A 57671-nucleotide genomic window follows, 5' to 3' on the forward strand; every position below is an offset into this window, starting at 1 on the left:
AAATACTAAGCATCCAATAGATCAAAGCAGAGACAAGATACGTTTCTAAAAACTTGTAGCCATCATTTGCAATGATGCGAGAGATTCCCATGATTTCCAGTACACCAATTGTAAACGAAAGGGATGTGGCTTTTAACAGCTGAATGAGCTGATTTCCTAGGTTTGGCAGGGCAACCACAAACGCTTGCGGTAAAATAATGCGAATCATCGCCTGTCTGGTGGTCATGCCAACGATTTTTGCCGCTTCAAGCTGCCCTCTGTCTACTGCAAGAAGTGCGCTTCGGACCACTTCTGTTAAATGTGCGGCTGAATGCAGGCTGAAGGTGATAAGGGCAACGGTAAGCGGGGAGACCATATCCGGGTGAAAGGTCAACCCAAAAGTGCTATTTATTTTGGTCAGAACAAATGGAATGCCATAAAAGAAAGCAAACAACTGAACAATGAGAGGTGTTCCTCTAAAAAATGAGACATAGAGTGTGACCAGCTGGCGGAGCACAGGGATACGAAAGAGGCGAATGAAAGCAAAAACAGATCCAATCAAAAGGCTCACAGCCATAGAAACAAGTGCAATCAATAAGGTAAAGGGAACGCCTTTTAGAATATGTGGTATTTGGTCAATCGCAAATGATATATCAATGGTTTGCATCAAATCGCCTCCTTAGCGTGACAGGCTGGTGCGGCCTTTCACAAACTTTCTTTCCAGTAGCATCGTGATCAGTTCAATACTGATGCAAATCAGCCAATACACAATTGCAATGATGACGTACACTTCAAACATCCCTATCCCGTAGTTATTGCCTAGGATGATTTTGACCTGTCCCATCATATCAATGAGTCCGATTGTAAATGCAATGGCGGTATCTTTTACGAGATCAATGGTGTAATTTCCGAGGTTCGGAAGTGCAATGAGAAAGGCTTGCGGAATAATGATCCTCATTAATGCCTGCGTATCTGTCATCCCAACAATGTAAGCTGCTTCAAGCTGATCTCTCCCCACAGAGGAATAGGCACTGCGAAAGACTTCAGATAAATAAGCGCCCGTATGTAAAGAGAATGTGATCATGACAAATAACACACGATCCCAATGATTGATTTGAATACCGGCCATGAGTAAAAGCTGAGGTAGGCCAAAATAAATCAGAAATAACTGAACAATGAGCGGCGTACTTCGTGTAAATGACAAATAAATGACCGCCAATTGTTTCAGCACTGGCATTTGTTTGATTCGAATACAGGCAAATAGCAATCCGATGATGATGGCAAAAAACAAAGACACCACAATCATAAGAAATGTGAGTGGCAGACGATCAACCACCTGTAAAAAGATGCTCAGCCAATCTCCAGCTGTAAACGTCATGGCGCTTCCTTCCTTTCTTCATATTGATAGCCTTGCTCTGATATATAGTCAATATCTTGAAAGAAATCAACGCCAAACCATTTCTTCGCAAGGTCAGGTAATGTTCCATCTTCGATCATCTCTTGTGTCACTCGGTCCAATTCTGATGCTAGTTTCTTTTGACTAGGCTGTAAGACAAGATAAATAGGTTCCTTTGAGACAATACCGCCCACTTTGACTTTCAGGTGAAGATGTTTTTGAATCGTATCAAAGGTCGAAATATTCATAAAAGCCGCATCGGATCGTCCGCTTTCGACTCGTTTTAAATTGAGTTCGTTTGAAGGACTTTCAATGGTGGTGAGCGGAATTTTTGGATCATTTTCTTCATTATATTGATTTAATATGGAACGAAGGCCGCCGCTAGGACTGACGGGGGCGAGCTTTTTTGATGTCATATCGTCAAGAGATTGAATATCTTGCTCTGATTCATTCACAATTAAGCCTGTCATCGAATAGCCGTATGGAACCTTAGGATAGAGAAAACGTTTTTCGCGTTCAGGATTACTGAAAAACCAATTAGCCGCCATTTCAAATTTCCCAGCGCCAATCCCAATTAAATTGGATTCTTCCTCGCCAAAGATATAATCAAAATGAACGTGTGGCAAACGTTTCTCGACTTCATTTAAATAATCGATGTTATAGCCAATCGGCTCGTTTTGGTCATTTGTGGCTAAAAAAGGCGGATTGACTTCTGCGCTTAGTGCGACTTTGACAATTTGTCTGCCATCATCTGTTGTTGTTTTCACACTACTGCAGCCAATGAGTGAGAGGAGAAACAGAAGAATACTAGCGGAAGTGAATAAAGTCTTGCGCTTCATCTGTCTTCCTCCGTTCCTTGCCACATCCCGCGATGAATTCTTGATAAAAATTGTTTCGTCCGTTCATGCTGAGGCTTCATCAAGACGTCTTCTGGTGAGCCTTTTTCAACGATTTCCCCATCTGCCATAAAGATCACTGTATCCGCTACATCCTTTGCAAACGAAATTTCATGCGTCACAATGACCATCGTCATTCCTTGGCTCGCAATATCTTTCATCATTTCAAGGATTTCTCCGACCATCTCTGGGTCCAGCGCGGACGTCGGCTCATCAAATAAAAGCACCGCAGGATTCATGGCAAGAGCACGCGCAATTCCGATTCGCTGCTGTTGACCGCCGGATAATTCGCTTGGAAATGCTTCTTTTTTATGAAGTAGCCCAATTCGCGTTAACAATTGCTCTCCGATTTTTTCTGCCTCTTTTTTAGACATGTTTTGAGACACAATCAATCCTTCTGTGATGTTTTCAAGTGCTCGTTTATTTTGAAACAAGTGATAATGCTGGAATACCATAGACGATTGCTGTCTGAGTTTTAGAAGATCTTTTTTTCGATATTGTTCAAATTGAATCGTGGCTTCTCCAACTGTCAGCGTTCCTTTGTCTGGGATATCAAGGCTGTTTAAACTGCGAAGAAGTGTTGTTTTTCCTGATCCGCTCGGTCCAATAATGGCGACCACTTCACCTTCTTGTACGGTGAAATTAATTCCTTTTAACACATGAGTTGACCCATAGGATTTATGTAGATTAGTAGCAGAAATCATAAAAGCATCACGTTCCTTTGACATATGTACTTAATATTGATAAAATTTAACACATTAAATCCTATAAGTAAAGTGTGTTTTAATAATACCTATTGGATAAATCGGATAAGATAGATTGCGAGAAACAGAGGAGCTGGATATGTTTTGTCTAAAGCATTATTTGTCGATACAGATTTTCAAAAAAATTGGCTAAATCAACTAGAATCCCTTCGTGAGACGATCGAACAATCTGCAAAAGAACATGATGAGGGTGCCTATTTTCCTAAACAAAATATCGAATCATTAGTAGAACTGGGCTATACAACGTTGTCTCTGCCTGTTGAGTACGGGGGCGGGGGTCAATCTGTAAAGGATATGGTCCTTTTTCAAGAAACGCTAGGAAGTATGGATGGAGCAACTGCCTTATCGATCGGCTGGCATCAAGGAGTTGTTGGTGAAATTTATGAAAAGAAACTATGGAATGAGAAGCAGCTGCAATTTTTTGCTGAAGAAATCAAGAATGGGGCTCTTGTGAACCGGGCCGTCAGTGAGGCGCAGACAGGGAGTCCAACAAGAGGAGGCAAACCTGGAACAACTGCAACGAAATCAGGAGATCATTGGGTGATCAATGGCCGGAAAATATTCACAACGATGTCACCAGCACTCACATACTTTCTCGTCGGAGTATGGATCGAAGAAAAAGAAGCGATGGGCTTCTTCTTAATTCACCGTGATACAAAAGGTGTTTCTATAGAAGAAACGTGGGATGTTGTTGGCATGAGAGGAACAGAGAGCCATGATTTAATTCTAGATCAAGTGGAAGTTCCAGATGACATGTTGGTTGAAGTGCAAAAAGGACCTCGGGGCGGTACGCTGAATCCTTGGATCGCACATATCCCTTCCTGTTATTTAGGGATTGCGCAAGCGGCAAGAGACTATGCTGTTCAGTATGCCATCACCCATTCACCGAACAGTATTAGCGGAACGATTAGCGAACTGCCAAATGTCCAAACACTGATTGGCGAAATTGATTTACTACTAAAGCAAGCACGCCATGTCATCTATTCAACGACAACATTGTATGAGCAGCCAGAGAAAAGAGAGCTGTTAATCAATGAATTCGGTGCTGTGAAGCATACAGTCGTCAATCATAGTTTGCAAGTGGTCGATAAAGCCATGCGTTTAGTCGGTGCAAAAAGCTTAAGCCTTAGCTGCCCGCTTCAACGTTACTATCGAGACATTCGTGCTGGCCTTCATAACCCCCCAATGGACGATATGACGATTTCGAAAATTGCAAAGCAAGCGATTGAAGAGAAAAAATGAACGTACAATAAACAGAAAGCCGGATAAAACCGGCTTTTTTGATTGAAAAAGAGGACGAGCGGCTCTTATTTCTGATCAGTCAGCATGCTAGAATCGATTGCAATCATGAGCAAAGAGAGTGATTGTTTGCAAAAAAAGAAGATGAAATGGCTGATTGCTGGCGTGATGCTTGCAGCACTATGTATGAGCAAGCCTGCATCAAGTGAAGGAACATCTCCAAAATAGTCCGTCGATGAATTCATGAAAGAGCGGGAAGGCACATTTTTGATTCAAGAAGTAAAAGAAAAATTACCTTGGGTGTATAACTATAACAAAAAAAGAGCGAAACAGCGCTTTGCACCACAATCAACGTTTAAAATAGCAAATGCCTTAATCGAACTTCAAACTGGCGCAGTTAAAGATGAATACGATTTCAAATATTGGGACGGAGTAAAAAGAGAGAGTGATAACTGGAATAAGGACCATACACTGGTCTCTGCATGAGAGATTCAGTCGTCTGGTATTATCAAGCCATGGCGCGTGACATCGGGGAAGAACGCATGAGCCATTGGATAAACGCCATTCATTATGGGAATCAAGACATATCTGGCGGAATCGATCAATTTTGGCTAAGCAGTACGTTGCGCATTTCTCCAGTAGAACAAGTCCATTTCCTTAAACATCTATATGAAGAAAGTCTCCCATTTGACCTATTGGTTATGAGAACCGTCAAACGAATGATGATACAAGAAGAAGAGAAACACGCCACGCTATACGGAAAAACAGGCTCCGGATCAGGAATCGGCTGGTACGCAGGCTTCATCAAAAAGGAAAACAAAACCTACATCTTCGCCACAAATATAGAAGGCACCGGACTAGAAGCAAAAGAAATCACCTATCGTATTTTGAAAAAATATCATTTGGTAGAAGCATCCGTTTAGGGTGCTTTTTTTATGAGTGAATTTGGGTATATATTGATAAAAAGATGATAATTGGGTTAGTTTGAAAGAATGGTATATTTCTAGAAAAATATTGAAACATGATTTTAAATATATTATGATATATGACGTATTGTTACAAATGTTACAAATATATGATAAGGAGACCGATATGAATCTAAAAAGAAAAGTAAATTGGAAAAGAAATATTGCAGCGCTTCTAGCCTTTGTGATGCTTATATCAATGTTACCTTCTGACATTTTTGCAGAAGAACATGTAGAAAATACAAAATCAAGTCCTAACAGCATGCAAGAAACAGACGATTCAAAGACCCTTGAAATGGCAGGGATTGATGAAGCTGAAATTGGAAAAGACGGAGAAGTTCTTTCGGAAAGAACAGAAAACAGCAAACTTTTCTATGAAGGAGAGGGGGTATTTACGCAAGAAGTATATCCTGACCCAATTCATATAAAAGAGTCACCAGGTGCTGAGTGGGAGGACATCTCTCCAGAGTTAAAGTCAACTTCGAAAAAAGAAATAGAAACGGAAAATGCAAGGTTGGATTCAACCTTTCAAAAACAAATGAAGCAAGGGCTCTATGCTACATTCGAACATAAGAAGCATCAAATTGAATTTTCAATTTTAAAAGCTTCAGGAACAAACAAATCAGAAATTCGTTCCAAAGATACCTCTGCACAATTTACAGAGAACACCAACGAACTTACATACGAAGAGGTATTTCCACATATTGATTTACGATCATTTACTTTTAATGAAAATATCAAAGAAGATATTGTACTCAAACGATATGATGGCTACAATTCTTTTACATTTAAAATAAAGACAGATCTAACTGGAGAAATTGAGGAAGATGGTTCTATTAGATTTTTTGATCAGAAAAAACAGACCATTTTTCAAGTTCCAAAACCGTTTATGACCGATTCAAATCTAGATGAAAAGTCAGGCGAAGTGGCTCGATCAGAAGATGTGAGCTTTGAATTGCAAAAAGAAGATGATGGCTATTTACTTCGTGTAACTGCTGATGAGAAATGGCTCAAGGACCCTGAACGAGTTTATCCTGTGTCTATCGATCCATCGACTTCTTTATCTGTTTCATCAGACACATTCATTATGAGTGCATACCCAACAACAAACTATTCAACTTCTACGCAAAAATGGGATGCTAATCTAAAAAGTTATGTACTGAAAACCGGTTATTATGACAAAACAACTGGTACAAACTACGCATTCATGAAGTTTAATTCATTTAAACCGATTCAAAATATGAATGTAACAAAAGCGACGCTCAAAGCGTATGTTGCTCATTCATATTACGGAACGAAGGCAACGGGTCTTTGGCTGGATACAGTGAATGCAAACTATGATCATACAAAACTAACATGGAACAATAAACCAAGTTCCAAAAACATCGGTAAAGCCAACGTATATAAAGGACAATGGGCCACCTATGATGTGACATCGACCATTAAAGCTTGGAATAGCGGAACAGCTAACTATGGATTTAAATTACATGCAAATGGAAATGGACAAGACCATTGGAAAAAAATAATTTCATCAACAAACTCTACCAATAAACCAGTCATTGAAGTAACGTATACAATTCCACAAGCAAATGCCCCAACTGTAAAAGGTTTTAGTAATGGAAATGGTACAGGTTACTTAAATTTAAGTTGGAAAAAGGTGTCTGGCGCAAAAGGCTACAAAGTGTGGATATATAACGGAAAAGAGTATGAAGCCATTTCAGTTGGGAATGTGGCGTCATGGAGTACAAAAGGAAAGAATATATGGCCGACAGCGAGCGAGATTGCCGCAAAAAAATATAAACTCCATTTAGATGGAAAAGGTGGGACTGAATTAGCAGTTGATCCTTCTCCAGTTTATAAAAACTCAGGCGGCAATTATGCGACAAGTAAAAATTATTGGGTAGCTGTAAGTGCGATATTTGACCAAGGTGAAGGTGCTATGTCGGCAAAAGTAAAACCTGTTGTGCCGAATGTGGCTAGAGCAAAAGCACCTAGTACAAAAGGTTTCAATAATAATAACGCAACAGGTTACTTTGATCTCTCTTGGAATCCAGTTTCTGGTGCAACCGGATATAAAATTCAAATGTTTAACGGAAAAAGCTATGAGACATTGGATCTCGGGAATCAAACATCTTGGTCAACAAAAGGGAAAAAAGTCTGGCCGACAGCTGCTGAGATTAAAGCAGGTAAATATGCATTGCACCTGCAAGATGGAAAAGGTGCAGAGCTTCCAATTCATCCTGGTGCGACTTATAAAAATGCTGGAGGAGATGCGTCTCAAAAACATTATTCCTTCAGAGTGATTGCCTACAATAAAGATGGAGAAGCCATTGCTTCGCCGCCAGCTGGACCAACTTTACCTGATCTATCTAGACCGAAAGCTTTATCTGGATATGCTTATACCAATACAAAAGAGAGCCAAACTGGTTACATCAATTTACATTGGGACAAAGTGAAAAATGCAAAAGGGTATAAAATCAATATCTATAATGGTAAGGCATATCAATCATTTGATGTGGGTGATGTCGATCATTGGACGACACAAAACAAGAACATCTGGCCAACTCCTGATGAAATTAAAAATGGAAAATATGTACTCCATACTGATGGTAAGGGAGGGGAACTAGCACTAGATCCTTCACCCGTATATGAAAATGCGAATGGAAATTACAAAGGACGCAAGAACTACTCCTTTACTCTTTCCGCCTACGATGCAAATGGAGAAACCATTCCGACACCAGCCTTTAACCCGACATTCCATGAAGGTGTAGAATTCCTTGGAACAGAGGATTATTGGTCGATTATTGATATACCAGACGGCCAGCTCAATGGTGCAACTGGTAATATGATTGTCAGTGAAGAAGAAATGTCGATTGATGGAAGAGGACCGGGACTAGGAATTGGCAGAACGTACAACAGTTTAGATGCAGCTGACCATCTGTTTGGTCAAGGGTGGTACGCAGATGTAGAAACAAGCATCACGCCAACAAAAGAAGGTGCCATCTATCTTGATGAGGACGCCACAACTCATGTTTTTACAAAAAAAGCAGATGGTACGTATCAACCACCAACAGGTATTTTCCTTGAATTAACGGAATCAAAAGATGAATACATGTTAAAAACGAAGGATCAAACCTTTGCGCACTTTAGTAAAAATGGTGGGAAGATCACTAAGATTGTAGATGGACATAAAAATACAACGACATACGAATATAACGAAAACAATCAGCTCACATCAATAGAAGATGCATCTGGACGAAAAATAACAATCGAATATGATGCAGATGGTCATATCATCTCGGTTCAAGGACCAAAAGGGAAAAAGCTTTCATATGAGTACGATGCAGGCCTACTAGTGAAAGTCATTGACTCAGATGGAACGAGCATCTCGTATGAATACGACAAAGAAGGCAAATTGATTAAACAATTTTCTCAAAACAGCACAGAAGATCAGCCTGTTTTTACAGAATACCAATATGAAAATCACCGTTTAGTCAAAGCAATCAATGCAAAAAAAGAAACCTTTGAGTATGCATATGATATGTCTAAAAAGACACTCATGCTAACGCAGCCAAACGGCCGAAAAATACAGTATACGTACAACGAAGCAGCTAATCCAATTCAAGTAGTAGATGATGCGGAAGGGCTTAAAATCACCACTAAAACGAAATATGAAGGCAACCAAATCGTAGAAGAAACTGACCCCAATGATGTAGAAAAAGGAAAAGCTACAGAAAGCTATTCGTATGACAAAAATGGCAACGTCATTCAGGCAAAGGATGCTTACGGCACAGAAACCTACGAATATAACAAAAACAATGACGTCACTAAAGTGAAAGATACAGAAGGAGATATCACAGATATCGCCTACGATGGGTTAAATGCTGTATCTGAAACGGATCAAAGTGGAAATATGTCTTCAGCAAGTATTTATGATTCTTACGGGAATTTGGTACAAACGAGTAAAGAACTTGCTGCAGCTGCGAGTATATTAAAAAATGGTAGCTTTGAAGATACGTTAACTGGCTGGAAGCTTACAGCATCTAAGGATGATGGGAAGTTAGCGCAAACAGCTGGAAAAAGTGGTGCTTTGTCTGGTAGTAAAGTATTAGAGATCAGTTCACAATCGACAACTGAAGGAACTGAACTTGGCTATTCTTCGGCTACTCAAGAAGTGACACTAGAGCCAAATACAACGTATACACTTAGTGGAAAAATAAAGACTGAGCTAACGAAAGCAAGAGCATTTTTTAACATCGATTTAAGAGATACAAACAACAAGCGAATTCAATGGATCAGTAACGGCTACAGCACATTATCAGGCAAAAATGATTGGACAAAGCGTCAAGTCACGTTTACGACGCCATCTCATGCAGGTAAAGCTGTGATCTATATGGAAGTGGATCATCGAGATAAAGCTGGAAAAGGAAAAGCCTGGTTCGATGAGATTCAACTGGAAAAAGGCGAAGTTTCTTCAAGTTATAATCCAGTCAAAAATAATTCCTTTACGGATAAAACAACAGGTTGGAGTGGAACAGGTGGTTCATTAGATAATGAAGAAGGCTTTAACGATGACGTTTCGTTAAAAATGACTAGAACTTCTTCATCTCAAGCGAATGTCATCTATAAACAATCTGTCCCAATTGAGCAAAGTACGAATGATCAACCTGTGTATGTCACACTGACTGGGATGTCTAAGGCTGAAAATGTCAAAGTATCAAATGAAAATGATTACTCACTTCAAGCGTCCGTTACGTATACAGATGGCACAACAGGAACGTTTAATGCGAAATTCCCAACTGGTACACAAGAGTGGAACCGAGCGGCGGTTGTCATACCAAAAACAAAACCGTTGAAAAAAGTCGACGTTCAGATCGTTTTCCAAAAAAGCGCGACTGGAACGGCTTGGTTTGATGATATCCGCCTAGTAGAAGGTAGCCTGTTAACGAAAACCACTTACGACGAGAAGGGAAATTATGCTGTTAAAGAAGAGGATGAGCTTGGTTACTCATCTCAATCTACCTACGATGAAACGGGCAAAAAGCTTTCTGAAACAGATGCGAAAGGCGAAAAAACAACATTTGAATACGACCAAGCCGATCAGCTGAAGAAAATCACTTTATCTAACGGGACATCCATCGTGAGAACCTACGATAAAGAGGGAAATGAACGGTCGAAAACTATTCGTGCTGATTCAGATCAGACGTATCAATTTGAATACGACCTGATGGGTAAATTGACAAAAACGATTGATCCATTAGGGAATGTGTTGAAAAGTGAATATGATGCAAATAGCAACTTAATCAAAACCATTTCTGCCAATGGACATGAAGTTTCTCTCACGTATGATGGAACAGACAGAGTGAAATCAAAGTCATATAATGGAACAGAAAAATATCACTTTAGCTATGATAAAAATGGAAACGAAACAACGGTAGTCAATAAAGAACAAAACACAACCAAAAATCGAACGTTTGACCAACAAAACCGTATGACAAAGTTAACGGAGCGAGGCAGTAGCCAAACTTGGACGTATCCAACCGATTCAGATAAACTGAAATCCTTTGAGTGGACACACGGAAATCAAAAAGGGACGAACCAATTCAGTTACAATAAGCTTGATCAAATGACGCAGATGAAGGATTCGAGTTCTACGTATTCGTTTGATTATGATGAAAATGGAAATGTCCAGTCCTTTATTACAGGTAACGGCAGTGGTGCTAGCTTTGCATATGATGAACGTAATTTAATCAACGAATTGCATATTGGAACAAACCAAGGGACTACGATTTTAAACGAAGCCTACGAATATGATCAAAATGGAAACAGAATAACTGTTGATCAAGGCATTAACGGGAAGATTCGTTATGAGTATGGAAAATTAGATCAATTGATCAAAGAAACTCATCCAGATGGCACGGTCATTGAGTACACATATGATGGATTTGGGAATAGAAAAACAGTTACGACAGAAAAAAATGGTGTAAAGAAAACAATCAACGCATCATTTAACATCATGAACCAACTAACAAAGGTAAATGATGAGACCTTGACTTATGACAAAAATGGCAATCGAACGTCTGACGGCCAATTCCTTTATGAATGGGATGCAGAAGATAACATAAAAGCCATCACAAAAAAAGGGGAAGACAAGCCATTTGTCACTTACAAATATGATGAGCGTGGATACAGAATTCAAAAAACAGTGAATGGGAAAGTCACCAATTACTTTTATGACGGCGACAGCCTGAATGTTTTATACGAAACAGATGGAGACAACGAAGTCACAAAAGCATACACATACGGTGACAGTGGACAACTCCTTGCATTCACGCAAAATGGAAACAAATATTTCTATCACTACAATGCACATGGTGATGTCATGGCCATCACAAATAGTGCAGGAAAAATCGTTGCTGAGTACGAATACGATACATGGGGCGTTCCAACTAAAGTAAAAGAAGATGAAGAAGTAAAAGGAAACCCATATCGCTATGCTGGCTACCGCTTCGACGAAGAAACAGGACTGTACTATTTAATCGCCCGCTACTATGAACCAAAAAATGGCGTATTCCTATCACTTGACCCAGACCCAGGAAGCGATGGAGATTCACTAGATCAAAACGGATATACCTATGGAAACAACAACCCAGTCATGAATGTAGACCCAGACGGCCATTGGGTATGGTTTGTTGTCAATGCAGGATTTGCGGTATATGATGGATACAAAGCACATAAATCAGGGAAAGATTGGAAAGGTGTAGCGGCTGCAACCGTATCAGGATTTTTGGGTGGTGGAAAATTAAAGGGAGCGAAAAGGGTTTATAATTTTGCGAAACCTTCTAAAAAATCTAATATTAACTGGCGACATATAAAACAAGAGCATGGTCCAAAATCTAAAGCTAAAATGCCTAATAAAAGACCTAAAAGTAAATTCAAAAGTTCAAAAACTTTAAAGAGAACTACTAGGGCGACTGCTAGAAAAAAACCAGCATACACTCAAGCAGATGGGAGAACAGTTCATTTTAAGGTGTTTAAAAAACCAGTAGGAAGAAATACAAAAGGTAAATTGACTAGAAAAGTAAAGGTAGTAAAATCAGGAGACTATGTTGTGACAAGTTATCCGTATTGATCTTTAAATCTTACTATTAAAAATAGAAATGAGGATAGTATGCAGGAAATTTATTTTAAAAAACTTAATCTGGATATTAATGAGAGAGAACTTAGTTGTTTTAGCTTAAACGAAGAGTATTTAGTATTTGTTCTACAAAAGGAAGTTGACGCGAATAAATATGTTAATAATTTATATGTTTACCATATTAGTGAACAGGAGTTACACTATGAGTATAGTGTAACTACGATTGATCAGATTACCTCTGTACTAAAGTGTAAAGATGATTATCTTTTGATTTTTGATAGAGAATATGAAGATGGTATTATTGATGAGACTCCAAATGTATATTTTTGGAATCCTATAAAGGGATTTTATAAATCATTTTATGCTGGACGTTATATCAATTCTATTAAGATAGACAACGATCAAAATATTTGGGTAGGCTATGATGAAATGGGAATTTTCTCGATGATCGATGGAGAATTAAGTGAAAAGGGATTTAATAGGTTTGATTCTACTTTTAGAATCAAACCAGTATTAGATAAAGAAAAGCCTCATCCAATTGATCACTATTATGATTCATTTGTAACTGGATCATATGTATATCTCTACTTTAGTGTATTAGGTGAAAAAATATTTAAAAAAATAGATTTAGTATCAGATAAATTTGTTGAAACTAGAAAAATAGATTTAGATTTGACTGCTATTTGTGAACATAAATCAAGTTTATATCTTTTTATAAGGGACCCCCTTAACTATGAAATCAGTAAAGCTTTTAAAACGAATGATTTTGTAAATTATTTTGATTTAAGTCTATTAGATTTGCAAACTAATGAAAAAATAGTATTCACCGATATAACATCACATAATAATATTATTGCTGGATTAGATGAATATAATAATATTTATATTGGAAAGATATCTTAGGATTATAGATTACAAATCTAACTATAATTATCAACTTTAATTTAACAAAACCTCTTTTCTTTAGAAAAGAGGTTTTGTTATAAATTTAGATTAATAAAAACAATGGTAAGAAAAATACGCAACTCAATTTTAATCTAGTGATTCTTAGTTTTGCGAGGACTCGAAATAACTAAAAATACTGAAAATATAAGTGAGAAAAGAAAGCAATGCTTCAAAAAGAAAGGAAGAAATGATTATTCATACTAGATAAGTCTTTTCTAATAAAGAGTTTCCACTATTAGATAACGAGAACTTTGATTTTGCCAAAGTAAAGCTTTCTCTATTTACTAGAGAGGAAAATTGGTTGTTCAAGATTCAATTATTCGGTTTATCGAAGTTAAAACCGGCTATTGATTCTTTTGAGATGGGTCATGAGTTGAATAATGGTCCAATCAATTTTCTGTTGGATGAGCTTTTTGATTTCGTGGATCAGCATCAGTTACCATCCTCATCCTCATGGGATAGGGAACCTTAAAAATAAACAACTTGAAGAATTTGATTCACATGCAAACTTTATATTTAACATAGATTGTATGTTATTCGCGATAGAATCGAAAAAAGTATGTTTCGACTCACAGGAATTTATTTGCAGTGTATAGGAAGATCTCATTAGTGTCTAAATCAGAATTAAAAACATTGAGAGAATGGGGAGAGGGCCATGAAAATCAGCGGGGATAAACAAGGCTTATTCGATGAATTAAAGAAACGTTATCAATACTTATTAGATTCTAGTTATCCAGATGATATCGTCTCTTTTGAAGAAGATACTGTTATATGGTCCGATAATTTTATTTATTGCACTTGTTGCGGGAGCTCGAGTCTTGTTATCGATCATAAACGAATACCGAAAAAACAGTTAAACTTTATGGTGGAAAGAAAAAGCTTCGAAATAAAATAAGACCAATTAGTAAAAAGAACAAAAAGTATAAATATTACTTGTCGGAATCAAGAAAACATAGATAAGGAGTGTATGCTTTCAATGGGTTTTTGGGAAGAAGAACATAAGAAAAAAAATATCATAATTGGTGATGATGGATTAGATATTTTTGAAGAAGCGATTGAACAATTCTATGAAATGACTGAGGAACATTTGAAGAGAAAGCCAACGATTGATGAGATGCTTTTGACAATTATGATGGCTTTAAACAATGGAGGGAGTCACTATTTTGATGATTTAAACGACAAAGAAGTAACGGATATTAAAATAACAACTAAAAAAGTAAAAACTTTAAGTAAAGTAGAACCAGGAGCTATATTTGAACTCCCATTAAAAGAAGTTGGGAAATTGAGCTATGCTTTGATCATTGCGGGTGAGGGGAAAAATCAATATGATGATATTTTAATCCAATACTATGATTTGTTTGTTGATGAAAGAATAGAAAAAAATGAATTAAAACAATTGATGAAAAAAGAGAATGAACTATTTGTTGCAAATACAGGTCTGACAGGCTTTTTAAATGGTTCATGGAATGTCATCACAAAAATAAATCAAGATTTTATAAAAGAAGAGAATCTTCAAAATCTGAAATTCGTGGAATACCGAGATGGAAATTATTACGTAAGCAAGGGGAAAGAAGGTCACAATGCACCTGTTATGGACTTAGAGGTTGCTGACCCAAAAACGGCTAAAATGATATTTAACCCGATTGGTATGCTTGGCGAATACACTATTATAAGCATTCTTTCATTATATTTTAAAGGTATGTCAATGGAGGATATTATTAAATATGAAATATAGGCAGTTTACAGCGCAAAATAAGTTTTGAAAAAGGAATGGTGTAATAAATGGCTGAACCAAAAATGCTAGACTGTTTAAATAAAATACGAAATGTCTTAAAGGGGACGATCACAAGAGAACAAGTGTCTGATTGGGCTGAAATTTACGTTTCTGCAGACGATCCAAAAATAGACGATGATCAAGTTTGGGATATGCTGATTCTTTTAAGTGGAATTGATTTGAAAGATTCACCTAATTCTTACTTACATTCTGTAGATGATTTGAATGACTGGTTAGAAGAATACAAATAGTTCCTATGTATGAGCTTGCTAAATTCTTATGGTTAAGCCCATTTATAAATAAAAGGCGTGACGCAATGTCTATGCATCCGAAAGAATTAGAAACCACCATGCAATTACCTGCGACAAAGCGTTATGCCTATTTCATCAAAAGAGCGTTGATTTTGTAGAGGTTTGGTCATTAAGAAACGAGAAGGGGTGGGTGATGTCAGAGGATGAACATCGTGTACCGCAGCTTCATTTTTGGCCGACAGAGGAACATGCCGCTTATTGTGCGATCGACCAATGGGGAAAAACAGTGCCAGAAATGATTGATTTAGACGATTTCATAGAAGAGTGGCTGCCGGGAATGATAGCAGATGGAATCAATCCGTCCATTTTCTATAATCGAAATAATTCGGTGTCAATTGAAATTCAAACATTAAAAGAAGATATAGAGGAAGAATTAAAAAACTACTAGTTCGACAAGAGTGGAGGTAGTTGTTTGAAACGGCTTGAAGACTTATTTATTCGTTCAGAAAAAGAATTCAAATTCTATCAGAATTTAGTAGACCATGTGTTTGACACAAATAAAGAGCTACCACAACAAGTCTTCCGTAAGACATTTGATTGTTTTTTGTTTCAAGAGTTTGATTGGGCATTGAGTAATGATATTTTACCAACCATTAAAGAGTTATCAACTGTTACACAAGATAGAGAATTTTTAACTGCAGTACTTCAACCAGATCCAACTCAATATTATTTAAAGGAATTTGGTTATTTTAATTGGGTCAAAGCGAGTGTGAACATTTCAAGTGAGGATTATGTAAACGCACTATGGATGCACCCAAAAGGTTCCATAGCGGATAATATAATCACGAATTCGAATATAGTTGTCTGGTTAGCTCATTCTTTGCAGTGGGCGATTTGGGCAGATAGGGATATGGGAATTTGTGTAATAGGGATGATATCAACAAAAGATTCTGTGAAAAATAGGTTATTAAAAGAAGGATGGAAACGAATGGATCACCCTGTTTTAGCAAATTGGCTTGAAGGCTTATTGAAGGACCAAAAAACATTCAATGATTATTACACTCAAATGCTTTCTCATTATGCGTCATGTTACAAGCGGTGAGATGGAGTATCAACGACTAATGATAGACTTACCCGAAGATATGAAAGGAGCATAAAGTGAAACATTTGTTTATATCCGATCCAAAAGAACTTGAACATGTTCTATCGTTTGTTCATTCGCTCATTCACAGTACGAAGACATTCCCTGATCAAGTGTTGAAAACGAAAACCCCTCATTATTTATTCGAAGAATTCCATTGGTTGTTATCAGATGATGGTTGGGAAATATTAAAAGGTTTAGCTTTGAATCATCATGATGACTATATACTCATGGCTGTATTAGATGAGCAGAAGAGCATGGATGATTATTATCATGATTTTGGTTATTATCCTTGGGTGAAAGTATCGTTAAACCTCACACCAAGTGATTACCTCGATCTTTTAACGGATTATCCGATAGAGAGTGTAAATGATAGCATAATGGATATTGCTTCACGTGTGATATGGGTTTCCCCTTCTGCGAAATGGATCATTTATGGCGACAGAGGTTATGAGATAGGAGTACTAGCGATTCTTCAATTAGAACAAATGAATAAACAATTGTTAAAAACGTGGAGAATTTTAGATGAGATTGTATTAGGCTGGATTTCAGTTGTATTTCCGAATCAAAAACTTCCTGATGATTTTAAAAAAGAACTGATTCGAAATTATACAAACGTAGAATGAAATAACTTCATAAGGAGGAAGACATGAATCAAATAGACAATGTGTTATCTATACTAGATGAGTCTTTTCTAAATAAAGAGTTTCCATTATTAGATAATGTAAACTTTGATTTTGCCAAAGGGAAGCTTTCTCTATTTACTAGAGAGGAAAATTGGCTGATTACGATTCAATTATTCGGTTTATCGAAGGTAGGACCGTCTATTGATTTTTATGCGATTGGTCATGATTTAAAGAATGGATCAATCAATTTTCTACTGGATGAGCTTTTTGATTTCGTGGATCATCATCATGAAATAATAGATGATGATGAGATAGAACATGGGTTCACAAAGCATCCTTTACGAATTAGATTAAATGGAGACTATTTTCATGTTCAAATACCAGAGTCATGCCAAGCTGATGTAACAGAGGAAAATGAATGGATTACTTTGTTAAGAGAAATGGCCAAACATCGAGATTTGCTGGATTGTTTATGGATGACAGATCAAGAACAATTTGACATCGTTCAGCATGTATATGCTAAACCGCTCTATACAACTGAATCATGGTTTCATCCAGAAACGCATAGCCAACTCCCTAGTCAATCTCCTTTTTTTCAATCGGTTGCGAAGAGTTTGATCTATCAAGATCCAACATGCATTGTAAATATAAATACGAACACTGACTGGAGATTATGGTCAGATTTTGATACTGTGGAATATTTTTAGTTTCGTCTGATGTTTTAAATCTATGAGGTGGAGCAAGTAATGAGAATCGTATTAGCAAAAGAGAAAAATCTATTCGAAGTAAATGAATTAATAAAGAAAATCAATTTAAACGTAGAAGAGTATAACTGGGTCATAAGTGATGTGACCCTCACAATGCTTCACGATCGAAAAAATCAATCTCATTCAGAAGTCATGCCGAATTATACGGATTTTTTATTTCTAAAGGGTGAACATTTCAAAAAATTCTTACACGACTATTCTTATTCTTTTATTTTCGCTGTTTTGACCGCATTGCCTCGTCATGTAGAGCATTTGAATATCAGTTCAATACCTCAAATTGAAGAGAATGAACGATATTGGAACGTGAATTATACACCCGTTATCCCTCAAGCCGTGTTTGAAATCGGATTTTTTGATTCGACAGATGTTATTTTTACAGGAGATCAGAATATCTTAAGCGAATTTCGAAAAAAAGCGGACTTTATTTCATTTGAAGAATATTTACAAACTCCGTGACACGATAAGAATAGAGTTCATTCTGAAAAAATAGGGGAATACGTTAGGGGAGTGAATGAGATGTTTAGCAGTATAGAGAAATGGATCGATTATTTAGATGGTGTCTGTGATGTACTGGCATTCTCATTTGATTTTTTTCGTAAAGAACTAGTCATAAACATTAGTATAAGTGAAATAAATGATGCTCGGTATCATGAATTGCGATTTATGAATGTGGCGAGTCTTTATTATAATGGGGGTGAAGGTAATGATAGATTTGAAGAATTGATTCAAGAAGAGATGAATTGGCAAATTTTTGAATGTAGTTACCATCCTAATGGGATAGGGAACCTTAAAAATGTACTTCTTGAAGAATTTGATTCAAATGCAAATTTTCTATTTAACATCAATGGGATGTTACTCGCAATAGAATCGAAAAACGTATGTTTCGATTCACAAGAATTTATTTGCAGTGTATAGAAAGATCTCATTAGCGTCTAAATCAGAATTAAAAACATTGAGAGAATGGGGAGAGGGCCATGAAAATCAGCGGGGATAAACAAGGCTTATTCGATGAATTAAAGAAACGTTATCAATACTTATTAGATTCTAGTTATCCAGATGATATCGTCTCTTTTGAAGAAGAAACTGGGATATGCTCAGGAGATGTTTATATGTTTTTTACACTTGTTGCAGGCAGCTTGAGTCTTGTGATCGATCATAAACGAATACCGAAAAAACAGTTAAACGTGCTACGTCAGTCATTTGAAGAGCAATATCCCCAAATCAAATCATGTCAACAGATCCTTGAATCGTATCCTTTATTGCATTCCTATGTTCAATACCATGAAGAAACAAGAAAACGAATCATTGCACTTATACAATAACCTCTTGGAGGCCAAACAATGACATGGTTTTTAAATGAAAAAATCCAGAAACAAATCCCTGATTTCAATATCAACCATCTAAAGCAAATCAATGAATTTCACTACTTTAAAGAGTATAATGAACATTACGACTTGATCAACTGTATTGTAATACACATCCCATATGATTCCCCGAATCTGCAAGCAGACATTCATCTGAAATTTACCAACGTCTCTTCTGTTCAAATCAAAGATTTGGAGTTAACAAACGATTCCTATCTTTTTTTGAACATTCAACTTTTGGATAGAGGCTGGGAATATTTGAATTACTTTGTCGAAGATTATGAAGAACAGTATTTTTCTTTTTACTGTCAAACGGTTCAAGTCATACAAGTCGTATCAAATGAATCGGGCTAGTCGCTCTACATATGTGCGAATCATACTTCCCCATCCCAACACAGAAAGGTGCAATGACATTGAATCGAATCATGAAAGGGCTCTTATTTGTAGCTGTCATCACAGGCTTATTGGTTAGTGCGTTTTTTGTGTTCCGTTTCAACCAGCCTAAACCGACGACAAACATCCATTACGCAGACACACAAAACAAACAGCAAACACTCGATATGTATATGCCAAAGGGAAAAGATGAAGACAAAAAGAAGAAGCATCCAGTGATGATCTATCTCCATGGGGGAGGATGGACAGGCGGTGATAAAAACAGAGTTGCTTCTAAAGCGGATTATTTTACGGGTCAAGGGTATGTGTTTGTTTCAATGAATTACAGGCTTCACCCTGATGCCACCTATGAGCAGATGGCAGATGATACGGCGAATGCTATTAAGTGGGTCAAGGATCATGCAGATGAATATCAAATCGATTCGTCAAAAATTAATGTCATGGGTCACTCAGCAGGTGGTCATTTAACGGCATTGGTTGCTACAGATTCGACCTACTTAAAACGTGTGGGGCTGTCGCCAAAAACGATCAAATCCATCGTTATTTTAGATGGACCGTTAAACATGAATCAATTTATACAAGCCATTCCATCGTATAAAAAAGTGTTTGGCCAACAGGAGAAGACCTGGACAAAGGCTTCGCCTGTCACTTATATGAACGGAGCCAACCTGCCGCCTGTTTATTTAGTTACAAGATGGGAAAATCCTGAAGGATATCGATTTGCCGAAAAGCTCAATCATGATAAAGGCTCTCGGTATGTTTTTCGGGTTCATACGCTGAGCCACAGTGACCTAAATAAATGGTTTGGATCAGACCGGGCGCCAAAAGAAGCGCAAGAGATGACAAAGGCTGTCATGGCTTTTGTGAAAAAACAAAATCAATAATGAAAACCGTATGCTCAGGTAATCCATTTTGCCGCGGTATATGATAATCTGTAAATGGTTTGAGATCAAAGGAGTGTATGTTATTGTCATCACGAATGGAAAATAAAGTGTTCAATTGCGAAAAAGAGCTGACGCTGAATATTATCGGTGGTAAGTGGAAAATGTTGATTTTATGGCACCTTGGCAGAGAAGGGACAAAACGGTTTGGTGAGTTAAAGTCGTTAATGCCTGGGATTACGCAAAGAATGCTTGTCAATCAGCTAAGAGAATTAGAGGAAGATCACATTGTGCACCGGGAGGTTTATCCCGTCGTTCCGCCAAAGGTTGAGTATTCTCTCACAGAACTGGGAGAAAGCTTAATGCCAATTTTAGAGGCGATGTATGATTGGGGCAAACAATATCTCGACAGCAATTTCTTAAAGCACGATAAATAGAAATACCTACATGAGATACTGGTCGAAAGACAGTATCTTTTTTGTGACCATATGCGAAAAAGTATAGTATGTAAAAAAAAAGTGCGTACTAGGATTGCGCCATTCCTGTTGTTATACTCGTTTCATGCAAGAAAGATTCAAGATGCATCATCCGCGGAGCTCTTGAAGATGAAATAAATGCACAGGAGTGAAAGTTGATGAAATTACAATTAGCATTAGATTTAGTGAATATACCAGAAGCAATTGAGCTGATCAAAGAAGTAGAAGAATTTATTGATGTGGTCGAGATTGGGACACCCGTTGTGATCAACGAAGGGCTGCGTGCTGTGAAAGAAGTCAAACAGGCGTTTCCGAATTTACGTGTGCTGGCCGATCTGAAAATTATGGATGCTGCCGGTTATGAAGTGCAGCAGGCATCCGAAGCTGGAGCGGATATTGTGACCATTCTTGCGGCGGCAGAAGATATGTCCATTCAAGGAGCGGTGAAGGAAGCAAAAGCAAGAGGGAAAGAAATTTTAGTCGATATGATTGGTATTAAAGATATCGCTGGTCGTGCGAAAGAGCTGGATGAGCTTGGAGTCGATTATATTTGTGTGCACACAGGCTATGACCTGCAAGCAGTTGGTCAAAACTCATTTGCTGACCTTATGACCATTAAACAAGTGGTCAAACAGGCGAAAACAGCGATTGCAGGCGGTATTAAGCTTGATACGTTACCTGAAGTTGTGAAATTAAACCCAGATTTAATTATTGTCGGCGGTGGTATTGCGAGCCAAGACAATAAAGCAGAAGTGGCGGCGCAAATGAAGCAGTTGATCACACAATCATGAAAACAAGCGACTATGTGAAAGTCATTTTAAGTGAGCTATCTGAGCACTCGTTAGCTACTCAAGATGAACAAACAGAAAAGCTTGTCTCAAGTATTTTAAACGCAAGGAAGGTCTTTGTGGCTGGTGCAGGCAGATCTGGTTTGATGGGAAAAGCGTTTGCCATGAGGCTCACGCATATCGGCATCAAGGCTTATGTGATCGGCGAAACGAATACGCCTGCTTTTACAAAAGAGGATCTATTCATTGTCGGAAGCGGTTCTGGTCGCACAGAGACCTTGCTTGTGCTCGTGAAAAAGGCAAAGGCGATTGGCGGAAGAGTGGCAACGTTTACTCTTTCAGCTGAATCACCTATAGCTGATCTATCGGATGAAGTCATCTTACTGTCAGGTGCGCCAAAGGATCAACATGAGGGAAAGCATCATACGATTCAGCCGATGGGCTCATTATTTGAGCAATCTTTGCTCCTTATGTATGATGCGGTCGTCTTGAGATTGATGGAGATGAAAGAGCTCGACACACATAACATGTACGGTCACCATGCGAACTTAGAATAGCCATGGTTAAAACCTTTCCTTTTTTAGGGAAAGGTTTTTTTAATAAAATGGAACTCAAAAAGGAGGATCACTTGACATAAAGGATTGGATGTAACTATAATAGTTACATCTTTAAAGGAAAAAACGTAAGCCTCGGAAGGAAGATGAAGATGAAAGTACAAATCTGGTCAGATATCGCCTGTCCTTTTTGTTATATAGGAAAAAAACAGCTAGAAACAGCGCTTGATCAATTCCCTCATAAGGAACAGGTAGAAGTAGAGTTTAAAAGCTTTGAGCTTGATCCGCATGCACCTGTTGAAGTAGATTATGATGTGCATGATATGCTCGTCAAAAAATATGGCATGAGCCGCAGCAGAGCCATCGCAATGAATGAACAAATAAAGCAGGCTGGCAAGGAGAAAGGAATCGATTTTCAATTCGATCCACTTATTTTAACAAACACCTTTGATGCCCACCAGCTCGCACAATATGCTGGAAAAATGGGAAAAGGCGATCTTGTCATGGGAGAGCTGTTTCAAGCGTATTTTACAGATGGCAAGCATGTTGGTGATCGTCAAACCCTTTTAGAAATTGCTGAAAAAGCAGGTCTTGATCAGAACGAAGTACAGAAGGTTCTAGACGGAGAAGAATTTGCAGATGAAGTGCGAAAAGATGAAAGAGAAGCTAGACAGCTCGGAATTTCTGCCGTGCCTTTTTTCTTGATCAATGACAAATATTCGGTTGCTGGTGCACAGCCAGCAGATACGTTCCTTCGTGCGCTTGAAACGGCTTGGACAGAAGAAGCAGTGCAAACGAAGAAAGCTGCTGATGCTTCATTTGAAGCAGCATGTGCAGATGGCGTATGTGCAGTGCCATCAAATAAAGAAGAAGCATAATAGATATTCTCCCTATCTTGATAAAAGATGGGGATTTTTTTATTCATGAATCATGAAGACACCTTTATGACAATATCTTAGACCCTAAAGAACAAGGCAAAGAGGTTCCCCCGTCATATGATTTGATGAGCATGCTAAAAAGATCAACAGCAAAATGAGCCACCTGTAAAGAGGGCTCATTTTTTTCGTGCATTCAGTTGTTTAATCGTTTCACCTGGAATCAGTTCGGGCTCGTAAAACGTTTGATCAGGCAGGTTCTTTTTTCCTTGAATGTTCTTAATCATCCAGTCTGTTGCATCTCGTCCCATTTGCTCCTGAGGATGTGTCAGTGTTGTCAGCTTCACAGGGGCATTTTTTTGGACAATATACGAGTTATCCTGTCCAATAATCGACAGATCATCTTGAATGGATAGCCCCATTTCACTGCATACATTTGCCACTTCTAACCCCACCTCATCGTTATAGCAAACGAGGGCGGTCAGCTCATGCTGGTGTGCACGTGAAAATGTTTGAATATGATCCCCTAAATGCTGTTTTGATTCCTGTCTCAAAAACGGGGGTCAGTCCCGTCCCGTGGATAGATGGTTTTTTTTACTCAAGCGTCTGTTTCAGCTCATGTGGCAGTAAATCAATCAATTGATCATATGAAGACAAATCCAGTACTTCAAGAAGTGCATAATATTTTGCATAAATTTCACTGAGCTGATCAGGATGTTTCGTTTCATAACGATTCAAATGCAATTGAGTGAGTTCAAGTGCAATGTCCAATTTGTTTCGTTCCATGGTTTGTGATGTTGTGTTAAACATATCGTTCACCTCTTTTTTTAAGGTCATTGGAAAGATTATGGTGCAGTTCCGCAGCTGACCTTATATTCTTTTTCTTGTATCTTTTTTGAATAGCAGACGTAAGGTGTCATCCCCGTTTCGCTTTTCCAAGCCTGCCAATACACATCATAAAGCTGGCCATATTGAGGGTCTACATCATCTTTTTTTTGCAAAATAGCAAAATAGCTTTGGTAAGGGTAGCCTTCTTGATAAATGGCATGCCGAATGGCTCCTCTTTCAGTCGCATTTGTAAAAACCATAGGCGACAGCAGTGGGAGGGTGATGATCACAACGAGCAGGATGAACAATGAAAAGAGCTTATGTTTTGTTTTCATCAATGAATGTCCTTTCTTTCACAAAAGATCATTTGTATAATATGTTAAAATTGTCCTTTTGTAAAGAAAGAGAAAAATAGATTGCATGCGAATTTTATCCAAAATAGACAAGCATCTAATCACAAATCGCGTCTCTTACATACGATAGAGTGTAAGTGAAAGACAACTTGAAGGGGTGTTGAGATGAGCCGGAATCGATTAGACAATTTTTTCTTTGGGCCTCGCAGGGGGAATCTTGGAGAAGTTGAAGCGGTTGTATACCCTACACGTCAAATTGTCAACACGACAACAAACGAACAAACGATCAGAAAGATTCATCCAACTCATATCACAAACGTGAATAAAAACATCAAAAGAATTGAAAACTACTATCCTGTGACGCAATCTACTCGAAACGAGTATATTGTAGAAGAGTACGATTGTGGCAGTGATATCAAGAATCCTTGCTGCCGCCCGGTCAAACGCTGTAAGTGGTAGTTTAATAGTAAAAAAAGAAGTGAGGCATCCTGTGATGGGATGCCTTTTTATTTTTGTATAAAAATTTTGATCAAAAGCGCCTTTCAAGATAAAATTGGAAGTATCAATTCATTCTGATGGAGGCGATTTTCTGAATATTCGATTGTTAACACCAGAAGATGCTCAGGAATATGCGAACTTGAGATTAGAAGCACTCCGATTAAATCCAGAGAGTTTTGCTATGAGTTACGAGGAAGAGAAGCTAGATACGAAGAATAAATATAAGGCTCGTTTTGCCTCTACACAATCTATGTGGACATTCGGCGCCTTTCATCAAGGTCAGCTGGTCGGTTCGGTTACACTCATACAAGAAACCTTGCAGAAATTAAAGCACCGTGCCAATGTGGCAGCGATGTATGTAACGACCGGTGGACGCGGAAAAGGAATGGGGAAGGCACTTCTGACAAAAGTACTTTCTTTTGCACGCGAAAAAAAAGACATCGAACAAATATATTTAACAGTGGTCACAACAAACGACCCAGCCAAACATCTTTACAAGTCTGTTGGATTTAAGTCGTATGCGGTAGAGGAAAAAGCACTAAAAATAAATGGTGCTTATGTAGATGAGGAAAAAATGGTGCTATGTTTATCATCGTTTGGAGGGGATATAAATGAGCCAGCCAGTCATGCGCATCACGTTGATAGCCGGACCAAATAGTGAGCTGGAATCCTTTGCGCTTCGTGCAGCACTTGAAAACTTTGGCGCAAAAGTCGATATGCATTGGATAGGCAGACCGAATGACCTGATTAATGTTTTATCCGGGAGGAATAGAGGCGAAACGGATTTCATTCTTTTATCCTTTCACGGAGAAGAAGGAGCGTTTCTCATGCCGGAGTTAGGAGAAGATGTATACGAAGAGGGTGAGCCGAGAGGTGCTGCTTTTGGTGCGGATGACATAAAGCGGTATGCTTCGTTAAATGGAGTCCACATTATATGTACAGGCTGTACACTAGGCGAAAAAAAGTTGGCAGAAGCTTTTTTAGAAACAGGGGCGATATCCTATACAGCGCCCGATGACTACATTGATGGAAATGCGTCATTTATTTTTGTTCTCACCATGCTGTATGAGCTGGTGAACAACTCAAAGACAGTCAGAGCAGCTTTTGACCAGGCACGCTCTATTGATGAAGAAACAAAGTTATTCCAACTGTATATGCAAAAATAAGGGCTGAGCGATCAAGCCCTTTTTATATGTCTCTCGTAAAATATGTCGAAAATGTGACAAATGTGTTTTTTTGCAAACTAAAAAGGGGCTGTGAAAAGTCTATCCTACAAACACACGTCATCCAGACAGGACGGCATCACGAGAGGAGAATCATTGTGTCAACGAAAGGGAAGATCAGTCTCGTCCTATGTGTACTTGCGGTCGTCATCGGTATCGCTGCGTTTTATCATAATCAGCAAGCAAGCGGGACAGAGAGGAAAAAAGTAGAACAAGATGCGAGCTACAAACAAGTTGAAATAGTCACACTTGTGAATGACGGGAAATTCATGAGATATGCTGTCAACTATCCGCTGTTTCATCAAGAAAAACTAGATCAGGAGATCAAAAGATTTGCAGAGACAGCGTTAGAAAAGTTTAAAACATCATTTAGTCAAGCGAGTGATGTCAATGAAGAAAAACGATACGAATTAAACATCGATTATGAGATCATTCATTATGCCAAGCAAACAGTCGCAATCAAATTCAATACATATGAAGTGAAGGGCGGAAAGCAAGGCGTCAATCAAACGAAGGTGATGAACTTTGATTTCAAGAAACAGACATTTTTATCAATCAACGATATCTTTCTATCAAAGAAGGACAATCTTCAAAAATTATCTCATATGACTTTTGAGGAATTAAAAAAAGATCGAACGCTAGCTGAAAATCAGCCGCTGCTCAAACGGGGAACGTCTCCTGAGGCGAAGAACTATCAGTATTTTGCCATCAAAGATCGTTTTATTGAATTCTACTTTCCAAGAGGACAAATCGCTCCAAATCATCAAGGCCCTCAAGTGTTAGCGATTAAGAAAACACTGCTGAAAGGAATATTAAAACCTGAATATATTAAGAAAGAATTGAACAAAAACGAGAAAAAAGAACCGATTCCAACAAGAAAGATTGTGAAATTGCCAAAACCATCCACATTTCATCCAAATCAAAAAGCCATTGCACTCACATTTGATGATGGGCCCAATCCATCAACGACCTCAAAAATTTTAACAGCATTAAAAGAAAACAAAGGACATGCAACATTTTTTGTATTAGGAAGCAGGGTTCAGTATTATCCCGATATGTTAAATGAAATCAGAAAGGGTGGAAATGAAATTGGAAACCATTCCTATAACCACCCTTTGCTCACAAGACTCCCTTTAAAACAAGCGGTCAAACAAGTAGAAGACACGCAGCAAATCATTGAAAAAGCGAGCGGGTTCACACCGACTCATTTTAGACCGCCATATGGCGGGACAAACGGGCAAATCAACGAAGCTCTTCACATGAAAGTGACCCTTTGGGATGTGGATCCTGAAGACTGGAAATATCGAAACAGCCAATACGTCGCGAACTACATTCTATCCCATGCATCTAGCGGTGAAACGGTCTTAATGCACGACATCTATGACACTTCAGCCAACGCAGCCGTCACGATTATCAAAGAACTCACCAAACAGGGATATCAATTATTGACGGTATCTGAGCTTGAGCAGTGGAAGGAAGCGCGTGAGAAGAAAGGTGAATTGAATACGTAATGATTATGCGAATCTTAGTAGATTCGCATTTTTTAAAGCATATTATGAAAATAAAGGGGAATCATGTTAAAGTGAGTGTAGAAAGGGAGGGCTTCGGATGGTATTCATGAGGTTGATTAGCCTATATATGCTGACAGCATTTAGTTTGGGTTTTATCGTTAACTATGTACCTGGTTTGATGCTGCCCATCTATATACTTGCGATGATCGGGCTTATTTTATGTCTCGTTCATATTGCGCTGCATTATATTCATCGAATCAGAAATATGTTGTTTCATGAGAAACGGTAAGAATACTTGCGTACGCTAAGAAACCTCTCTCTAAAGGGACTGACCCCCGTTTTTGAGACAGGGATCAAAACACCTTTACGAAACAGCCAGTTGCCGAAACTCTTTTGGTGACTGGCTGTTTAATTTCAATTGAATTCGGATATTGTTATAATAATCAATATACTTCCTGACTGTTTTTTCTAAAATGGCTGTTGTAGTGTTTGTCAGGTGGTGGAGATAAAATCCTTCTGATTTTAAACTTGAGTGGAAGGATTCGATGGGGGCATTATCAGCGGGCATTCCCTTACGGGACATGCTCATGGTAATGCCTTTTTCCTTTATCTCCTTTTGATAAGCATAAGAAGTGTAGACCGAACCTTGATCACTATGAAGTACGCAGCCTTTAGGCAGTGTCTTTAACTGCTTCAATGTATCTAAAACAAGAGAAACATCCTGTTTATCACCAATCGTATAAGCCACAATCTCACTTGTATATAAATCTTTTATGCTGGATAGATAAAGCATTTTTTGCCCAAATGGCAAATACGTGATATCTGTCACCAGTTTTTCAAGTGGCTTGGTCGCAGAAAAATCTCGTTTTAAGTGATTTTCTGCAATGTAATAGGGTTGACCGGTCTGTTTACGCTTTTTCACTTTCACACGACACTGCAAACCGTAGGTTTGCATCATTCGTTGTACTCTCTTATGGTTGATCTTCATTTCTTTGCGTAGAAGAGCCGTTATTTTACGATACCCATACGTATACTTGTGCAACTTACAAAGTGTTGAAATAAGCTTGATTAACCCATGTTGCTTTGAGTGATGATGATCTTGTTTTTTCCAACGATAAAATGTTGATTTAGCCACTTCAAATAGCTGACAGAATTCACTGACACTCACTTTATCTTTTACCGTTTCGTAGATCGACACGAGTGCTTCTTTCTCCACCACCTTTCCCATTCTCGGTACTTTTTTAATATGTCTATTTGTTGATTTAGATAGCGATTTTCTGTTTTCAATCTCTCGTTTTCATCTTGGTATTCAGGTCCTTTACCGTATGAATACTGCTTTCCAACAGGTTGATGAAACCGGTGGGTTTCACCATTGTGATACCATTTCATCCAAGTTTTCACTTGTGTTTTATTCTTAATTCCTAGCTTGTCCATGATTTCTTTTGTTGAGACTCCTGCCAACTTCATCTGAACCGCCTCTTCTTTTACACTTGCGGGGTAACTGACTCTTGTTCCCATACAAAAAACACCTCCAAATTGTTTTCAGATATGATATACCCGATTTTCAACTTAAAGGTGTTTTTATTTGTCTCACTTTATGGGGTCAGTCCCAAAAGAGTGAGGTTTTTATTTTTGCGGTTTTTGATGTTCTAACAGTTGTATATTTTTCTCATTTGATTCTTTCATTTGTCTTAATAACGAAACGATACTCCAAGTAAACCAAATGAGGACAATCAGTAAAATGATGATGATCCACATGCTGGGGCATCCAATCTGCTGAATGCTTCTTTTTGCATGTATCAAGGATACCGTATAATGAATGTATTGAAATGAACAGTTCGTGCTATTTATTCGACAATTGATGTAAACAAAGAGCGATGGAGGTAGATACATTTGAAACGAGTAGATGTAGTATCAGCTATTATTTACGATACGGAAGAAAATATTTTAGCAGTTAAAAATGTAAAGGGATATTGGGAACTGCCTGGTGGCGCTGTAGAAAAAGGCGAACACCTGCATCAAGCCGTGATCCGCGAGGTGAATGAAGAGACAGGGTATGTTTGCAAAGTAAATGAAATTCATTCGGTTCGAGAAGCAGTCTTTCAAGACAAAAAACATCATGTATTGATGATCACCTTCTTTGCTAAAATCACCGGAGGGCAAATGGGTATTCTCGATCCGGATCATGATATTGAAGAAGTAAAATGGGTCAGCAAGCAAAACTTTCAAGAGTTAAACCCAAAGTTATATAACTTATTAAAATTAAACGAAGACCCACAAGCTTTTTATCAATTTGAAGGAAATAGAACAGTTGGTTAACAAGTTGATATAGGTATGAAGGAGAGATATGGATGGTTTTATACTACGGCCCCAAAGGAGCTCCAGTAGAAAATCCGGGAGAAGAATTCATGAAAAGAATTTTCTTTCAGGAGGGTGAAGAGTATTGGAAACAAGGAAACGGTGAATCTTCCATTGAGATAGAAGAAGATTGGGAAAGTGAAAGTCTAGTTTTCTTTTATACGGAACCGTATGGGTTCTTGATCATGAGATATCCAAATTTTTTGGTCCCTTTTAAAAAGGGAGAAAAAATTGAAATGATCGAGCATTTGGTCGCAGGCGCCCCATTGTATGTGCCGTCATGTAGCTACATCAATCGGGATCAAGCTTATCAAATCGTTCACCATTTTTTGACGACAAAAACAGTGCCTGATCTTGTTGAGTGGGTTGAGTTGAGGGATATTGATTTTCAGAAGGGTCTATAAAAATATTCTAAAGGAGAAATGTTTGTCAAATTGAAACATGTATTTTTTCAGCTATAGGTGTATCACAAGCTATAAATGAATATTGAAGAAATTATGGTAAAATTATGAAGGATATTGGACGTTATAAAGGAGGATGTAAGGTGTTAAAAAGTAAGGGAATAAAATGGTCTTTTGTATTTTGTGGAGGAGGGTTATTTACTTTAATAATATTATTAATAGTTTTCATAGTGGCAGGAAACTTTACTGTCTCTGTTCATATTCTAATGCTCATTGGTTATGCGATTTTTGCAATTCCAATTTATTTATTTCTTTATTATCCAATTAAACCAAAAAGGAATAATTTGTATTTATGGTTGGATTCTCCTTACGGAAAAGATGAGGAACTTATTTCCGATTTATCGAAAATTCCAGTTAATAATACGTTAGCAAATTTAGATACAGTGTCTAGAAGATTGATGATTTATGCTGATTTTGATATAAAAAAACTGAGATTATTAAGAGCGTACTTTAGGACTCTTCATACAGAGAGTCAGAGCGAAGCGTTTTTTAAAAAAGCTTTCGCAATTTTTTGTGGCCCTGTTATTATTTACGTATTAAATAACTTTGATTCATTTATGCTTTTTAACCCTATAAAGTTTCAAGAAGTAAACCCCGTATTCTTGACTCTATTTAATACTTTTGCCGCTGTTTTTTATCTATGTGGCATTTTATTTGCAATGATAAGAGGTATAACGACAAATAAAAAAAGAAATCGTTTAATCGAAGAGATTATCGATGTTTGTATTATTAATTTAAAGGACTAGACAAAGTGTGAATATAAAATCCCCTCTTTCCAGCATAAGAGGGGATTTTAAACTAGGAATTTATATTTCTAATCTCTATTATTTTGAAGAAAGCTGTTTTATTTGCTTCACTTCCCTTTTCCTGCTTCCGGTTTTCCTTTTCCACCCGGTAAAAATATGAAACATCTTCATCAGTGCCCGTTTCTCAATCCGGTACACATAGCTCAGCGATATCCCCAGCTTCTTGGCTATTTCCCGCTGCTTTTTTCTTTCTTTAAATCAAAGCCGAACCGGCCGACGATGACTTCTTTTTCCCGGTCGTCGAGAATGTCGATGTACTTCTTTCCTTTTTCAAGCCCCATGTTGAGCTGAATGGTATTGATCTCATCTTCATTTTCGGATTTTAAGACATCGATTAATGAATAAGAGATCGCTTTTCGTTCGACAATTTTTGCAAACGATCTTAACAACTAGATCCGTGCCGATATAAAAAGGGAGAATATTAGTATCAGATATTAACTTCAATATATTTATACTGCGTTCTAGAGGAGTTAATAAATTTAGATAGGAGTTAAAAAAGTGAAAATTAAAAGTGTTAAGATAAGAGGTTTCAAAAAATTTGTAAGCTTGGATGTTCATTTTAATGACCATTTTTCTGTTTTAGTCGGTGAAAATGAGATTGGGAAATCTACCGTTTTAAAAGCAGTAGACATTGTTTTAAATCAAAGTAGTTTCCTTTATAATGACAGCGCTGCTTCTGGCTATATTAATAGTGAGTTGGCAGAAAAGTTTTTTAAAAACAAAACAAGAGATTTTTTACCAAAGATAGAAGTCGAATTGTTCCTTGATTTGGATGGCAACATAAAATCAATCGATTTTGATGGATTTCACTATAATGCTGCTTCAGAATCAACAACAGGAATTAGATTTGTATATGAATTTAACCCTGAGTTTGAGGATGATATTGATCTTGAAGGCTTTGCAAGTAATAATATCGTTCCAACTGAATACTACAAAGCCACATGGAACACATTTCAGGGAAAGAACTATGTCCGTAGAATGTCTCCAATAAAATTTATCTATTTAGATAATTCTACAATAAAACATGACATTTTCGGTGGCTATGCAAAAAAGATTTTTGATGCAAAAATTGAAGAAAAAGCACAGCGTAAGATTTCCTCTAATTTTAAAAGAGCTATTTCAAAATTTCGAGAAGAACATGATGATGATTTAAAAATTGGTGCTAATCAAAAAATTGGTTTGGACTCATCAAAAACCGATATTATTAAGCTCTTAGATATTTTTGAATCAGGAATATCGATTCAAGATATGGGAAAAGGTCGAGAAAATATTGTGCGAACAGAAATGGCTGTAAACAATAATGTTTTTGATTTAGTGTTAATAGACGAGCCAGAGAACCACTTAAGCTATACTAATACAAGAAAATTGATTGATATGATTAGAAATGTAACTCAGGGACAAGTCGTGATTGCATCCCATAGTTCGTTAATTGTTAACAAGTTGAATCTAAAAAATACAATAATATTGTCAGAACAGAAATCTAATTCTTTAGCAGATCTCAGTGAGGAAACGGCGAAGTATTTCGAAAAAATTGATAATTTGGATGTACTTCGTTTTATATTGGCAGAAAAAGTGATTCTTGTAGAGGGAGCTGCGGAATATATTATTCTACCTAAACTTTTTAAAAAAGTAGTTGAAGAGGAGATAGATAGTTCAGGTATAGATGTGATTTCTATGGGAAGCATATCTTTCGAGAAATATAAAGAACTATCTGATATTTTAAAGAAAAAAGTTGTTGTTATTACTGATAATGACAGGAAAGAAGATGCCGTGTATTCTGTATCTGAGAATTTTATAGTTTGTGCTGATAAATCAACTGATAACTGGACCCTCGAGGTGTCATTTTATAATGTTAACAAGGACTATTTCGACGACATTTATAAAAACAGGAAGACAAAACCTGAGTACCACGAAGAAGAAATGGATAAGGCACTTGCTCATATGCTAAAGAATAAGACCGAGAATGCCCTTGAAATTGAAAAAGCATTAGATGAGTTAATTATTCCAGAATATTTAAAAGAGGCGATTGAATGGATAAGCAAATAGTTTTAGCGGTTGCGGGTTCAGGGAAAACATTCCATATAGCGAATGACTTTGATGTAAATGAACGAGTAATCCTTATTTCCTTTACTAACTCAAATGTAGACAACATACGTAAAGAAGTGCGAAAACGATTTGGAGGAACAATACCTCCCACAGTTCATATTTCGACATTTGATTCGTTTGTGTATAATAATTTACTGAAGCCTTTCGAGCCTATCTCAATGTTCCCCTATATCAGGAGTAGAGGGGTAGATATATGGTCTAGCCCAGTAGAAGATTCTCGAGAACGATCATATATAAAAAAAGAAGAACCTGGACATTTTATAAACTCTACTGGACATTATTTTGTTTCTAGGATGGGTAAACTCTTTCTAGAGCAGGACAGAAGTTATAAAAATATAGTTCTAGCTCGTCTTAGTAAATATTGTGATGCAATATATTTTGATGAATTTCAGGATTATAATGGTGCTGATTTCAAGACAATGAAATATTTACTGGAGAAAACAAAAATAAGAGTAACAGCAGTTGGTGATATATTTCAGAGTTGCCTAACTCCAATAAGAAGTCGAGCCAGTGGTTCGTCATCACCTTTTAATAAAATTCATTCAGCGGCTGATCTGAAAAATAAACTCTCAAACAAAATTATGGTAAATGAGTCTGAATTAACTAAAAGTCGAAGAGTTCCACCTTCTGTTTGTGAGTATATTAAGTCTAATTTAGGAATAAAAATCGATTCAGCTTCGAATATAAACGCTGATATAATAGTACTAAATGAAGTTGAGAACATCCATCAAATCATGATAGATGCTAACATTCCTAAACTGATTTGGAATAGTCGTTTAAAACATGTGGTGGGGAATAATTACATTAATTGGACTTACTCAAAAGGCGATACCTATAGTAAATCATGTGTAATTTTAACAAATATGACTAGTCGAAAAGATCAGTGGATGAGTTCTCTATCAGTTAAAACAAGGAATGCATTATATGTAGCCTTGACTCGTTCAAAGGGTGATTTGTACTTAATATTGAATGAAAATTATAAAAAGTGGAGAAAGTATGCTGATTCGTTACAAGTTAAGAACAGATAAACTTAGAGAAAAAATAAGCAATAAATGATTTTATAAACAATATGGATTAAATTGTCTATCTATAAATAGAGGCCAGAAACTTACTTTTCCTGGCCTCTTAAAATCACTTCCCCTTCTCCCGCTTCCGTTTCTCCTTCTCCGCCCGGTAAAACTCATGAAACATCTTCATCAGTGCGCGTTTCTCTATCCGTGACACATAGCTCCGCGATATCCCGAGCTCCTTGGCTATTTCGCGCTGCGTTTTCTCTTTCTTTAAATCAAGACCGAACCGGCCGACGATGACTTCTTTCTCTCGGCCATCGAGAATGTCGATATACTCCTTGACTTTTTCAAGCTCCATGTTGAGCTGAATGGTATCAATCACATCTTCATTTTCTGATTTTAAAACATCAATTAATGAAATTTCATTGCCTTCTTTATCCTGACCAATAGGATCATGCAGAGAGACGTCCTTTTTTGTTTTTTTGAGTGCACGTAAATGCATAAGGATTTCGTTCTCAATACACCGCGCAGCATATGTTGCCAGCTTTGTTCCTTTTCCAGAGGAATAGCTTTCAATGGCTTTAATCAGTCCGATCGTCCCGATGGAGATGAGGTCTTCAGCGTCTTCCCCGGTATTTTCAAATTTCTTGACAATATGGGCGACGAGCCGAAGGTTATGTTCAATCAGCATGTTTCTTGCATGTTCATCGCCCTGCGCCATAAGGGCTAAGTATTTTTTTTCTTCATCTCCCGAAAGGGGCTGTGGAAAGGCATTGTTTTTGACATAGGACACTAAAAACACCAATTCTTTGACCATCAATCCCATCGCTGTAAATACTCCTGCCACGATTTTCACCTCCACCATGTTTAGGCCACTGCCTATATCCTCAAATGTATGTGAAGGGAGGATTGTCTGTGTCTGTACGAGGAAAAAATCATCTTTTTCGAAAATAATGTGTTTGGGTCCGAATGTTTTTGCTGCCATTCTCATATGTTTGCGGTTTCTTTGCGGTGCTTGGCGGTTAAGAAGCGTGCTAAAATATGTAATATTAGACCGAAAAGGAAGGGGTTTTTTCGGAACATGGGGAAGGTTCTTTCTTCACATGTAGGCATGAAAATTAATGAATGGTATCGAATGATACGGCAGTTCAGTGTTCCAGATGCGGAAATCTTGAAAGCGGAAGTAGAAGCGGAAATTGAACGTATGGAAGAGGACCAGCATTTACTGATTTATTATCAGCTCATGTGTTTTCGGCACCAAATTATGCTCGACTATATACACCCTTCAAAATATAAACCTTTCTCAGTATCTAACCTTGTCGATAAAATCGAAAATTCCAATCATGAGTTATCTGATATGCTGCATTATTACCACGCATTTTTTCGTGGCATGCATGAGTTTAGTCAAAAAGAATATTTAGAGGCCGTCAAATATTATCGAATGGCAGAAAAGCAGCTGTCCATGGTATTTGATGATATTGAGCAGGCTGAGTTTCATTTTAAAGTAGCAGAAGCCTACTATATTATGAAACAAACGCATGTCTCCATGCACCATATTTTAAAAGCACTTGAAATCTACGATCAGCATGCTGCATATTCCATTCGCATTATTCAGTGCCTCTTTGTCATTTCAGGTAATTACCAAGATTTAAAACGTAAAGATCGGGCGCTGCCTCATTTGAAAAAGGCAAAACAGCTCGCATCTCAAATTGACCATCCGCGCATTTATAGCTCGGCGCTCTATAATTTAGGGAAATGTTATGGAGAGCTAGGCTATAGAGAGGAAGCAGAACGATATTTAACCCAATCAGCTGACCTCGCCCGCAAAGAGATGCTTCCTACACTTCCTCATACACTCTATACATTGGCCAAATTGCTTTTTAGACAAAATGAGCAGCCAGAGGCAATGCGCATATTAGAGGATGGGAAATTGGCCGCAAAGAAGCATGAAGACCAGCTGTTCTGTCATATGTTTGAGTATCTGGATGCTTTATATGTTCAGGGAATCAATGAAGAACAACTGCAAAAAACCATTGATTATTTGGAAAAACTTAGCCTATACTCTTATATAGAGGATATCTCACTAGAAATTGCGACAGCCTTAGAAGCCTCTCAACAGTACCAGAAGTCCAACCAGTATTATCGAAAATTACTATGGGCTCAAAATCAAATCCAAGAAGGAGAGTGTCTGTATGAATTCTAAGCAACGTTCGACAGTTGAAGAGAGAAACCAAACGTGAAACAAAAAGCGGGCCTGATGGGCCGGCTTTTTTTATGCGGAAAAGAAGCAGACATGATCATGAATCTTGAATGAATTCATCAGAAAGCGGGCAATTTAATGTGTAATCATGTTCTGTGGAGGCGGTCTGATGAAAGGGTTGCATATCTTAATGTGTGTATGCGTATTATGTGCTTTTGTTCCTAATAAAATAGAGGCGCGGACATTAAAAAGAATCGACCTAGAAAAAACAGGGCGAGCCTTTTGGGACATGAGAGAGGAACGGAAAAAGATTGCGTTAACCTTTGATGATGGCCCTCATCCGGAATACACAAATCAAATACTAGATGTGCTGAGAGAGCATGAAGTGAATGCCAGCTTTTTTGTTATAGGGAGCCGTATGCATGCATACCCACAAATAGCAGAGCGGATTGTAGGCGAAGGAAATGAGCTCGGCAATCATACGATGAACCATTCGTATTTTGACCTTTTGTCATCGAAGGAAATCAAGCAGGAACTAAAAGAATCAGCAGCTCATATCGCATCCCTCCAGCCAGGCGGCCCTTTATTATTTCGTCCTCCTGGCGGACGCTTGAGCATGAAATCATTCCGCATTCTTTCAAAGCAAGGATATGATGTGGTCATGTGGTCCTTTACGCAAGACCCGAAGGACTGGTCAAGGCCTGGTGCACACAAAATAGCCAGCCGTATTATCGAAAATATTCAGGGCGGCGATATCATCCTTTTACATGATGGCGGAGGAAATCGTAAGCAGACGGTAGAAGCGCTGAAACAGGTGGTCCCTGAATTAAAGAATAGAGGCTATGAGTTTGTGAAAGTCAGCGAACTGCTCCATCATGATAGAGCTTATGTGCCGGTTCAGTTACAATAGAAAGCATTCGTCAAAAACAGTCATTCATTGAAACCAAAAGTCTTGTCGTTTACTATATGAAGAGGGCTTTTGGAGGTGAATGTTGTGAAGAAATTTGTTTTCCTTTTCATCCTCTTATGTGTCGCTGCTGGGTGCTCAAAACCAGCGCAGGAAAGCGTCATTGCATTCGGTGACAGTAACACAAGAGGATCAAACTGGGATTTTCGAGATTATCCAACATCTGAAAAATGGGTGAATCTCATGAAAAACGTCGAGCGCGGCCAAATTCAAGTGAAGAATGCAGGCATTGGCGGGCAGACAACAGAAGATGCGAAGCTTCGCTTTGAGCAAGATATTTTAAAACAAAAACCAACTTACGTCCTCATCATGTTCGGCACAAATGATGCGGCGATTCTAGACGGGAAACACCCTCGCGTGACCAAAAAACGATTTAAAGAAAACTTAACCTACTTCATTTCTGAAAGTAGAAAAGAAGGGATTACCCCGATTCTCATGACCTGTGTGCCTGTTGTAGAAGGTGGGAAAAAGGGCTTGTATTATTACTCCCGGTATAAGTCATCTTATTTTGCTGAGAGAGGCGGGGCAAGAGCTTGGCAAAACTCATATAATGACATCACAAGAGAAGTAGCAAAAAAACAGCAAGTGCCGCTTGTCGACAATTGGAAAGCTTTCATCCGAGAAGCTGGTGAAGACAGTGACAATGCCCTGATTCAGTCAGGTCTCATTGACCCTTCTGGCAATCATATGACACCAAAAGGGGCGAGAATCATTTATAACGAAATCAAAGAGCGTGATGTCATTAAACATTTTTAAATGCAGGCCATCTGCCTAAACAAGACCATCCATCTAGCATAGTCTAACAGTATATCTTCCTAGAAGGAGGTAACTGATATGTGGGGATGTCCTTATCCTTACCCTGCGTGTTCGCCTTATCCAGCTCAAGGAGCAGGAATCGGTTACGCTTTTCTTGTTGTATTCCTTGTTGTCATTTTGGTCGTAGGCGGAGGGTTATGGTTTTGGAATGAACAGCCTTGCAAATAAGACACCTCTTCTTTGATTAGAAGGGGTGTTTTTTACGGAAAATAGTAGTAAGCATATAGCGCAAGTGATATAATATCAGTCACCTGAGTTTAAAAAGGAGAGTGCTCGGGAGGCATGGTTCCTGGTGATATGGAATTAAGAGGAAACAGAGAGCATATGCCCGAGCGAACGTCTTTTCATTTCTGTCTCAATTAATTCAATGAAGTCACGATTTAAGTTCATTTCATTTGCTTTATAATACGATTCTATAAGTAAATCATCTGACAGCTTTTTCATACTAGAAACCCATATGATGGGAAAAACACCTCCCCTGAAAAAGTTGGCATAAAACTTGAGGAAAAGACATATCATCATAGGTTGATCGAATGTCTTTGAAGTACCTTTAATCTAACATGAATGGGAAACAAGAACAATCGTTCTGTTATCCACATGGGTAAGTGGATAACTTGTGGGTAGAGTGTTTATAATTGAATGAAAGCATGATGAAATATAGGTGGATAATGTGTGTAAAATTATCCACACCTGTTGAAGGTCCTCATCATATGTCGAAAACTTTTTCATTGTATTCGATAGACAGACAAATTATGATTTGATTCGACACGATCGCTGAAAAACCAAAGGAAGAAAGGGTGCAAACTGTGCTAAAGAAGTATTTCTTACCAGATGAATTTGTGAAAAGTATTTTCCACATTTCACCGCAAAAACTAAAAGAACGAAATGTGAAAGGCATTATTACCGATTTAGATAACACACTAGTCGAATGGGACCGTCCAAGTGCGACCCCGCGTTTAATTGAATGGTTTCAAGAGATGAAAGATCACGGGATACAAGTGACGATTGTATCGAACAATAACGAAAAAAGGGTCAAGCTTTTTTCTGAGCCGGTGCACATTCCGTTTATTTATAAAGCGAGAAAGCCTATGGGACGAGCTTTTAATAAGGCAGTTGCTGATATGCAATTGAAAAAAGAAGATGTGGTTGTCATTGGAGATCAGCTTATGACAGATGTGCTTGGCGGGAACAGACATGGCTTCCATACGATTTTGGTTGTTCCTGTTGCGGCGTCGGACGGATTTTTCACGAAGTTTAACAGGCAGATTGAACGCAGAATTTTAGGAGCCTTAAAGCGTAAGGGCCACATTCAGTGGGAGGAAGAGTAATAATGGAAAAGGTTGTTTGTATTGGCTGCGGTGTAGCCATTCAGACGGAAAATAAAGATCAATTAGGATATGCGCCGGCAGCATCTCTATTGAAAGAAGATGTGATCTGCCAGCGCTGTTTTAGGTTAAAGAACTACAATGAAATTCAGGATGTGTCATTAACCGAAGACGACTTTTTAAATATTTTACACAGCATTGGCGAGACCGATTCTTTAATTGTGAAGGTCGTTGATATTTTTGACTTTAACGGAAGCTGGATCAATGGGCTGAGCCGTATTGTCGGTGGTAATCCGATTTTGCTTGTCGGCAACAAAGTAGATATATTACCGAAATCCGTGAAAAAGGACCGTCTTGTTCAATGGATGAAGCGGGAAGCAAAAGAAAACGGATTAAACCCAATTGATGTATTCTTAATCAGTGCAAGCAGAGGACAAGGTGTGCCTGAGGTGATGGAAGCAATCGACCATTACCGCGACGGGAGAAATGTCTATGTTGTCGGCTGTACGAACGTCGGAAAATCAACATTTATTAATCGAATCATTAAAGAGGTGTCTGGGGAAGAGAATGTGATCACCACATCCCAATACCCGGGGACAACACTTGATGCCATTGAGATTCCGCTTGATGACGGGTCAGCGTTATTTGATACGCCGGGCATCATCAATCGTCATCAAATGGCGCATTATGTGGACAAAAACGATTTGAAAATTTTAACGCCGAAAAAAGAATTAAAGCCGAGAACGTTCCAGTTAAATGAAGCTCAAACGCTTTACTTTGGCGGGCTCGCTCGATTTGATTATGTAAAAGGCGGCAGAACCTCATTTGTCTGCTACATGCCAAACGAGCTCAACATTCACCGGACAAAGCTGGAGAACGCAGATGACTTATATGAAAAGCATGCAGGAGAGCTGCTTTCACCGCCGTCAAAAGAGGGAATGGAAGATTTTCCGCCGCTCGTTCCGCACACCTTTACCATTGATCAGCCGAAAACGGACATTGTCTTTTCAGGACTAGGCTGGGTGACAGCGAATGATGCAGGAAAGCAAATCAAAGTCTATGCGCCAAAAGGCGTTCATGTGTTTATGAGACGTTCGTTAATTTAAAAGTTCAAAGGGGGAGAGACCTTGAAACCTTTATACGGATTAATCGGTTACCCTGTTGGCCATTCAATGTCTCCAGATATTCATAACGCAGCATTAAAGGATGCTGGAATTGATGGGCATTATCATGGCTTTCAAGTAGAAGAACACGATCTTGCAGATGCCGTCAGCGGCATGAAAGCCTTAGGAATCAGCGGTTTTAATGTCACTGTCCCGCACAAGGTGGAGATCATGCAGTACCTTGACAAAATTGATGTAACAGCTGAACGCCTGCGTGCAGTCAATACTGTGCGTCTCGAAAAAGGTCAGCTTGTTGGATACAATACAGATGGAGAAGGCTTTCTTCATTCATTGCTTGAAGCTTTAGATCAGCCGTTATCAGAGCTGTCATTTCTTATGATCGGTGCTGGCGGAGCGGCAAGAGCGATTTATATGACAATGGCTGAATATGCTCCGAAAAGCTTTGACATCACCAACCGCACCATTGAAAAAGCTGAGTCGTTAATTGAAAGTGCTGAAGGGAAAATCACATCAAGTGCTATCCCATTAAATCAAGCAGAAGAACGGCTCGGGAATTATGATGTCATCATCCACACAACCTCAATCGGGATGTACCCGAATGTTGAAGAAACCCCAATTTCTTTAACAAAAGCAAAGAAAACAGCGGTCGTTTGTGATATTGTGTATAATCCAATAGAAACAAAGCTGCTTAGTGAAGCAGCCGGGTTAGGTTTGAAAACAGTAGATGGGGTTGGTATGTTTGTCGGTCAAGCGGCAAGAGCCTTTGAACTGTGGACGGGCATCACGCCTGACGCCAGAAAAATGAAGTCAATTGTCATAGAGAAACTAGGAGGAACACCATGTTAAAAGGTAAGCAAAAACGTTTTTTACGTGCACAAGCACATCATTTATCCCCTATTTTTCAAGTGGGAAAAGGCGGGGTAAATGACAATATGGTCAAGCAAATTTCCGAGGCGCTTGAAGCAAGAGAACTTTTGAAAGTGAGCGTATTGCAAAACTGCGACGAGGACAAAACAGAGGTCGCAAAAGCACTTGTAAAAGGCGCAAAGGCTGAACTCGTTCAAACGATCGGAAATGTGATTGTCCTGTACAAAGAATCTAAGGAAAATAAACAAATTAAGCTGCCGTAAAGGTGGATATGATATGAAAAAAATAGGGTTGTTCGGCGGTACGTTTGATCCCCCGCATAACGGGCATCTGCTGATGGCAAGTGAGGTGCGTTTCCAAGTAGGTCTTGATGAAATTTGGTTTATCCCAAATCACAAGCCTCCGCATAAAACGGGCAAAAAACGAGCAGATAGTCATCATCGCGTGAAAATGGTGGAAAAAGCGATTCAGTCAAATCCACATTTTCGAATCGAGCTTATTGAATTGGAGCGAGAGGGCCCTTCTTATACAGTAGATACCGTGGAGCTGTTAAAGAAGCATCATCCTGAAGAGGAGTTCTTTTTTATGATTGGAGCGGACATGGTCGATAATTTGCCGAAATGGCACCGAATTGATGAGTTGCTTCAGATGATCACCTTCATTGGGATGAAAAGACCAGGTTATGTAGGAAGTACGACGTATCCTCTTTTGTTTGCAGATGTTCCAGCATTTGATGTATCATCGACATTGATTAGGCAGCGAATGAAGCAGGGGAAACCTGTCGATTATTTGATCCCGAAAGCTGTTGAGCGTTATATAAAGGAGCATCATTTATATGAATCGTGAAGAAGCATTAAACTGTGTCAAAGAACAGTTAACTGAGCATAGGTATACACATACACTTGGGGTCATGGATACAGCCATTTCATTAGCGGAACGATTTGGTGCAGATGTGAAAAAAGCAGAGATGGCCGCTATTTTTCATGATTATGCCAAATTCAGACCAAAGGAAGAAATGAAGGGCATCATCCAGCAGGAGCAGATGAACCCTTTATTGCTTGATTATTCCCCCGAGCTTTGGCATGCCCCAGTCGGTGCATATTTGGTCAAAAAAGAAGCTGGAATTGACGACCAGGACATCTTAACTGCGATTGAATTTCATACGTCCGGCAGACCAAACATGACATTGCTTGAAAAAGTCATTTATGTTGCTGACTATATAGAGCCAGGACGTCATTTTCCTGGTGTAGAAGAAGTAAGAGAGTTAGCAGAGCATGATTTGGATCTTGCCCTGATTCAAGCATTAAAAAACACAATCAGCTTTTTAATGAAAAAGAATCAGCCAATCTTTCCAGATACACTTGCTACTTATAACTCGCTTGTGCATAAGAACAACTAAGGAGGAATTTTGATGGATGCATCATCAATTTTAAACATCGCAGCAGGAGCATGCGATGATAAGCGGGCAGAGGACATTATTGCCCTGAATATGCAAGGAATCTCACTTGTTGCAGATTATTTTCTCATTTGTCACGGGAATTCTGACAAACAAGTCCAGGCCATTGCAAGAGAAGTAAAACATCTTGCAGAAGAAGGCGGCATCGAAGTCAAAAAGATGGAAGGCTTTGATGAGGCAAGATGGGTATTGATTGATCTAGGAGATGTCATTGCTCATGTGTTCCACAAGGAAGAAAGAGGATACTATAACCTAGAAAAGTTATGGGGAGATGCGCCGAGAGAAACGCTTTCACTTGGCATTAATTCATGATTTATCAAGGGTTTGCAGGTGTGTATGATGAGCTCATGACACATGCACCTTATGATGAATGGGTTCAGTGGATACAGCAGTATATCAAGCCGAATAGTACCATCATTGATGTAGGCTGTGGAACTGGAGAGATATCTCTGCGGTTAGCTGAAAAAGGCCACATGGTTACAGGAATTGACTTAAGCGAAGAGATGCTGGCATTTGCGCAGCAAAAAGCACAGGCTCACAAGCAGTCGATTCAATTTTTACATCAGGATATGAGAGAGCTTACGGGCTTTGAACAAGCCTTTCAAGCAGCGGTTATTTGCTGTGATTCATTGAACTACTTAAAAAACGAAAATGACGTCAAAAAAACCTTTAAAAACATGTTTCAGCTTTTAGAGGCAGGTGGGGTTTTACTCTTTGACGTTCATACCCCTTATAAAATGGAAGAGGTATTCCCTGGCTCTACCTTCGCAGATCAAGATGAAGAGATCAGCTACATTTGGCAGAGTGATAAAGGGGATGCCATGTATTCGGTCATTCATGATTTAAGTTTTTTTGTAAAGGACGGAGACGTGTATCAGCGTTATGATGAGACGCATGAACAGCGTACATTTCCATTTGAGACTTATGCAGCGTTTCTTGAGTCAGCTGGCTTTGAAAAGATTGAAGTGACTGCTGATTTTACAAATGAAGCACCTCAGGAATTCGCCGAAAGATATTTTATTTCAGCTAAGAAACCAAAAACCATCGTTTAGTGGAACGATGGTTTTTTAAAACCCTTTTTTCGTTTGTTGCAAAGGTCACTAATTTCTGCGATCATCAGTAAACACACTCGGCGGGTATTGATGCGCAACCGCTTCAAGATCTTCATCGAACTTTTCATGGGTGTTTTGAAAAAGCCGGTGAAACATATCTTGAACACCTGCTTCAAGTGCTTTAATGCCCTCACCAGTGACGCCGCCTTTCACACACACTTTGTCCTGCAGGGCCGGAAGGGTATACACTCTTTTTTCAATCAAACGGCCAAGTCCTACAAGCATGTCTTCTGATAAGGTGGTGGCTTCCTCTTTTGAAATATCCGTTTCTTCAACGGCGGCTTCAATCATTTTCTGAACGAGAAAGCTGATAAAAGCAGGTCCGCAACTGACAATATCTGAAGCTGCCCGTGTGATTGAATGATGAATTTCAATTGGAGTTGAAATGCGCGAAGCTAGTTGTCTTAGTGTCGCTTTCGTCGCAACATTGCATGATGAACCGAAAGTTAAAAGGGATGCGCCTGATAACGCACGGTTTGTGATGCTTGGAATCAGTCTGGCTGTTTGACAAGGAACGATATCCTGAAGCTGTTCAGGATGAACAGGACTTGTAATAATGACAATGGTTTGCTGTTCTGTTAACAGCGGGCTCAGCTCTTTTAACAGTGGATAAATATCCAGTGGTTTGACACAAATAAAGATGAAATCTTTATTTGTTACAGCCCCTGAAAGCTGTTTCGTTACTTCGAGCTCTGGGTGGTTCTTTTTTATATTGAATGCTTTTTCAATGGTTCGGTTTGTGATGGTGATGGATGAGGGATTGACTGCCTTCGATTCAATAAATGCCTCAGTAAGTATGGTACCCATGTTTCCTGTACCGATTAACCCGATATTCAAACGTTCTCCCTCCTTAGACGCATAGGATCTGTTATCTTCTAAACAGTATGTGAAGCAGTAGGAAAATATGATTGAAAGAAGCGTGAGCAAGTGAAAGGACTTATTCTATTGAAAAAATACAGACTCTATGTCGCAGCGGCAATTATTATCGCTGCCATCATCAGCTTTTTATTTTTAGCAGGAAAAAAAGAAAACAGCGCTGAGCCGAGTGTGTTGAAGGAAACAAAAGACATGTCAATCACATTAGAAGACAAGCAGGAGAGTGCAGAAAATGAGTCATCATCCATTGTAGTGGAGGTGAAAGGAGCTGTAAGAAAACCGGGTGTATATTCGTTTCGACCTGAGGATCGGGTTGAAGATGCGATTAAAAGAGCAGGAGGCTTTACTCGTAAGGCGGATACGTTTGACATCAATCAAGCCGCAAAATTACAGGACAGTATGATGATTTATGTACGAAAGCAGGGAGAAGAAGGCAGGCAAATGCAGCCGGCAGCAGCAGACACTTCATCAGGAAATTCATCAAAAAATGAAATGAGTCAAGTTGTGAATGTGAATCAAGCTGATGCAGCGGAGTTGCAGACCATTAATGGGATAGGTCCAGCCAAAGCAGAAGCCATCATTGCGTATAGAGAAGAACATGGAGAATTTCAACAAATTGAAGATTTGCGGAACATTTCGGGTTTTGGCGAGAAGACCATCAAACGGCTGAAAAATCAACTGACGGTCAAGTAGAATTGACGGTATAGAAGAAAGGCATGTACACTTAATACCATACATCATTCTGGAGGGATCAGCTCGTGGAGAGAATTTCATGGAATCAATATTTTATGGCGCAAAGCCATTTGCTTGCTTTGCGAAGCACCTGTGAGCGGTTAGCTGTCGGGGCCACCATCGTAAGAGATAAGCGTATCATTGCAGGAGGATACAATGGCTCCATTGCTGGTGATGTGCACTGTGCAGATGTAGGATGCTATGTGATAGATCATCACTGCGTTCGCACAATTCATGCGGAGATGAACGCCATTTTGCAATGTGCCAAATTTGGTGCACCAACAGCAGATGCTGAAATCTATGTGACGCACTTTCCTTGTTTGCAGTGCTGTAAAGCGATTATTCAAGCAGGTATTCGAACAGTGTATTATGCGAAGGATTATAAAAATCATCCTTATGCTGTCGATTTATTCGAGCAGGCCGGAGTTCAAACGGAACAGGTTGAACTAGATGAAATGATCATTGACTTAAAAAACCAAGAAAAATTAGCCTTTGTTGCGGATTTAATTGGCAAACTAAGTGAATCAGGACTTAGCGAAACAGAAATTCGACAAATGCATGAAAAGGCGAATCAATTATTTACTTCCTATGTTTAAGTATTTGCCGTTCGGGGCGATTTCAGCAGCTGCTGGAATTGCTCTGGCCGCATGTCATCTTCATGTGTATTTTTTTCTTTTTCTTCTTGTTTTTCTCCTAATCAGCTTGCTCAAAAAAACACCCCAGCTTTTTCTAATCGTTAGCTTGTGTGGAACGATTTATACACTCATGTTTATGGTTCATCAGTCTCTTGAAGCGAATCATACCGCACAAGAAAAATCATTTTCTGGTTCAGTAGTGATTGAAAGCATTCCGAAAATAGATGGCAATCGTTTTTCAGCAACTGTTTCAACAGAAGATGAGCGATTAGCCGCTTTTTATACAATTCAAACGGAGTATGAAAAAGATGCGCTAAATAGCGTGGTGCCGGGAATGAGCTGTCATATGTCAGGTGATGTTCGATTACCTAAACACGCCACCATACCTAACGGGTTTCAATATGATCAATTTCTAAAAACAAAAGGCATTGATGCTGTTTTCTTGCCAAAGTCTATTAAAAGCTGCACAAAACATGACAGCCCTTCACATGTGCTCTCGGTCTTAAGACAGAAAGGGCTAAGATTTCTTGAAAACCTTGTTCCTAACAGCTCTGTAGGAATTGTACAGGCGCTCATTTTTGGAGACCGTGAATTGATTGATCCTGACACATTAAGAGATTATCAAATGCTTGGCATCATTCACTTATTAGCCATCTCAGGACTTCATGTTCAAACGCTGCTCGCCTGCCTGTTTTGGTGTTTGCTCCGCGTTGGCGTGACAAGAGAGACAGCGCGTATTCTGTTATTATGCTTTCTTCCGGTTTATGCTTGTTTGACAGGTGCTGCGCCGTCCGTTTTGAGAGCTTGTCTCATGGCAGGGATCTATTTGGTCATCACAAGCCTGCCAAAAGAAATGAAACAGCCTTCTGCGGTGGTCTTAAGCGTGACATTTTTGCTTTTATTGGCTATTCAGCCACTTTATTTATTTGATGTCGGTTTTCAGCTTTCATTTGTGGTGACATTTTTCATTTTATTATCCACAAGAATTTTATCAAAAGCGAAAAGTTCGGTGATGCAGTTATTCCTCATTTCCTTTATTGCACAGCTTGCCTCACTTCCTGTTCTTTTATATTACTTTCAGCAATTTTCCTTGCTGAGTGTTCCTTTGAATATGATTTTTGTGCCTTTTTATACAATCGTTGTCATGCCTCTGTCTTTACTCTTTTTCCTTTTGTCTTTGATTTATCTTCCGCTTGGTCAAACTTTGTTTCAGCTGCTTGATTCGGTGATCCGGTTTAGTCATCAGCTGTCAGCGCATATGGCTTCTTATGATGGTCTCACCCTGATCTTTATGAAATCTACTTGGTGGCACGTTCTCCTAGAGGTTTCCTCTATTATTTTTCTATTATTTGTGCTTGAATGTAAAACTTCCATCAAATCTTATGCTGTGCCGCTTCTTTTTCTCATTGGTGCACTCGGTGTACACTATTTCACTCCAAACTTTCTTCAAAAAGGAGAGGTCACGATGCTGGATGTAGGGCAAGGGGATAGTTTGTTTATTCAGCTCCCTTATCGAGCGGGGCATATATTAATAGACACAGGAGGCAGACTTTCTTTTAAAGAAGAGCCGTGGAAAAAAAGACGAAAAGTATCTACGATCGGTGATCAAACGCTTATCCCGTTCTTGCATGCAAAAGGAATAGCAAAACTTGATCTTCTCATTCTCACACATGCCGATCAAGACCATATGGGAGAAGCGATGCGGTTAATGAAGCGAAATAAAGTAAAGCGGCTTGCCGTACCAAAAGGCTTTGCCCGAAGTCCGGAAGATGCAAAGCTGTTAGCGGAAGCGGCTGATCAAGGGATACCTGTTGATGAATTAGAGAGAGGAGATCAGCTGAGGATTGGAGGACAAGTAATGGAGGTTCTTCATCCGGCAAATGATCGGGTGACGAGTAAAAATAATGATTCACTTGTTCTCGCCCTTACTCTTGGCGGAAAGCGTTTTATATTCACGGGGGATCTTGAACAAGAAGGGGAACGAGAAATCATAAAAGCGTATCCCCAGCTGCGAGCAGATGTCTTGAAGGTTGCCCATCACGGGAGTAAAGGCTCAACAAGTGAAGAATGGCTTCAGCAATTGAAGCCGTCATTTGCACTTATTTCAGCAGGTGAACGAAATCGGTATCAGCATCCTCATCAAGAAGTCTTGAAAAAACTCAACGATCATCAAACAAAGGTGTATCGTACAGATATCGCTGGAAGTGTGACCTATGAATTTCTTGAAGAGAATGGAACATTTTACGCTCATCCTCCATATGATATCTTACAAAATCAATAAAAAAACTGCCAAAACGGCAGTCATCTTGCATTCATGTAGTTAAGATCCAACAAGGTGTATAACTGTTGCCAAAATAAACATTGAGGCGAAAAATCCGAATGTGACGATAAAACCAACAGCTGAGTCGGTCACATCATTCCGCTTGCTTTGAACATTCTTTTCAAATTCATTCATTTTCATCCCTCCTGGCTAATTTTAGTATACTTGAACTCATTTGGAATTGCTAGAAGGCAAAGTAACCGTTTTCCATTTTCATGATCATTTTGTGAATATCGTCTGACTGTGAGCTGACCCGGGAGCTTACGTGAGACGTTTACTATAAATGAGGAGGCGGCACTTTCAGCTTCCTCTTTACTAATGTCTCCACACACTTTAGGATAGAGGAGGAAGTGAAAGAGAGGGATTCGAGCGAATGGTCTTTGAGATATGGAACAATTTTAAAAAAGGGGATATCCATCCCGTTTATTGCTTATATGGAAAAGAAACATACTTATTGCAAGAGACAGCTGCTAAATTGAGACAAGCTGTGGTCGACGAAGAAACGAAGGATTTTAACTACTCGGTTTTTGATATGGAAGAGGTGCCGCTTGAGCAGGCTGTGACGGACGCCGAAACATTTCCGTTTATGGGAGAACGACGTCTTGTGGTGATCAAGAATCCTTATTTTCTGACAGCAGAAAAGAAAAAGGAAAAAATAGAGCATCAGCTTTCTGTATTAGAAGCTTATTTAGAAAAGCCAGCTCCTTACACCATTCTTGTCTTATTAGCACCTTATGAAAAACTGGATGAACGTAAGAAAATCACGAAATTACTGAAAAAGAAAGCAGCTGTGGTCGAGGCGAAAGAGTTAAATCCTAAAGAAACGACTGATTTTACCATCACATTGGTGAAAACAGAAGGAAAAACAATCACAGCCGAAGCGGCAGAACAGCTTGTGATGTTATGTGGTGGAAGTCTGTCCTCCCTTTTCCAAGAGGTCCGGAAGCTCAGTACATATATTGGAGAGCGGGAGGAAATTGAGCTGGCTGATGTCAATCAGCTCGTTGCACGAAGTCTGGAGCAGAATATTTTCGAACTGATCAACCAAATCGTGAACAGGCGCCGTTCTGAAGCTATGCAAATGTTTTATGACCTCCTAAAGCAAAATGAGGAACCCATCAAAATATTGGCACTCATTTCAAATCAATTTCGATTAATTCTGCAAACGAAGTACTTTGCTCAGCAGGGATATGGGCAAAAACAAATTGCGTCAAACCTGAAAGTCCATCCATTCCGGGTCAAACTCGCTATGGATCAAGCGAGTTTGTTTTCAGAAGAAGAGCTCAAGCGCATCGTCAAAGAGCTTTCCACGATTGATTATGAAATGAAAACGGGCAAAAAGGACAAGCAGCTGTTATTAGAATTGTTCCTGCTTCGCTTATTAGGGGCATGAGAATATAAAAAAACGACCTTCTGAAAAGAGGGTCGTTTTTGTTTAGATGTATAATTGCCAGTCTGTCCTTATGGCTAAGCCGGTCAGGACGGACGTACAGTTAAACAGGTGCCTCATGACTGAGGCGTTGCAATTATTATGCAGAAAGTCCGTTTACTTGTTTAGCAAGTCTTGATTTATAACGCGCAGCTGCGTTTTTGTGTACAAGACCAGTTTTAACGGCTTTGTCAATGCGTTTTGCAGCAGAAGAAAGAGCAGCTTTTGCTTGCTCAGCATCGTTCTTAGCGACAGAAGCTTCAACTTGTTTAATCGCAGTACGCATCGCAGACTTGATCGTTGCGTTGTGTGCACGGCGTTCGTTATTCGTTTTTGTACGTTTGATCGCTGATTTAATATTTGGCATGTGTTTCACCTCCTAAGATACAACCTAAACACAATTGTCTTAAGGTTAAATCTTCACAATAGAACAAATTGTATTCTATCAAACACACCTTTAGAATGCAATATAAATGTAAAGTATTTTTCATTGATGAAGCGCTCGAATGTTTCTTGAAAGAGATGGAAAGACTACAGTTAATGACTTGGTGGAAGGAGCTTTTTCATGAAGAAACAGAAACTCGATTTAAGCGCATATCAAATCCGGACCGATTTGGCCGTTGAAACAAAAGAGATACTAGAACAAGAGAACGATCCGAATGTCGTCAAAAAGGACGGTATTCAAGGAATTGTCGAGAAGGAAAAGGAAGAGCATGGCATCCGCATACGTACTGTGGAAATCACGAAAGAAGGAGAGGAACTGACAGGGAAAAAGGCGGGTACATACTTAACGCTTGAAGCGCAGGGAATTCGCGAGAAGGATTCTGAGATGCAAGAAAAAGTGGTCGAAGTCTTTGCCCATCATTTTGCTCAGTTTTTAAAAGACCGCGGCATTCAGGCAGATGCGAGCTGTCTTGTTGTGGGACTCGGAAACTGGAATGTCACGCCTGATGCTTTAGGGCCGCTCACAGTTGAAAACTTGCTGGTGACGCGGCATTTATTTGAATTACAGCCTGAAAATGTGCAGGAAGGCTATCGACCTGTGTCTTCTTTATCACCTGGCGTCATGGGACTGACGGGTATAGAAACAAGTGACATTATACAAGGTGTGATTGAACGATCCAAACCGGATTTTGTGATCGCCATAGATGCACTGGCTGCCCGTGCGGTGGAACGGGTGAATACGACGATTCAAATCTCTGATACAGGTATACATCCAGGATCGGGTGTAGGGAATAAGCGCAAGGAATTAAGCAAAGACACATTGGGCATTCCAGTCATTGCGATTGGTGTTCCGACCGTGGTTGATGCAGTAACGATCGCAAGTGACACGATTGATTATGTCTTAAAGCATTTTGGTAGAGAACTGAAAGATGATAGACCTTCCCGATCTTTAGTACCAGCTGGTTTGACATTTGGGAAGAAAAAAGTGCTGAATGAAGAAGACTTACCAGACGAAGAAACGCGTCAATCCTTTTTAGGCATAGTAGGAACGCTGCCTGAAGAAGAAAAAAGACAGTTGATCCATGAAGTGCTTGCACCGCTTGGACAAAATCTAATGGTCACACCGAAGGAAGTCGATACATTCATTGATGACATGGCGAACGTACTCGCCAATGGATTAAATACAGCGCTTCATCAAAAAATCTCTCAAGATAACATGGGTTCTTATAATCATTAAACGGTTCTACTTTCTCTAGCTCGCTCATAGTGTAATTACTAGAAAGCGTGCTGGAGGGAGTAAATCATGAAAAAAAGACCCCGCCGTCCTCGACAGTTGGTTGTTGCGATTAATGGAACGAAAGTAGTGAAGAGTATTTTCTTGTTTATTGCCTCTCTTGTGGTTGTGTTTGTCATGTCAGGGTCTTTGACGTCTTTAAAACCTGAGCTTAGACCTCAAGCGTCATTATATGGTGTGGCAGATGAGCTGTCAGGGGCATTCTTTGCGACCCTAATGGGCATGGAAAACCAATATTTCGCCTCAGCGGTCCCAGAAGATCAGAAAGGATTCAATTTCTCTGGGCTGTCACTCAAGCTTGCCACAAGTATCAATTTAGAAGATCCTCGCAGTTTTCTAGGAAGAGAGCTGCCGGGCTTTGAACATTTTGATACAAAAATCATTTTAGCGGGTGAAGGGACAGACTATACGAATATGCCAATGGAATCGCCGCCGCCAAGTGAAGTCATCAAAGATGAAAAAGAGGCAAATTTGGCTGAGCTGGACAAGCTTGATGAGGATGAGCCGAAAAAGCCTGCGAAAGAGCCGGACCGATCTACAGGAAAACGAAAAGCTGTGTACATTTATCACACACATAATACGGAATCATATTTACCATTTCTAAAAGGAGAGACAGATCCAAACAATGCGCGGCACTCAAAAGTGAACGTCACCCTTGTCGGCGACATGTTTGGTAAAGCGCTCGACCAGCAAGGAATCGGCAACACAGTCGATAAAACGGAAATTGAAAAAAGACTGCTGCAAAAAGGGTTAAAGTATCCGCAATCGTATAATGAATCGAGACTGGTTGTAAAAGAAGCCCTCGCTAAAAATGAGGACCTCAACTATTTAATAGATATTCACCGTGATTCAAGAAGAAAGAAAGATACCACAGTAGAGATCAAAGGCAAGAAATATGCACGGATAGCGTTTGTTGTTGGGAAGAAGAATCAAAGCTATGAGAAAAACTTAAAGCTGGCGACGGAGTTCCACCATTTGATGGAGAAAAAATATAAAGGTCTCAGCGTCGGAGTGTTTGCCAAAGGAGAAATTGGTGATAATGGAATCTATAATCAAGACTTATCTGACAAAGCCCTTCTTTTAGAATTTGGCGGTGTGGATAATAATATGGAAGAATTGAAAAATGCATCTAACGCAGCAGCTGATGTGTTCAGTGAGATTTTCTGGGACGCAGAAAAGGTAAACGGCAAAGCAAAGGATGAGAAAAAACGGTCTTAAGGTGGTGCAGGGCATGGGCTCATTTATCGGAAAAACCATTATTTTAGGGTTGGTATTGCTGTTTGGCGTCTTTTTAGGAATGCAGCAAGCCAATAATGGCATGCTTCAAATGAAGGGCTACCATGATCCGCAATTAAAAGGGGCCTTCACGATTCACATGAATGACGATCAAGAAAAAGAAGCCTCTATTTTAGGAACAGCTGTGACAGAAAAGGATTTAGCAGAAAAGCAAAAGCAGCTTGAAGAAATGGAGAGCTTTAATGCCTTCTCTAAGGCAGGGAAAGCTTTATCTGATGGCATGACCCATGCAGCCCGTTCTCTTTATGATTGGGTGAATGGGAAATAAACAGTGAATTTCATAAGATCACACACCTTTTCATGAAAGCCGCTAACCGATGAGCGGCTTTTCTTGATTTCGATTGAATCTTTACAGCCCTATTGATATAATCTAACCTAGCGCAACCCGCGTTTTATAGTAGGAGTGATAGATTGTGACAGATAAAGAAAAACGATTAGAACGGCAATCAAGAATTCGGAATTTCTCCATTATCGCCCATATTGACCATGGCAAATCCACATTGGCGGACCGTATTTTGGAAAAAACAGCGGCGATTACTCAACGAGAAATGAAAGAACAATTACTTGATTCCATGGACTTAGAGCGTGAACGCGGCATTACGATTAAATTAAACTCTGTCCAGCTGAAATATCAGGCCAAGGATGGAGAAGAATATATTATGCACCTGATTGATACACCAGGGCATGTCGACTTCACCTATGAAGTATCCCGAAGCCTGGCTGCTTGTGAAGGGGCAATTCTTGTTGTGGATGCAGCACAAGGCATCGAAGCACAAACACTTGCGAACGTTTATTTAGCTCTTGATAACAACTTAGAAATTCTACCGATTATCAATAAAATTGATCTGCCGAGTGCAGAGCCTGAGCGTGTAAGACAAGAAATTGAAGATGTCATCGGCTTGGATGCATCTGAAGCAGTTCTGGCCTCTGCTAAGGCGGGGATTGGGATCGAGGATATTTTAGAACAAATCGTCGAAAAGGTGCCCGCACCAACTGGAGACCCAGAAGCACCGCTTCAAGCCCTTATTTTTGATTCCCTCTACGATGCGTATCGCGGCGTCATTGCTTACATACGAATTGTCGAAGGGACGGTAAAACCCGGCCAGAAAATCAAGATGATGGCGACAGGCAAAGAATTTGAAGTGCTTGAGGTCGGCGTATTCACACCAAAAGCAATGCCAACAGACGAACTGACTGTTGGAGATGTTGGCTATTTGACAGCTGCCATTAAAAATGTCGGTGATACACGTGTAGGGGATACGATTACAAGTGCAGAAAACCCTGCAAAAGAAGCACTGCCTGGATACAGAAAGCTAAACCCAATGGTATACTGCGGACTTTATCCAATTGACACAGCGAAATACAATGACTTGCGTGAAGCGTTAGAAAAGCTTGAATTAAATGATTCTTCCCTTCAATATGAGGCAGAGACATCCCAAGCACTTGGCTTCGGTTTCCGCTGCGGTTTCCTCGGTATGCTTCATATGGAAATCATCCAAGAACGGATTGAGCGTGAATTTAAAATTGACCTCATTACGACGGCGCCAAGTGTTATTTACGATGTGTATATGACAGATGGAGAAAAAATCGTCGTAGATAACCCGTCTAATTTGCCTGATCCGCAAAAGATTGAGCGAATTGAAGAACCGTACGTGAAAGCGACGATGATGGTGCCGAATGATTATGTAGGTTCTGTTATGGAGCTTTGCCAAGGAAAGCGCGGTCATTTCATTGATATGCAATATCTTGATGCGAACCGCGTCAGCATTGTTTATGAAATTCCTTTGGCTGAGATCGTATACGAATTCTTTGATCAGCTAAAGTCTAATACAAAAGGGTATGCGTCCTTTGATTACGAGCTAATTGGCTATCGCCCATCCACTCTCGTGAAAATGGACATCATGCTCAATGGTGAAAAGATCGATGCGCTTTCCTTTATTGTTCACCGTGATTACGCGTATGAACGAGGAAAGATCATTGTAGAAAAGCTAAAAGAACTGATTCCGCGCCAGCACTTTGAAGTACCTGTTCAGGCAGCGATTGGTCAAAAAATTGTTGCTCGATCCACTATTAAAGCAATGCGTAAAAACGTACTTGCGAAGTGTTATGGTGGAGATATTTCCCGGAAAAGAAAGCTTCTTGAGAAGCAAAAAGAAGGGAAAAAGCGCATGAAGCAAGTGGGCTCTGTAGAAGTCCCGCAAGAAGCATTTATGGCCGTGCTGAAAATGGACGACAGCACACCAAAAAAATAACCGCCTCAAGGCAACCTACTTTACAATGTCTGCCTTGACGTTTATAGTCGAAAACAAACAAAGGTGCCGCAGCGATAAACTGCGGCTCTTTACCTGTAAAGAAGGTGTCATCAAATGAAAGCAGCTTACATTCACATTCCATTTTGTGAGCATATTTGTCACTATTGTGATTTCAATAAATTTTTCATTAAAACCCAGCCGGTCGATGAATACTTAGCCGCACTTGAAAAAGAGATGCAGCACACGATCGATCAAAAAGGAGAGCAAGAACTTAAAACGATCTTTATTGGCGGAGGAACTCCGACATCACTGACAATCAGCCAGCTAGATCAGCTTATGGACAGCATTCACCGCGTATTAAAACCGACTAAAAACCTGATCGAATTTGCAGTAGAAGCAAACCCAGACGAACTATCGCTTGAGAAACTGCATGTGCTAAAATCAGCAGGTGTCAATCGGTTGAGCTTTGGTGTACAAACATTTGAAGACGATCTGCTCAAAAAAATCGGACGGGTTCATCAAAAGAAAGATGTCCTCACGTCTTTCGAACGAGCAAGAGCGGTTGGATTTGACAACATTAGTCTCGACCTCATGTTCGGTTTGCCTCATCAAGAAAAACATCATGTCATGAATTCACTTGAGACGGCTTTTTCATTAGGTGCAGAGCACTATTCTGTCTATTCACTGATTGTCGAGCCGAAGACGGTTTTTTACAATCTGATGCAAAAAGGGAAACTGCATTTACCTCCGCAAGAACGTGAGGCTGAAATGTACGAGCTGGTCATGGATGAAATGGAGCGTCACGGGCTCAAACAATATGAAATTAGCAATTACGCCAAACCGGGCTTTGAAAGTCAGCATAACCTCACCTATTGGAGCAATGATGATTACTTCGGTTTTGGTGCAGGAGCGCACGGCTATGTAGATGGCGTCCGTAATGTGAACGCTGGACCAGTGAAACATTATTTGGAACTGATTGAACAAACAGGCTTCCCATATAAAGAAACACATCAAGTCACAAAAGCAGAACAGATCGAAGAAGAAATGTTTTTAGGCTTACGGAAAATTGAAGGCGTGAAAAGCGCTCATTTCCAAGCAAAATATGGAGACACTCCAGAAACGCTCTTTTCCTCTGTTCTTGAAGAATTAGCAGAAAAAGGGCTCATTGAACAGGATGAAATGGGCATTCGTTTAACAAGAAAAGGAAAATTATTAGGAAATGAAGTTTTTCAAGCGTTTCTCGGTGAGTTATAATTGACATTTTAATTTGAGTTTGGTAATTTTGTTTATACAATTAGCACTCGTTGAAAGAGAGTGCTAACAGGGGTGATGATGATGTTAACAAATCGTCAGCTTTTGATTCTGCAAGTCATCATTAATGACTTTATTCGTTCGGCGCAGCCAGTTGGATCAAGAACGCTTTCTAAAAAGGAAGACATCACATTCAGCTCTGCGACGATTAGAAACGAAATGGCTGATTTGGAGGAACTTGGTTTTATTGAAAAGACCCATTCTTCATCAGGAAGAATTCCTTCCGAAAAAGGATATCGTTATTATGTAGATCATTTGCTCTCTCCGCGAAAGCTGTCACCTAAAGAGCTTGTGCTCATCCAGTCAGTGTTTCAGGAGAAAATTTTTGAGCTGGAAAAAACAGTTCAAAAATCGGCGGAAATTTTATCAGATCTCACAAACTACACATCGATCGTGCTTGGTCCAAAGCTAAGTGAAAATCGATTAAAGCAAATTCAGCTTGTCCCCGTCCAGCCTAACAAAGCTGTGGCGATTATGATTACAGACAGCGGACATGTTGAAAACAAAACCATTACCTTCTCTGAGCATCTTGACGTCTCAGATATCGAGAAGCTGATGAATATTTTAAACAGCCGCCTAGCAGGGGTTCCGATGGATCAGCTGAAGGACAGGATGTATAAAGAAGTGGTGATGCTGCTTCGTACGCATTTAAAAAACTATGATCATATTTTAGATGCACTTGAAAGCACATTTACTTCAACGCAAAATGAATCAAAACTATTCTTTGGCGGGAAGATTAATATGTTGAATCAGCCAGAATTTCATGACATTGACCGCATTCGTTCACTCATGATGCTGATTGAACAGAAGAATGATGTCATGCAGCTGTTTCATCCAAATGAGCAAGGA

The 57671-nt window shown here is 39.2% G+C and carries 64 protein-coding genes and 4 pseudogenes (2 of these 68 only partly in view); 53 read left to right on the top strand and 15 right to left on the bottom strand.

Features of this window, described 5'->3' with window-relative positions; all coding sequences use genetic code 11:
* The 4 genes in view from GPA07_RS07775 to GPA07_RS07790 are tightly spaced (at most 12 nt apart) and all read right to left on the bottom strand, a layout consistent with a single transcriptional unit that may run on beyond the window.
* On the bottom strand, positions 1 to 646 hold the 5' portion of the coding sequence (locus tag GPA07_RS07775) for an amino acid ABC transporter permease (RefSeq protein WP_008358470.1). The gene continues 68 nt to the left of window position 1, outside the view; the window shows 646 of its 714 coding nt (coding positions 1-646); the start codon lies at positions 644 to 646; its stop codon lies beyond the left edge, outside the window.
* 12 nt (positions 647 to 658) lie between these two features.
* On the bottom strand, positions 659 to 1357 hold the full coding sequence (locus GPA07_RS07780) for an amino acid ABC transporter permease (RefSeq protein ID WP_008358467.1): 699 nt from the start codon (positions 1355 to 1357) through the stop codon (positions 659 to 661).
* Positions 1354 to 2214, bottom strand: a complete 861-nt coding sequence (locus GPA07_RS07785) for an amino acid ABC transporter substrate-binding protein (RefSeq protein ID WP_071168875.1) — start codon at positions 2212 to 2214, stop codon at positions 1354 to 1356. Before GPA07_RS07785 ends, GPA07_RS07780 begins: the two co-directional genes overlap by 4 nt.
* Complete coding sequence (locus tag GPA07_RS07790) at positions 2211 to 2999, bottom strand: amino acid ABC transporter ATP-binding protein (RefSeq protein ID WP_082194741.1); 789 nt, start codon at positions 2997 to 2999, stop codon at positions 2211 to 2213. Before GPA07_RS07790 ends, GPA07_RS07785 begins: the two co-directional genes overlap by 4 nt.
* Positions 3000 to 3119: 120 nt before the next feature.
* Between GPA07_RS07790 and GPA07_RS07795 the strand changes: the two genes are divergently transcribed.
* The 21 genes and pseudogenes from GPA07_RS07795 (at position 3120) to GPA07_RS07890 (ending at position 23215) form a co-directional block, all read left to right on the top strand.
* The gene (locus tag GPA07_RS07795; protein ID WP_008358462.1) at positions 3120 to 4277 is read left to right on the top strand and encodes an acyl-CoA dehydrogenase family protein; all 1158 of its coding nucleotides are present in this window, start codon (positions 3120 to 3122) and stop codon (positions 4275 to 4277) included.
* Between the two features lie 225 nt (positions 4278 to 4502).
* Positions 4503 to 5197 (top strand): annotated as a pseudogene (blaOXA, locus tag GPA07_RS07800) (class D beta-lactamase); the annotation flags it as partial.
* A gap of 169 nt (positions 5198 to 5366) precedes the next feature.
* A complete protein-coding gene (locus GPA07_RS07805) occupies positions 5367 to 12371 on the top strand; it encodes a DNRLRE domain-containing protein (protein WP_157292301.1) in 7005 nt (2334 codons plus the stop codon).
* 39 nt (positions 12372 to 12410) lie between these two features.
* The gene (locus GPA07_RS07810; RefSeq protein WP_071168877.1) at positions 12411 to 13280 is read left to right on the top strand and encodes a hypothetical protein; all 870 of its coding nucleotides are present in this window, start codon (positions 12411 to 12413) and stop codon (positions 13278 to 13280) included.
* A 316-nt stretch (positions 13281 to 13596) separates the two neighbouring features.
* Positions 13597 to 13794 (top strand): annotated as a pseudogene (locus GPA07_RS19145) (hypothetical protein); the annotation flags it as partial.
* Positions 13727 to 13918 carry a YxiG family protein gene (locus tag GPA07_RS19150; RefSeq protein WP_083381164.1) on the top strand — a complete coding sequence of 64 codons (192 nt, stop codon included), beginning with the start codon at positions 13727 to 13729 and terminating at the stop codon, positions 13916 to 13918. The pseudogene GPA07_RS19145 and the gene GPA07_RS19150, both read left to right, overlap by 68 nt.
* Positions 13919 to 14298: 380 nt before the next feature.
* Positions 14299 to 15057, top strand: a complete 759-nt coding sequence (locus GPA07_RS07820; protein ID WP_157292303.1) for an Imm26 family immunity protein — start codon at positions 14299 to 14301, stop codon at positions 15055 to 15057.
* 47 nt (positions 15058 to 15104) lie between these two features.
* A complete protein-coding gene (locus GPA07_RS07825) occupies positions 15105 to 15347 on the top strand; it encodes a DNA-binding protein (protein ID WP_157292304.1) in 243 nt (80 codons plus the stop codon).
* Positions 15348 to 15537: 190 nt separating this feature from the next.
* Positions 15538 to 15795: a DUF2750 domain-containing protein gene (locus GPA07_RS07830; protein WP_232532123.1), complete on the top strand. Its 258-nt coding sequence runs from the start codon at positions 15538 to 15540 to the stop codon at positions 15793 to 15795.
* A gap of 24 nt (positions 15796 to 15819) precedes the next feature.
* Positions 15820 to 16449, top strand: a complete 630-nt coding sequence (locus GPA07_RS07835; protein WP_071168880.1) for a hypothetical protein — start codon at positions 15820 to 15822, stop codon at positions 16447 to 16449.
* Positions 16450 to 16505: 56 nt separating this feature from the next.
* On the top strand, positions 16506 to 17114 hold the full coding sequence (locus GPA07_RS07840; protein WP_008356136.1) for a hypothetical protein: 609 nt from the start codon (positions 16506 to 16508) through the stop codon (positions 17112 to 17114).
* A 23-nt stretch (positions 17115 to 17137) separates the two neighbouring features.
* The gene (locus tag GPA07_RS07845; protein WP_157292305.1) at positions 17138 to 17821 is read left to right on the top strand and encodes a DUF7003 family protein; all 684 of its coding nucleotides are present in this window, start codon (positions 17138 to 17140) and stop codon (positions 17819 to 17821) included.
* A 39-nt stretch (positions 17822 to 17860) separates the two neighbouring features.
* The gene (locus GPA07_RS07850; RefSeq protein WP_071168882.1) at positions 17861 to 18337 is read left to right on the top strand and encodes a hypothetical protein; all 477 of its coding nucleotides are present in this window, start codon (positions 17861 to 17863) and stop codon (positions 18335 to 18337) included.
* 60 nt (positions 18338 to 18397) lie between these two features.
* Positions 18398 to 18796 (top strand): YxiG family protein, encoded by a 399-nt coding sequence (locus GPA07_RS07855; RefSeq protein ID WP_008342588.1) that lies wholly within the window; start codon positions 18398 to 18400, stop codon positions 18794 to 18796.
* A gap of 59 nt (positions 18797 to 18855) precedes the next feature.
* A complete protein-coding gene (locus GPA07_RS07860; protein ID WP_157292306.1) occupies positions 18856 to 19203 on the top strand; it encodes a YxiJ family protein in 348 nt (115 codons plus the stop codon).
* Between the two features lie 18 nt (positions 19204 to 19221).
* Positions 19222 to 19599, top strand: a complete 378-nt coding sequence (locus tag GPA07_RS07865) for a hypothetical protein (protein ID WP_008356143.1) — start codon at positions 19222 to 19224, stop codon at positions 19597 to 19599.
* A gap of 53 nt (positions 19600 to 19652) precedes the next feature.
* Positions 19653 to 20522, top strand: a complete 870-nt coding sequence (locus tag GPA07_RS07870; RefSeq protein WP_157292307.1) for an alpha/beta hydrolase — start codon at positions 19653 to 19655, stop codon at positions 20520 to 20522.
* A 77-nt stretch (positions 20523 to 20599) separates the two neighbouring features.
* Complete coding sequence (locus tag GPA07_RS07875) at positions 20600 to 20956, top strand: winged helix-turn-helix transcriptional regulator (RefSeq protein WP_157292308.1); 357 nt, start codon at positions 20600 to 20602, stop codon at positions 20954 to 20956.
* A 197-nt stretch (positions 20957 to 21153) separates the two neighbouring features.
* Entirely contained in the window at positions 21154 to 21786 is a 633-nt protein-coding gene (hxlA, locus tag GPA07_RS07880; RefSeq protein WP_071168885.1) for a 3-hexulose-6-phosphate synthase, read from the top strand.
* On the top strand, positions 21783 to 22340 hold the full coding sequence (gene hxlB, locus GPA07_RS07885) for a 6-phospho-3-hexuloisomerase (RefSeq protein ID WP_157292309.1): 558 nt from the start codon (positions 21783 to 21785) through the stop codon (positions 22338 to 22340). The genes hxlA and hxlB overlap by 4 nt, the downstream gene beginning before the upstream one ends.
* A 149-nt stretch (positions 22341 to 22489) precedes the next feature.
* Entirely contained in the window at positions 22490 to 23215 is a 726-nt protein-coding gene (locus tag GPA07_RS07890; RefSeq protein WP_157292310.1) for a DsbA family oxidoreductase, read from the top strand.
* A gap of 166 nt (positions 23216 to 23381) precedes the next feature.
* Here the strand turns inward: GPA07_RS07890 and GPA07_RS07895 are convergent.
* The 3 genes and pseudogenes from GPA07_RS07895 to GPA07_RS07905 form a co-directional block, all read right to left on the bottom strand.
* Positions 23382 to 23769: pseudogene (locus tag GPA07_RS07895) on the bottom strand (substrate-binding domain-containing protein); the annotation flags it as partial.
* A 37-nt stretch (positions 23770 to 23806) separates the two neighbouring features.
* Positions 23807 to 24022: a hypothetical protein gene (locus tag GPA07_RS07900; protein WP_008356156.1), complete on the bottom strand. Its 216-nt coding sequence runs from the start codon at positions 24020 to 24022 to the stop codon at positions 23807 to 23809.
* Between the two features lie 35 nt (positions 24023 to 24057).
* Positions 24058 to 24375, bottom strand: a complete 318-nt coding sequence (locus tag GPA07_RS07905) for a hypothetical protein (protein ID WP_008356159.1) — start codon at positions 24373 to 24375, stop codon at positions 24058 to 24060.
* 183 nt (positions 24376 to 24558) lie between these two features.
* On the opposite strand from GPA07_RS07905, the gene GPA07_RS07910 reads away from it, so the two are divergent.
* The 5 genes from GPA07_RS07910 to GPA07_RS07930 all read left to right on the top strand — a co-directional run bounded on the left by GPA07_RS07910 (position 24559) and on the right by GPA07_RS07930 (position 27914).
* The gene (locus GPA07_RS07910) at positions 24559 to 24852 is read left to right on the top strand and encodes a spore coat protein (protein ID WP_157292311.1); all 294 of its coding nucleotides are present in this window, start codon (positions 24559 to 24561) and stop codon (positions 24850 to 24852) included.
* 178 nt (positions 24853 to 25030) lie between these two features.
* Positions 25031 to 25549 (top strand): GNAT family N-acetyltransferase, encoded by a 519-nt coding sequence (locus tag GPA07_RS07915; RefSeq protein ID WP_367616259.1) that lies wholly within the window; start codon positions 25031 to 25033, stop codon positions 25547 to 25549.
* The gene (locus GPA07_RS07920; protein WP_025207660.1) at positions 25503 to 26057 is read left to right on the top strand and encodes a hypothetical protein; all 555 of its coding nucleotides are present in this window, start codon (positions 25503 to 25505) and stop codon (positions 26055 to 26057) included. The genes GPA07_RS07915 and GPA07_RS07920 overlap by 47 nt, the downstream gene beginning before the upstream one ends.
* A 155-nt stretch (positions 26058 to 26212) precedes the next feature.
* A complete protein-coding gene (locus GPA07_RS07925; RefSeq protein WP_157292312.1) occupies positions 26213 to 27625 on the top strand; it encodes a polysaccharide deacetylase family protein in 1413 nt (470 codons plus the stop codon).
* Between the two features lie 97 nt (positions 27626 to 27722).
* Positions 27723 to 27914, top strand: a complete 192-nt coding sequence (locus GPA07_RS07930; protein ID WP_017367648.1) for a hypothetical protein — start codon at positions 27723 to 27725, stop codon at positions 27912 to 27914.
* A gap of 75 nt (positions 27915 to 27989) precedes the next feature.
* Here GPA07_RS07930 and GPA07_RS07935 read toward each other — a convergent pair.
* Together GPA07_RS07935 and GPA07_RS19005 are read right to left on the bottom strand one after the other, a co-directional pair.
* Positions 27990 to 29143 (bottom strand): IS3 family transposase gene (locus tag GPA07_RS07935; RefSeq protein WP_157292313.1). Its coding sequence is split into 2 segments (ribosomal slippage): positions 27990 to 28870 and positions 28870 to 29143, totalling 1155 coding nucleotides; the frame shifts between segments, so codons are not numbered across the junction.
* A 108-nt stretch (positions 29144 to 29251) separates the two neighbouring features.
* Positions 29252 to 29383: a hypothetical protein gene (locus tag GPA07_RS19005; protein WP_268389901.1), complete on the bottom strand. Its 132-nt coding sequence runs from the start codon at positions 29381 to 29383 to the stop codon at positions 29252 to 29254.
* A gap of 135 nt (positions 29384 to 29518) precedes the next feature.
* Between GPA07_RS19005 and GPA07_RS07940 the strand changes: the two genes are divergently transcribed.
* From GPA07_RS07940 to GPA07_RS07950, 3 genes are all read left to right on the top strand, one after another.
* Entirely contained in the window at positions 29519 to 29944 is a 426-nt protein-coding gene (locus GPA07_RS07940) for an NUDIX hydrolase (protein ID WP_157292314.1), read from the top strand.
* 32 nt (positions 29945 to 29976) lie between these two features.
* A complete protein-coding gene (locus GPA07_RS07945) occupies positions 29977 to 30387 on the top strand; it encodes an Imm1 family immunity protein (RefSeq protein ID WP_157292315.1) in 411 nt (136 codons plus the stop codon).
* 140 nt (positions 30388 to 30527) lie between these two features.
* Complete coding sequence (locus GPA07_RS07950; RefSeq protein WP_144610290.1) at positions 30528 to 31190, top strand: hypothetical protein; 663 nt, start codon at positions 30528 to 30530, stop codon at positions 31188 to 31190.
* 52 nt (positions 31191 to 31242) lie between these two features.
* Here the strand turns inward: GPA07_RS07950 and GPA07_RS07955 are convergent.
* Positions 31243 to 31594, bottom strand: a pseudogene (locus tag GPA07_RS07955) (sigma factor-like helix-turn-helix DNA-binding protein); the annotation flags it as partial.
* A gap of 154 nt (positions 31595 to 31748) precedes the next feature.
* Between GPA07_RS07955 and GPA07_RS07960 the strand changes: the two are divergent.
* Together GPA07_RS07960 and GPA07_RS07965 are read left to right on the top strand one after the other, a co-directional pair.
* Positions 31749 to 33296, top strand: a complete 1548-nt coding sequence (locus GPA07_RS07960; RefSeq protein ID WP_144610288.1) for an ATP-dependent nuclease — start codon at positions 31749 to 31751, stop codon at positions 33294 to 33296.
* Positions 33281 to 34384, top strand: a complete 1104-nt coding sequence (locus GPA07_RS07965) for a UvrD-helicase domain-containing protein (protein WP_144610286.1) — start codon at positions 33281 to 33283, stop codon at positions 34382 to 34384. Before GPA07_RS07960 ends, GPA07_RS07965 begins: the two co-directional genes overlap by 16 nt.
* A gap of 103 nt (positions 34385 to 34487) precedes the next feature.
* On the opposite strand, the gene sigK is transcribed toward GPA07_RS07965, so the two are convergent.
* Positions 34488 to 35216 (bottom strand): RNA polymerase sporulation sigma factor SigK, encoded by a 729-nt coding sequence (gene sigK, locus GPA07_RS07970; RefSeq protein ID WP_157293144.1) that lies wholly within the window; start codon positions 35214 to 35216, stop codon positions 34488 to 34490.
* Between the two features lie 231 nt (positions 35217 to 35447).
* On the opposite strand from sigK, the gene GPA07_RS07975 reads away from it, so the two are divergent.
* The 4 genes from GPA07_RS07975 (at position 35448) to GPA07_RS18620 (ending at position 38517) form a co-directional block, all read left to right on the top strand.
* Entirely contained in the window at positions 35448 to 36569 is a 1122-nt protein-coding gene (locus GPA07_RS07975; RefSeq protein WP_008356185.1) for a response regulator aspartate phosphatase, read from the top strand.
* Between the two features lie 166 nt (positions 36570 to 36735).
* On the top strand, positions 36736 to 37476 hold the full coding sequence (locus GPA07_RS07980) for a polysaccharide deacetylase family protein (protein WP_008356187.1): 741 nt from the start codon (positions 36736 to 36738) through the stop codon (positions 37474 to 37476).
* Positions 37477 to 37560: 84 nt separating this feature from the next.
* Entirely contained in the window at positions 37561 to 38289 is a 729-nt protein-coding gene (locus GPA07_RS07985) for an SGNH/GDSL hydrolase family protein (protein WP_034738389.1), read from the top strand.
* A gap of 78 nt (positions 38290 to 38367) precedes the next feature.
* Complete coding sequence (locus GPA07_RS18620) at positions 38368 to 38517, top strand: hypothetical protein (RefSeq protein WP_003217499.1); 150 nt, start codon at positions 38368 to 38370, stop codon at positions 38515 to 38517.
* A 135-nt stretch (positions 38518 to 38652) separates the two neighbouring features.
* On the opposite strand, the gene GPA07_RS07990 is transcribed toward GPA07_RS18620, so the two are convergent.
* On the bottom strand, positions 38653 to 38793 hold the full coding sequence (locus GPA07_RS07990) for a sporulation histidine kinase inhibitor Sda (RefSeq protein ID WP_003217327.1): 141 nt from the start codon (positions 38791 to 38793) through the stop codon (positions 38653 to 38655).
* Positions 38794 to 39155: 362 nt separating this feature from the next.
* On the opposite strand from GPA07_RS07990, the gene GPA07_RS07995 reads away from it, so the two are divergent.
* Genes GPA07_RS07995 through GPA07_RS08030 form a run of 8 tightly spaced genes read left to right on the top strand, consistent with a single transcriptional unit; the run spans position 39156 to position 44173 of the window.
* Complete coding sequence (locus GPA07_RS07995) at positions 39156 to 39677, top strand: YqeG family HAD IIIA-type phosphatase (protein WP_008356191.1); 522 nt, start codon at positions 39156 to 39158, stop codon at positions 39675 to 39677.
* Between the two features lie 2 nt (positions 39678 to 39679).
* Entirely contained in the window at positions 39680 to 40780 is a 1101-nt protein-coding gene (gene yqeH / locus GPA07_RS08000; protein ID WP_008356193.1) for a ribosome biogenesis GTPase YqeH, read from the top strand.
* 21 nt (positions 40781 to 40801) lie between these two features.
* Complete coding sequence (gene aroE / locus GPA07_RS08005; RefSeq protein ID WP_008356196.1) at positions 40802 to 41644, top strand: shikimate dehydrogenase; 843 nt, start codon at positions 40802 to 40804, stop codon at positions 41642 to 41644.
* Positions 41638 to 41928, top strand: coding sequence for a ribosome assembly RNA-binding protein YhbY (gene yhbY / locus GPA07_RS08010; RefSeq protein ID WP_008342507.1), 291 nt, complete (start codon positions 41638 to 41640; stop codon positions 41926 to 41928). The genes aroE and yhbY overlap by 7 nt, the downstream gene beginning before the upstream one ends.
* Positions 41929 to 41941: 13 nt before the next feature.
* Positions 41942 to 42511 carry a nicotinate-nucleotide adenylyltransferase gene (locus tag GPA07_RS08015; protein WP_071168899.1) on the top strand — a complete coding sequence of 190 codons (570 nt, stop codon included), beginning with the start codon at positions 41942 to 41944 and terminating at the stop codon, positions 42509 to 42511.
* A complete protein-coding gene (gene yqeK, locus GPA07_RS08020; protein WP_008356201.1) occupies positions 42501 to 43064 on the top strand; it encodes a bis(5'-nucleosyl)-tetraphosphatase (symmetrical) YqeK in 564 nt (187 codons plus the stop codon). The genes GPA07_RS08015 and yqeK overlap by 11 nt, the downstream gene beginning before the upstream one ends.
* 12 nt (positions 43065 to 43076) lie before the next feature.
* The gene (gene rsfS, locus GPA07_RS08025) at positions 43077 to 43433 is read left to right on the top strand and encodes a ribosome silencing factor (protein WP_008342502.1); all 357 of its coding nucleotides are present in this window, start codon (positions 43077 to 43079) and stop codon (positions 43431 to 43433) included.
* On the top strand, positions 43430 to 44173 hold the full coding sequence (locus GPA07_RS08030; protein WP_008356204.1) for a class I SAM-dependent DNA methyltransferase: 744 nt from the start codon (positions 43430 to 43432) through the stop codon (positions 44171 to 44173). Before rsfS ends, GPA07_RS08030 begins: the two co-directional genes overlap by 4 nt.
* Before the next feature lie 48 nt (positions 44174 to 44221).
* Here the strand turns inward: GPA07_RS08030 and comER are convergent, their stop codons facing one another.
* On the bottom strand, positions 44222 to 45070 hold the full coding sequence (gene comER, locus GPA07_RS08035) for a late competence protein ComER (protein WP_071168901.1): 849 nt from the start codon (positions 45068 to 45070) through the stop codon (positions 44222 to 44224).
* 90 nt (positions 45071 to 45160) lie between these two features.
* Here comER and GPA07_RS08040 point away from each other — a divergent pair, with 90 nt between their 5' ends.
* From GPA07_RS08040 to GPA07_RS08050, 3 genes are all read left to right on the top strand, one after another.
* The gene (locus tag GPA07_RS08040; protein WP_157292316.1) at positions 45161 to 45802 is read left to right on the top strand and encodes a helix-hairpin-helix domain-containing protein; all 642 of its coding nucleotides are present in this window, start codon (positions 45161 to 45163) and stop codon (positions 45800 to 45802) included.
* Between the two features lie 65 nt (positions 45803 to 45867).
* The gene (locus GPA07_RS08045) at positions 45868 to 46437 is read left to right on the top strand and encodes a ComE operon protein 2 (RefSeq protein ID WP_008356210.1); all 570 of its coding nucleotides are present in this window, start codon (positions 45868 to 45870) and stop codon (positions 46435 to 46437) included.
* The gene (locus GPA07_RS08050; protein WP_157293145.1) at positions 46430 to 48757 is read left to right on the top strand and encodes a DNA internalization-related competence protein ComEC/Rec2; all 2328 of its coding nucleotides are present in this window, start codon (positions 46430 to 46432) and stop codon (positions 48755 to 48757) included. Before GPA07_RS08045 ends, GPA07_RS08050 begins: the two co-directional genes overlap by 8 nt.
* A 39-nt stretch (positions 48758 to 48796) precedes the next feature.
* On the opposite strand, the gene GPA07_RS08055 is transcribed toward GPA07_RS08050, so the two are convergent.
* Positions 48797 to 48931 (bottom strand): YqzM family protein, encoded by a 135-nt coding sequence (locus tag GPA07_RS08055; RefSeq protein ID WP_008342491.1) that lies wholly within the window; start codon positions 48929 to 48931, stop codon positions 48797 to 48799.
* A gap of 238 nt (positions 48932 to 49169) precedes the next feature.
* Here GPA07_RS08055 and holA point away from each other — a divergent pair, with 238 nt between their 5' ends.
* The gene (gene holA, locus GPA07_RS08060; protein WP_008356215.1) at positions 49170 to 50189 is read left to right on the top strand and encodes a DNA polymerase III subunit delta; all 1020 of its coding nucleotides are present in this window, start codon (positions 49170 to 49172) and stop codon (positions 50187 to 50189) included.
* A gap of 136 nt (positions 50190 to 50325) precedes the next feature.
* Here the strand turns inward: holA and rpsT are convergent, their stop codons facing one another.
* Entirely contained in the window at positions 50326 to 50592 is a 267-nt protein-coding gene (gene rpsT, locus GPA07_RS08065) for a 30S ribosomal protein S20 (RefSeq protein ID WP_008356217.1), read from the bottom strand.
* A 198-nt stretch (positions 50593 to 50790) separates the two neighbouring features.
* Between rpsT and gpr the strand changes: the two genes are divergently transcribed.
* From gpr to hrcA, 6 genes are all read left to right on the top strand, one after another.
* Positions 50791 to 51906, top strand: coding sequence for a GPR endopeptidase (gene gpr, locus GPA07_RS08070; RefSeq protein ID WP_008356219.1), 1116 nt, complete (start codon positions 50791 to 50793; stop codon positions 51904 to 51906).
* Positions 51907 to 51972: 66 nt separating this feature from the next.
* Positions 51973 to 53181 carry a stage II sporulation protein P gene (locus GPA07_RS08075; protein WP_157292317.1) on the top strand — a complete coding sequence of 403 codons (1209 nt, stop codon included), beginning with the start codon at positions 51973 to 51975 and terminating at the stop codon, positions 53179 to 53181.
* 13 nt (positions 53182 to 53194) lie between these two features.
* Positions 53195 to 53527 carry a YqxA family protein gene (locus GPA07_RS08080; RefSeq protein WP_008356223.1) on the top strand — a complete coding sequence of 111 codons (333 nt, stop codon included), beginning with the start codon at positions 53195 to 53197 and terminating at the stop codon, positions 53525 to 53527.
* 145 nt (positions 53528 to 53672) lie between these two features.
* A complete protein-coding gene (lepA, locus tag GPA07_RS08085; protein WP_008356225.1) occupies positions 53673 to 55511 on the top strand; it encodes a translation elongation factor 4 in 1839 nt (612 codons plus the stop codon).
* A 114-nt stretch (positions 55512 to 55625) separates the two neighbouring features.
* Positions 55626 to 56765 carry a radical SAM family heme chaperone HemW gene (hemW, locus tag GPA07_RS08090; RefSeq protein WP_008356227.1) on the top strand — a complete coding sequence of 380 codons (1140 nt, stop codon included), beginning with the start codon at positions 55626 to 55628 and terminating at the stop codon, positions 56763 to 56765.
* Positions 56766 to 56846: 81 nt separating this feature from the next.
* Positions 56847 to 57671, top strand: the 5' portion of a protein-coding gene (hrcA, locus tag GPA07_RS08095; protein WP_008356229.1) for a heat-inducible transcriptional repressor HrcA. Its footprint extends 207 nt past the window's final position; the window shows 825 of its 1032 coding nt (coding positions 1-825); the start codon lies at positions 56847 to 56849; its stop codon lies off the right edge, out of view.

It is taken from the genome of Bacillus sp. ms-22 (genome assembly GCF_009759805.1).
Taxonomy (GTDB): Bacteria; Bacillota; Bacilli; order Bacillales; family Bacillaceae; genus Bacillus; species Bacillus xiamenensis.

Bases quoted from the DNA above. Each gene is read 5' to 3' on its own strand.
- GPA07_RS08015 (WP_071168899.1), top strand. From the start codon at position 41,942: ATGAAAAAAATAGGGTTGTTCGGCGGTACGTTTGATCCCCCGCATAAC.
- GPA07_RS07890 (WP_157292310.1), top strand. From the start codon at position 22,490: ATGAAAGTACAAATCTGGTCAGATATCGCCTGTCCTTTTTGTTATATA.
- GPA07_RS07910 (WP_157292311.1), top strand. From the start codon at position 24,559: ATGAGCCGGAATCGATTAGACAATTTTTTCTTTGGGCCTCGCAGGGGG.
- GPA07_RS07990 (WP_003217327.1), bottom strand. From the start codon at position 38,793: ATGAAAAAGCTGTCAGATGATTTACTTATAGAATCGTATTATAAAGCA.
- GPA07_RS07860 (WP_157292306.1), top strand. From the start codon at position 18,856: ATGAAAATCAGCGGGGATAAACAAGGCTTATTCGATGAATTAAAGAAA.
- GPA07_RS07975 (WP_008356185.1), top strand. From the start codon at position 35,448: ATGGGGAAGGTTCTTTCTTCACATGTAGGCATGAAAATTAATGAATGG.
- GPA07_RS07820 (WP_157292303.1), top strand. From the start codon at position 14,299: ATGGGTTTTTGGGAAGAAGAACATAAGAAAAAAAATATCATAATTGGT.
- GPA07_RS08050 (WP_157293145.1), top strand. From the start codon at position 46,430: ATGTTTAAGTATTTGCCGTTCGGGGCGATTTCAGCAGCTGCTGGAATT.
- yqeH (WP_008356193.1), top strand. From the start codon at position 39,680: ATGGAAAAGGTTGTTTGTATTGGCTGCGGTGTAGCCATTCAGACGGAA.
- GPA07_RS07810 (WP_071168877.1), top strand. From the start codon at position 12,411: ATGCAGGAAATTTATTTTAAAAAACTTAATCTGGATATTAATGAGAGA.
- GPA07_RS08075 (WP_157292317.1), top strand. From the start codon at position 51,973: ATGAAAAAAAGACCCCGCCGTCCTCGACAGTTGGTTGTTGCGATTAAT.
- GPA07_RS19005 (WP_268389901.1), bottom strand. From the start codon at position 29,383: ATGTGGATCATCATCATTTTACTGATTGTCCTCATTTGGTTTACTTGG.
- GPA07_RS07865 (WP_008356143.1), top strand. From the start codon at position 19,222: ATGACATGGTTTTTAAATGAAAAAATCCAGAAACAAATCCCTGATTTC.
- GPA07_RS07780 (WP_008358467.1), bottom strand. From the start codon at position 1,357: ATGACGTTTACAGCTGGAGATTGGCTGAGCATCTTTTTACAGGTGGTT.
- GPA07_RS07875 (WP_157292308.1), top strand. From the start codon at position 20,600: ATGTTATTGTCATCACGAATGGAAAATAAAGTGTTCAATTGCGAAAAA.
- GPA07_RS08055 (WP_008342491.1), bottom strand. From the start codon at position 48,931: ATGAATGAATTTGAAAAGAATGTTCAAAGCAAGCGGAATGATGTGACC.
- GPA07_RS07790 (WP_082194741.1), bottom strand. From the start codon at position 2,999: ATGTCAAAGGAACGTGATGCTTTTATGATTTCTGCTACTAATCTACAT.
- GPA07_RS07845 (WP_157292305.1), top strand. From the start codon at position 17,138: ATGAATCAAATAGACAATGTGTTATCTATACTAGATGAGTCTTTTCTA.
- GPA07_RS07945 (WP_157292315.1), top strand. From the start codon at position 29,977: ATGGTTTTATACTACGGCCCCAAAGGAGCTCCAGTAGAAAATCCGGGA.
- GPA07_RS07825 (WP_157292304.1), top strand. From the start codon at position 15,105: ATGGCTGAACCAAAAATGCTAGACTGTTTAAATAAAATACGAAATGTC.
- GPA07_RS07805 (WP_157292301.1), top strand. From the start codon at position 5,367: ATGAATCTAAAAAGAAAAGTAAATTGGAAAAGAAATATTGCAGCGCTT.
- gpr (WP_008356219.1), top strand. From the start codon at position 50,791: ATGAAGAAACAGAAACTCGATTTAAGCGCATATCAAATCCGGACCGAT.
- GPA07_RS07965 (WP_144610286.1), top strand. From the start codon at position 33,281: ATGGATAAGCAAATAGTTTTAGCGGTTGCGGGTTCAGGGAAAACATTC.
- GPA07_RS07870 (WP_157292307.1), top strand. From the start codon at position 19,653: ATGACATTGAATCGAATCATGAAAGGGCTCTTATTTGTAGCTGTCATC.
- GPA07_RS07930 (WP_017367648.1), top strand. From the start codon at position 27,723: ATGGTATTCATGAGGTTGATTAGCCTATATATGCTGACAGCATTTAGT.
- GPA07_RS07855 (WP_008342588.1), top strand. From the start codon at position 18,398: ATGTTTAGCAGTATAGAGAAATGGATCGATTATTTAGATGGTGTCTGT.
- holA (WP_008356215.1), top strand. From the start codon at position 49,170: ATGGTCTTTGAGATATGGAACAATTTTAAAAAAGGGGATATCCATCCC.
- GPA07_RS07905 (WP_008356159.1), bottom strand. From the start codon at position 24,375: ATGAAAACAAAACATAAGCTCTTTTCATTGTTCATCCTGCTCGTTGTG.
- hxlA (WP_071168885.1), top strand. From the start codon at position 21,154: ATGAAATTACAATTAGCATTAGATTTAGTGAATATACCAGAAGCAATT.
- hxlB (WP_157292309.1), top strand. From the start codon at position 21,783: ATGAAAACAAGCGACTATGTGAAAGTCATTTTAAGTGAGCTATCTGAG.
- GPA07_RS07980 (WP_008356187.1), top strand. From the start codon at position 36,736: ATGAAAGGGTTGCATATCTTAATGTGTGTATGCGTATTATGTGCTTTT.
- GPA07_RS19150 (WP_083381164.1), top strand. From the start codon at position 13,727: ATGAGCTTTTTGATTTCGTGGATCAGCATCAGTTACCATCCTCATCCT.
- GPA07_RS07920 (WP_025207660.1), top strand. From the start codon at position 25,503: ATGAGCCAGCCAGTCATGCGCATCACGTTGATAGCCGGACCAAATAGT.
- GPA07_RS07850 (WP_071168882.1), top strand. From the start codon at position 17,861: ATGAGAATCGTATTAGCAAAAGAGAAAAATCTATTCGAAGTAAATGAA.
- GPA07_RS08080 (WP_008356223.1), top strand. From the start codon at position 53,195: ATGGGCTCATTTATCGGAAAAACCATTATTTTAGGGTTGGTATTGCTG.
- GPA07_RS07785 (WP_071168875.1), bottom strand. From the start codon at position 2,214: ATGAAGCGCAAGACTTTATTCACTTCCGCTAGTATTCTTCTGTTTCTC.
- GPA07_RS18620 (WP_003217499.1), top strand. From the start codon at position 38,368: ATGTGGGGATGTCCTTATCCTTACCCTGCGTGTTCGCCTTATCCAGCT.
- rsfS (WP_008342502.1), top strand. From the start codon at position 43,077: ATGGATGCATCATCAATTTTAAACATCGCAGCAGGAGCATGCGATGAT.
- GPA07_RS07900 (WP_008356156.1), bottom strand. From the start codon at position 24,022: ATGTTTAACACAACATCACAAACCATGGAACGAAACAAATTGGACATT.
- yhbY (WP_008342507.1), top strand. From the start codon at position 41,638: ATGTTAAAAGGTAAGCAAAAACGTTTTTTACGTGCACAAGCACATCAT.
- yqeK (WP_008356201.1), top strand. From the start codon at position 42,501: ATGAATCGTGAAGAAGCATTAAACTGTGTCAAAGAACAGTTAACTGAG.
- hemW (WP_008356227.1), top strand. From the start codon at position 55,626: ATGAAAGCAGCTTACATTCACATTCCATTTTGTGAGCATATTTGTCAC.
- GPA07_RS08030 (WP_008356204.1), top strand. From the start codon at position 43,430: ATGATTTATCAAGGGTTTGCAGGTGTGTATGATGAGCTCATGACACAT.
- rpsT (WP_008356217.1), bottom strand. From the start codon at position 50,592: ATGCCAAATATTAAATCAGCGATCAAACGTACAAAAACGAATAACGAA.